Origin of the sequence: Pantoea sp. X85 (assembly GCF_029623675.1) — a bacterium.
Classification (GTDB): domain Bacteria; phylum Pseudomonadota; class Gammaproteobacteria; order Enterobacterales; family Enterobacteriaceae; genus Pantoea; species Pantoea leporis.
Genome location: NZ_CP121108.1, coordinates 2,532,167 through 2,589,837, shown reverse-complemented (window position 1 = coordinate 2,589,837; position 57,671 = coordinate 2,532,167). Strand labels below are relative to the sequence as shown.

Here is a 57,671-nt window from a genome sequence, read left to right as displayed (position 1 = left end):
GTCCGCCACCGCGCTGCCGATTTTTTCATTTTTGTCGTTGAGCAGGTAAACGGTGCTGCCTTTCTGCGCGATGCCGGTCAGCGTCGGGCGTTTATCGTCGGTGGCTTTGCCGGCGTCAAAGCTGCCGGTCACGGCGCCCTGGTCGTCGTAAAGGTTAATCAGGTCGGGCGCGGCCGGCGGGGTAGTGTCGACAATCACGGTGCCGAGGGTCGGCGTGCTGCGGTTGCCGGCGGCGTCAAAGTGGCGGATGGAGAAGCTGTACTCGCCGTCGGCGTAGGGCGTCGCCGCCTCCCAGCGGTAAAAGCCTTTGTCGTCCACCGGGACGCGGAAGGTGTCGGTGCCAATCACCAGCTCGATAAAGCCGCCGGGCTCGAGCGCGGTTTTGTTGCCGAACACCAGTCTGCCGTCGGCGCTTTCGCGATAGAACACCGGGCTGCGGGCTAATAAGTCATTCATAGGTATCGTCCATAATTGTGTTGTCAAAGGAGGTGCGGCGCGGACTGCGCGACATCGCACGGCGGCGGGAATGGTAGAGCAGCGCGTAACGGGCCCGTATCAAGAACCGTCTGCAAAGGAGGAAAATTCCTGGAGCGGCGCAGTGCCGGGCGGGGCACAATGCCAAAACCCCTGAACGTGCTGATAAACAGCAAAAAAAAGCCACCGAATTTCGGTGGCTTTCCAGACAAACCTGCAACGATCTAACCGTTAAATCAGCTCGGTTTTCACCCCCTGCTGCACCAGCAGTTCCGCGTCATCGCCGTGGCTGTACACCTCGTACTCCACGCCCGCGACCGTCACGGTGCCCTGCTGATGCTGCCATTCGCTGATATCGCTGCCTTCCGGCAGAATATCTTTCAGCTGCACCACGTCACCGGCATCGCCGTTCACCATCAGCTGGGTTTTACCGTCTTCGATAAACAGATCTTTTTCGCCGTAATGCAGCAGCGCCTCCAGATCAATTTTCAGCGTATTATCCCCGCTGCCGCGAATATCAAAGATCTCCACCGATTGAATCTCTGCCTGATGCTGAGTTAAATCGAGCAGCTGATCTTTACCGGTTAATTGCAGGGTATCAACCTGGGTTTCACTGCCGGTGATGGCGTGGTCGGTTAATTCGTCAATACCGTCTAAAAAGTGGACGATGTTTTCGGGTTGGTCAGATAAAAATCGTTTGTCATCTGCAGTCACCACGACGGTATATATGTTGTCAATATAAACTCCCGGCACATATTCCTTAAGTTCAATATAATTGATGGGATTTTTTGGATAATTAGGATCTAAATAGTCCAATGAACTAAAGGTGAATTTTTCTCCAGCTCTGACAGTTATTTCAACATAGTTATTACTGGATCCATCATAATGTGAAAAGGTTATATCTTCCTTGCTGCTATTCCAAATGTCAAAGCCTAATTCGGTAATGCCGCCGCTGCCTTCAGGAACACCAGGTTGTTGAGAGGAATAAAAATAAATCTTTCCAGGCTTTGTAAATACAAATGATTTATCCCCCCAACCTTCTGGAGCACCATCAGGTCTAGTAACGATGTTTCCTGAGCTTTCAAATTTATTTTTATGTAAATAATAAAACTCTATAAATGTTTTATTACCTTCCATAAGTTCAACTACCCTAACTGGGGCTGGGCCTAATTGTTTATTTTCAAAATCATAAATTCCGCCCCCCCCCAAATACTCTTTCGTTATATTCAACTCGAATATATCTCCCCAGCGTTCTGAACCAGCATTTTTGACTTGAAAATCCCAGTCCCCTTTCGCCAGACCCTTATCCGGCGTCCAGCTCCACTTCCCATCCGCATCCGCCTTGACGCTGTAAGTTGTCTCACCCGACGCATACTGCGCACGGATCATCACCACGCTGTCGGCCGGCGCGGTACCGCGCAGGGTTGGCGTGTTGTCATCAGTGGTGTCGCCGCTGGCGAGGCTGCCGGTCTCGGCACCAAAATCATCAAACGCATCGGTAATGGTCGGCGCCGGGTTGTTGTACTCCAGCACAAACTTGCCGCTCCAGTCGCTCTCAGCGCCGTCGAGTCTGGCCATCGCCCGGAACTCCCAGGTGTTGCTGTGGCTCAGCGCCGGCGAGGTCCACTCCCAGCTGCCGTCGGCTTTCACCACGGTGCTGCCCGCGTCGTACCACGCGCCGTCCCACGTACCGCTCTGGAAGTAAATCACGCTGCCGGCCACGCCGCGCCCGCGCAGGGTCGGCGTGCTGTCGTCGGTGGTGTCACCGCTCGCCAGGCTGCCGGTCACCGCGCCGAAATCGTCCCAGGCGCCGTCGATGGTTGGCTTCAGGTCCAGCGCCGGATCGACGGTGAGCTGGAAGCTGCTCCAGCCGCTCTGGCCGGCCTTCTGTACCTCAAAGGTCCAGCTGCCTTTCGCCAGTGCGGACGGGGTCCACGTCCACTTGCCTGCACTGTCCACGTTCACCGTGGTGGAGGCGTAGCTGCCGCCGTCCAGCTTATAGCGTAACGTGATGGTGCTGTTGGCCGGGCCGCTGCCGCGCAGGGTCGGCGTGGTGTCGTCGGTGCTGCTGCCGCTGCTCAGGCTGCCGGTGACCGGGCCCGCGTCATCCCAGGCGCTGTCGATGGTCGGGTAGCGGTCGGCGCTGGAGTCAATGTTCAGCTCATAGCTGCTCCACTCGTGCTGCCCCTCTTTTTTCACCTCAAAGGTCCAGTTGCCGTCGGTAAGCTCCGGCGCGGTCCACGTCCAGTTGCCGCTGGCGTCCACTTTGATGGTGCCTTCAACCAGGGTGGCCAGGCGGAAGTAGCGCAGCAGTATGGTGCTGTTCGCCGGGCCGGTGCCGCGCAGGGTTGGCGTACTGTCGTCGGTGGTGCCGCCGTTGCTGATGAGGCCGGTGGTGGGGCCGACGTCATCCCAGGCGCTGTCGATGGTCGGTTTACGGTCCACGGTCGGGTCAACGGTCAGCGTGAAGCTGCTCCAGCCGTTCTGGCCGGGCTTCTGCACCTCAAAGGTCCATTTGCCGCTGGCCAGCGCGGACGGCGTCCAGGTCCAGTTGCCGGCCGCATCCACGTTTACGGTGGTGGAGGCGTAGCCGCCGCTGCCGAGCTTATAGCGCAGCGAAATCACGCTGTTCGCCGGGCCGCTGCCGTTCAGGGTTGGGGTGGCGTCGTCGGTGATGCCGCCGTTAGCGATAATGCCCTTAACGGTTCCAAAATCATCGTAGGCGCCGTTAATGGTCGCGTTGCGGTCCAGCGTGGGATCGACGGTGAGCGTAAAGCTGCTCCAGTCGCTCTGGCCGGCCTTCTGTACCTCGAAGGTCCAGCTGCCCTTCGCCAGCGCGGACGGCGTCCACGTCCAGTGGCCTGAATTGTCCACGTTCACCGTGGTGGAGGCGTACTCGCCCGAACCCAGCTTATAGCGCAGCGTGATGCTGCCGTTCGCCGGGCCGCTGCCGCGCAGGGTCGGCGTGGTGTCGTCGGTGCTGCTGCCGCTGCTCAGGCTGCCGGTGTTGGGACCCGCGTCATCCCAGGCGCTGTCGATGGTGGCGTTGCGGTCGGCGTCCGGGTTGATGGTCAGCGTGAAGCTGTCGTTCCAGCCGGACTGGCCCTGCGACTTCACGTCAAACGTCCACTGACCGGTGGCCAGGTCGTTGCCCGGCGTCCAGCGCCAGTGGCCGGTGCTGTCGGCGTTAACCGTGACGGAAGCGGCCGCGCCGCCCGCCAGCGTGTAGCGAATCAACACCTGGCTGTTGGCCTCCGCGCGGCCCTGGAAGGTCGGCGTGGCGTCATCGGTCATCGCGCCGTTTGCCAGCGGGCCGGTGACGGGGCCGAAGTCGTCCGTCACGGACTCAATGCGGGTGCGCTGGGCGATGCCGGCGGTGCCGGCGATTTCCAGCTCAAACAGCACCGAGGCGACCTCGCCGGTGCTGGCCTGGAACTCATAGCGGCCGTCGGGCAGGTTGCTGCCCGGCGTCCAGCTCCAGGTCTCGCCGCTGACGGTGGCGGTGGCGCTGCCGGCCCAGGTCGGGCTGCCGGCGAGGCGGTAATAGACGATAACGGTGCTGCCGGCGGAGACTTCGCCGCGCAGGGTCGGGGTGGCGTCGTCGGTGAGCGCGCCGTGGCCGAGCGAGCCGGTGAAGCTGCCCGCGTCGTCAAGCGCGTCGGTGATGGTAACCTTGACGTCGTCGCCGGCAATCACGATGTCAAACGCCTGAGAAGGCGTGCCGGCGCGCAGCTTGCCGCCGAAGGTCTCTTCGGCCATCAGGCGCAGGCTGTTAACGCCGTCTTTCAGGTCCTGCGATGGCTCTATCACCCACTTGCCGGTGACCTTGTCCGCCACCGCGCTGCCGATTTTTTCATTTTTGTCGTTGAGCAGGTAAACGGTGCTGCCTTTCTGCGCGATGCCGGTCAGCGTCGGGCGTTTATCGTCGGTGGCTTTGCCGGCGTCAAAGCTGCCGGTCACGGCGCCCTGGTCGTCGTAAAGGTTAATCAGGTCGGGCGCGGCCGGCGGGGTAGTGTCGACAATCACGGTGCCGAGGGTCGGCGTGCTGCGGTTGCCGGCGGCGTCAAAGTGGCGGATGGAGAAGCTGTACTCGCCGTCGGCGTAGGGCGTCGGCGCCTCCCAGCGGTAAAAGCCTTTGTCGTCCACCGGGACGCGGAAGGTGTCGGTGCCAATCACCAGCTCGATAAAGCCGCCGGGCTCCAGCGCGGTTTTGTTACCAAACACCAGTCTGCCGTCGGCGCTTTCGCGATAGAACACCGGGCTGCGGGCTAATAAGTCATTCATAGGTATCGTCCATAATTGTGTTGTCAAAGGTGGTGCGGCGCGGTCAACGCGACATCGCACGGCGGCGGGAATGGTAGAGCAGCGCGTAACGGGCCCGTATCAAGAACCGTCTGCAAAGGAGGAAAATTCCTGGAGCGGCGCAGCGGCGGGCGGGGGCACAATGCCAAAACCCCTGAACGTGCTGACAAACAACAAAAAAAAGCCACCGAATTTCGGTGGCTTTTCAGACAAACCTGCAGCGAACTAACCGTTAAATCAGCTCGGTTTTCACCCCCTGCTGCACCAGCAGTTCCGCGTCATCGCCGTGGCTGTAAACCTCATACTCCACGCCCGCAACCGTGACGGTGCCCTGCTGATGCTGCCATTCGCTGATGTCGCTGCCTTCCGGCAGAATATCTTTCAGCTGCACCACGTCGCCGGCATCACCGTTCACCATCAGCTGGGTTTTACCGTCTTCGATAAACAGATCTTTTTCGCCGTAATGCAGCAGCGCATCAAGATCGATCTTAAGCGTATTATCCCCGCTGCCGCGAATATCAAAGATCTCCACCGACTGAATCTCTGCCTGATGCTGAGATAAATCCAGCAGCTGATCTTTGCCGGTTAATTGCAGGGTATCGACCTGGGTTTCACTGCCGGTGATGGCGTGATCGGTTAATTCGTCGACGCCATCGAGGAAGTGGACGACATTTCCGGAATGGTCATAATCCATTAAAGAGCCATAGTTATTTTCTTCTAGCGCATGTATATTATCAAGATAAATCCCACCATAATAATTATTAGGGATTTGAAAATGTAACCTCACAAAGTGGATATCAGGTCCTACAAAATCTGCGCTATTGAATAAAAAAATCTCTCCAGCCTTGACTGTAAAAAAAGTAGTTATCAAGTGGTTAGGGCGATCTTCATAACCAAACATAATCTTAATATCGCGACCAGTACTATTCAAAATATCACATTCTAACTCGGCAAATTTACTATATTTCCCAGTTGCACTATTATTTTCCATAAGTGACATAACTCCCTCTCGTGAAAAATATAGACACTGCTCACCCCAGTTATCAGGTGCATTTTTAGGTGTTTTGACTACGTGTGCGAATGGATCAGTGACGGAATGACCTGTGAACACTACATCGGAGTTGTCATTGAAAGTTAATTTCGACCCATGTATTAGGTTACGTTCTGACATATTTTCAAAATCCAGCTCCCCCCATTTTCCTGAGTATTCTTTAATAATATTCAGCTCAAACGATTCACCCCAATTCTCCGCTCCGGATTGCTTAACCTGGAAATCCCAGTCCCCTTTCGGCAGGGCTTTGTCCGGTGTCCAGCTCCATTTCCCATCCGCATCCGCCTGCACGCTGTAAGTTGTCTCACCCGATGCATGCTGTGCCCGGATCATCACCACGCTGTCCGCCGGCGCGGTGCCGCGCAGGGTTGGCGTCTGGTCATCGGTGGTATCGCCGCTGGCGAGGCTGCCGGTTTCGGCACCAAAATCATCGAAGGCGTCGGTAATGGTCGGCGCCGGGTTGTTGTACTCCAGCACAAACTTCCCGCTCCATTCGCTCTCAGCGCCGCCCAGTCTGGCCATCGCCCGGAACTCCCAGGTGTTGCTGTGGCTCAGCACCGGCGAGGCCCACTCCCAGCTGCCGTCGGCTTTCACCACGGTGCTGCCCACGTCGTACCACGAGCCGTCCCACGTACCGCTCTGGAAATAAATCACGCTGCCGGCCACGCCGCGCCCGCGCAGGGTCGGCGTGCTGTCGTCGGTGGTGTCACCGCTGTTCAGGCTGCCGGTCACCGCGCCGGCATCGTCCCAGGCGCTGTCGATGCTCGGCTTCAGGTCCAGCGCCGGATCGACGGTCAGCGTAAAGCTGCTCCAGCCGCTCTGGCCGGCCCTCTGCACCTCAAAGGTCCACTTGCCGCTGGCCAGCGCGGACGGCGTCCACGTCCAGTGGCCGCTGCTGTCCACGTTCAACGTGGTGGAGGCGTACTCGCCCGATCCCATTTTATAGCGCAGTGTGATGGTGCTGTTCGCTGGGCCGCTTCCGCGCAGGGTAGGCGTGGTGTCGTCGGTGCTGCTGCCGCTGCTCAGGCTGCCGGTATTGGGACCCGCGTCATCCCAGGCGCCGTCGATGGTGGCGTTGCGGTCCAGGTCCGGGTCGATGGTCAGCGTGAAGCTGCTCCAGCCGCTCTGGCCAGCCTTCTGCACCTCGAAGGTCCAATTGCCTTTGGCGAGCGCGGACGGCGTCCACGTCCAGTGGCCTGAATTGTCCACGTTCATCGTGGTGGAGGCGTAGCTGCCGCCGTCCAGCTTATAGCGCAGCGTAACGGTGCTGTTGGCCGGGCCGCTGCCGCGCAGGGTCGGCGTGGTGTCGTCGGTGCTGCTGCCGCTGCTCAGGCTGCCGGTGTTGGGGCCCGCGTCATCCCAGGCGCTGTCGATGGTGGCGTTACGGTCGGCGTCCGGGTTGATGGTCAGCGTGAAGCTGTCGTTCCAGCCGGACTGGCCCTGCGACTTCACCTCAAACGTCCACTTACCGGTGGCCAGTTCAGTGCCCGGCGTCCAGCGCCAGTGGCCGGTGCTGTCGGCGTTAACCGTGACGGAGGCGGCCGCGCCGCCCGCCAGCGTGTAGCGAATCACCACCTGGCTGTTGGCCTCCGCGCGGCCCTGGAAGGTCGGCGTGGCGTCATCGGTGATGGCGCCGCTGGCCAGCGGGCCGGTAACGGGGCCAAAGTCGTCCGTCACGGACTCAATGCGGGTGCGCTGGGCGATGCCGGCGGTGCCGGCGATTTCCAGTTCGAACAGCACCGAGGCGACCTCGCCGGTGCTGGCCTGGAACTCGTAGCGGCCGTCCGGCAGGTTGCTGCCCGGCGTCCAGCTCCAGCTGTCGCCGCTGACGGTGGCGGTGGCGCTGCCGGCCCAGGTCGGGCTGCCGGCGAGGCGGTAATAGACGATAACGGTGCTGCCGGCGGAGACCTCGCCGCGCAGGGTCGGGGTGGCGTCGTCGGTGAGCGCGCCGTGGCCGAGCGAGCCGGTGAAGCTGCCCGCGTCGTCAAGCGCGTCGGTGATGGTGACCCTGACGTCGTCGCCGGCAATCACAATGTCAAAGGCCGGTGAAGGCGCGCCAGCGCGCAGCTTGCCGCCGAAGGTCTCTTCAGCCATCAGGCGCAGGCTGTTAACGCCGTCGTTCAGGTCCTGCGATGGCTCTATCACCCATTGGCCGGTGACCTTGTCCGCTACCGCGCTGCCGATTTTTTCATTTTTATCGTTGAGCAGGTAAACGGTGCTGCCTTTCTGCGCGATGCCGGTCAGCGTCGGGCGTTTGTCGTCGGTGGCTTTGCCGGCGTCGAAGCTGCCGGTCACTGCGCCCTGGTCGTCGTAGAGGTTAATCAGTTTGGGCGCGGCCGGCGCGGTGGTGTCGACAATCACGGTGCCGAGCGTCGGCGTGCTGCGGTTGCCGGCGGCGTCAAAGTGGCGGATGGAGAAGCTGTACTCGCCGTCGGCGTAGGGCGTCGGCGCCTCCCAGCGGTAAAAGCCCTTGTCGTCGACCGGGACGCGGAAGGTGTCGGTGCCAATCACCAGCTCGATAAAGCCGCCGGGCTCCAGCGCGGTTTTGTTACCGAACACCAGTCTGCCGTCGGCGCTTTCGCGATAGAACACCGGGCTGCGGGCTAGTAAATCATTCATAGGTATCGTCCTTAATGTGTTGTCAAAGGTGGTGCGTTACGGTTTACACGACATCGCACAGCGGCGGGAATGGTAGAGCAGCGCGTAACGGGCCCGTATCAAGAACCGTCTGCAAAGGAGGAAAATTCCTGGAGCGGCGCAATGTTTTGCGCCATGCGGGGCGGGGCGCGGTGCGGCCGTCAGCATGCGCGATGAATCGCGCCGCAACGGAAGGTACGGTGATTTGCTACGGCGCTTAACTGATCGGCATTAAACCCTACTCACGCGCACTTCATTTAACGCCGCCCAAAAACAAAAAAGCCATGCAGCAAAGGCGGCATGGCTTGGTTAATACGGCTCTCACTTAATGCCGATTAAACGGCGTGTTGCACCAGTAATTCTGTCTCATCTGTGTAGTGGTAAACATCATATTGAACACCTGCAACGGTGAGGGTGCCTTGCTGCTGTTGCCAGCCGTCAATATCGTTGCCGGATAAAATATCCTCCAGCTTCACCACGTTACTGGCGTCGTTGTCCAGCATGTACTGCGTTTTACCGTTATCAATCAAAACGTCACTATCAACAACCGACAACAGGTCGCCAAAACTCAGTGACGTTAACCCGTTGCTGAACGCGTCATCACCGCTTGCCGTATCAGTCGAGGTATCAATGGTGATCGCGAAGCTCTGGCTCCAGCTCGGTGCGTCCTCCACCTGCACCTGGAATGTCCAATAGCCGTCTTTCAGATTCTGCCAGGGCGTCCAGCTCCAGTTGCCCTCGTTGTCGGTGAAGGTGCTGTTGGTGCGCACCTTGCCGCCATCGGTATACAGAATATCGATCAGCGTATTCGCCGGACCGGTGCCGTGCAGGGTTGGCAGCGCGTCGTCGGTGATGCTGCCGCTGAAGCGGTCGCCCTGATCGCTGCCGACGTTATCGGTGATATGGGTGATCTCGGCATCGCGCAGCGCGATACGGCCTTCCGGCGTATCAATGGTGATCGCGAAGCTCTGGCTCCAGCTCGGTGCGCCTTCAACCTGCACCTGGAATGTCCAGTAGCCGTCATTCAGATTCTGCCAGGGCGTCCAGCTCCAGTTGCCCTCATCGTCGGTGAAGGTGCTGTTGCTGCGCACTCTGCCGCCATCGGTATACAGGATATCGATCAGCGTATTGGCCGGACCGGTGCCGTGCAGGGTTGGCGTCGAGTCATCGGTGATGCTGCCGCTGAAACGCTCACCTTGCTCGCTGCCCACGTTATCGTGGATGTGGGTAATCAGCGCTTCCGGTGCCGCCGGAGTGTCGATGATCAACGTGAACGCATTGCTCCACGTCTCCTGGCCGTCGGCCTGGACGGTAAACGTCCAGGTGCCGTCGGCCAAATCGGCGCGTGGCGTCCAGCTCCAGTTACCGTCAGCGTCGGTGGTGATGCCGTTGTAGCGGGTTACGCTGCCGTTGGTGAACATAATGTCCATGTAAGTGTTCGCTGGGCCGGTGCCGCGCAGAGTCGGGGCGGCATCGTCGGTGCGGTTGCCGCTGGCGCGCATGCCTTGCTCTTGTCCAACGTCATCCCATGCATAGCGAATAACCGGGGTGATCGCTTTTACGCCGTGAGCGTAGGACGAAGGCGGGTGCGCGTAGCTTACCGGTGTGTCACTGACGAGGCTTTCAGGGAAACTGCTCAGGGTTTTGGTGGCGGTTTGCTCAATCACATAAGTTGAATTATCGAGCGCGATATAGGCGGTTGAACCGTTTTCACGCGACGCGCGGTCGGTGTCGAGGGTGTAATCCGGATAGCGTGGTTTCATCTGTGGTTCCTTAACAGAGTAAAAGAAGGGATCGACGCCTGCTTAGCAGGCGCACAGACGAGAGAGTGGGTTAAACGCGTTAATCAGGGTACGAGAATGGTCCCGATGCGCATGTGGCTTTTCAATGCGTTAGCGAGAAAAGCGCGGCAGTCTGCGGCCGCCGCGCGGCGGCGTTAAGGGCGCGAAGCGGGCGGCAACATGGTTAAAATGTCATCCAGCGGCACCGCGTGGCTAAACAAATAGCCTTGCAGCTGATTGCAGCCAGCGTCGGCCAGCGCGTTTTTCTGGCCTTCGGTTTCCACGCCTTCGGCAGTCACCGTTAAGCCCATCGCGTGACCCAGCCGCACCACTGATTCCACAATCGCGGTAGAGTTCTGCGCCACGCCCAGCGACTGAGTAAACGAACGGTCAATCTTGATTTTGTCCACCGGGAAGCTGCTGAGGTAATTAAGGCTTGAATAGCCAGTACCAAAATCATCCAGCGCAATCCGAAAGCCGGCTTCGCGCAGTGCAATGATGCTGATGCGCGCCTCGTGTTCATCTTCGATCAGCACGCCTTCGGTGATCTCCAGCTCCATGCGCTGCGGATCGGCACCTTCTTCCTGCACGATATGGATGATGCGCTCAACAAAATTCACCGCGCGGAACTGCACCGGCGAGACGTTCACCGCCACCACAATATCCGGCAGCTTGAGCGACGTTTTACAGGCTTCGCGCAGCACCCATTCGCCCAGCGGGATGATCATGCCGGTCTCTTCGGCGATGGCGATGAAATCACCCGGTGCAACGTCGCCGCGCATGGCGTGATGCCAACGCAGCAGCGCCTCCAGGCCCACCACCTGCTGGCCGCTGATATCCATTAACGGCTGATACCACACCGCTAATCCACTAAACTTCACCAGCGCCTGACGCAAATCCGCCGCCATCTGCTGACGGGTGCGCAGCGATTCATCCATCACTTTTTCGAACTGGCGATACTGGCCGCGTCCGTGGTTTTTGGCGTCATAAAGCGCGATATCCGCTTTGCGCATCAGCTCCAGCCGATCAATACCGTCTTTTGGCGCCAGCGCCAGACCGATGCTGACACCCACCCACAGCTCGCTGCCCACCAGCTGATACGACTCGCTCAGGCGGCTGATGATGCGTTGCGCCAGCGATTGCACCTGACCAATATTCTCCACATCCGGCATCACGATGATGAACTCGTCGCCGCCAATGCGGCCCACGGTGTCGCTGGTGCGCACAATCTCATTGAGGCGGCGCGCCACCTCAATAATCAACTCATCGCCGGCGTGATGGCCGTAGGTATCATTGATATTTTTGAAGCGATCAAGATCCAGCAGCAGCAGCGCCACGCGCTGATCGTGGCGTCCGGCCAGCGCCAGCGCCTGAGTTAAGCGATCTTCCACCAGGGAACGATTGGGCAAACCGGTTAACACATCATGAAATGCCAGATGCTGCGCCTGCGCTTCACTGGCACCGAGTTTCAGCAGCGACTGCGACAGCTTGAGTGACGAGGTCCAGATGCGGCGCACCATCACCAAACACAGCACGGTAATCAGGATCACCGACAGCAAGGTAGACGGGCCGAGGGTGCGTAACATCTGCGCGCCGGGCTTATCGGGATTCCAGCTGAGGTAACCGACCGGTTCACCCTGTTGTGAGTTCAGCAGATAGCGCGCTTTGGTTTTTCCCGCTGGCTCGCTGTCGCTGAAATGCAACTGACGTAGCTGGCTGCGATCGGCGAGGTTGCGCAGATAGCCATCGTCGAGAAACTTAATGCTTACCAGACGATAGCGCCCGGCCTGTTTGGTACTGCTGATATCGCCCACCGCCAGCGCGGCGGCGCGTTGACCGATGCGCACGAAATCGGCGTGATCGGTGGGGCCGGCTACCACATCGCTGTTTTGCACCAGCGGACTGTTCAGCATGTCCTGCAGATAAGGGCCGATACGCTTGTCCGGCACCGCCTGGCCATTACGCCACACGTTAATCAGCTGGTTGTCGCGGTCCAGCAGCACCACCAGCTGGTGATCAAACATGTCATACAGCCAGCCGCCGACATTTTGCGTCAGCCAGCGTTGATCGGGATGCGACGACGCCAACTGTTCGGCCAGCGGTGACCAGCGCGTCAGGCTGCGCAGCTGGCGCAGATGTTCCGTCAGGCTCTGGGTAAACGAAGCCTGGATCATGCGCTGTTGCTGATCGCGCGCTTCGTTATTGCTTAACGCTGTGCCCCAGAACAGACCCACGCCCGCGCCGACGAAGGTCAGAAGCAAAATTGCCAGCAGCGGCAAAATAACTTCACGCACAAAGTTGCGGCGAAAACCATCCGATAGTTTTATTGCGTTAATCATTTTAAAAGTTGGCCTAACAAGAAGGGTTCATCCTTTAACCTAGCAGAACATCCGCAGGCTGTATTCTGTAAGGGAGCTGAAAGCGTGATGTAAATTAGCGTTAATTTTTTGAATGCTGTCACAAACGGAACAGTTAAAAATAATTTATTAAAAACGCCGTCCGTTTCGCTGCAATTCTGCTGCCCTAAGACAAATTCATCCGCCCGTCATTGAGCCGTCACGGCGCTGTCATCTGACATGCGCAATGTAATCGCCATCCCGCAGCAAGACCGCTGCGTTCCTCAACCAATGCGAATGAGGTATTGAGCGTGATGGAGATATCCAGACATCCGACCACTGTTTATCAGGCCGTTGCCGCCCAACTTGAGCAGGCGCTGCAGGAGCGCTATCGCTGCGGCGACTATCTGCCTTCTGAACAGCAACTGGCCGATCACTACGCGGTGAATCGTCACACCTTACGGCGCGCGGTGGATGAGTTGGTCAATAAAGGCCTGCTGCAACGGCGTCACGGCGTGGGGATTTTGGTGCTGATGCGGCCGTACGATTATCCGCTGCATGCGCAGGCGCGCTTCAGCCAGAACCTGATGGAGCAGGGCAGCCATCCCACCAGCGAGCGTCTGCTGGCGGTGCTGCGTCCGGCGAGCAGTGATGTGGCGAGCGCGCTGGGCGTCAACGAAGGTGACAACGTTATCCACTTGCGCACGCTGCGCCGCGTCAATGGCGTGGCGGTGTGCGTCATTAACCACTTCCTGGCGCAACTCAGCTGGTGGCCGGCGCTGCAACAGTTCCACAGCGGTTCACTGCACGACTATATGCAGCAACAGCTTGGCCTGAGCCTGACGCGCAGCCAAACCCGCATCAGCACGCGTCGTGCACAAGCCAAAGAGTGCAAGCAGCTGGAGATTGCGCTGCAGTCGCCGCTGCTGTGTGTGCGCACCCTCAATAAACACAGCGACGGTCAGGTAGCGGAATACTCCGTCAGCCTGACGCGTGGTGACATGATTGAACTGACTCTGGAGCACGAATGACACAGCAAACCGCCCGCCAGCATTGGCTCTCGGTGCTGGCGCACAGTGAAGCCCGCCAGCTTGAAGCGCACTGGCAGCCGTTACGTATCAATACTGATTTTGAACGCATCCGTCCGGCAGAAACCGGCTTAACCCGCCTGCAGGCGCGCATGGGCGGCAGCGGTAAGCGCTTTGTGATGGGCGATGCCACGGTGACGCGTGCGGTGGTGAAGCTGCACGACGGCACGCTCGGCTTTAGCTACGTGCTGGGGCGCGACAAAGCGCACGCCGAACGCTGCGCGCTGATTGATGCGCTGCTGCAACAGCCGGAAACCCAGGCGCTGTTGCAGGAAAAATTGATTGCCCCGCTGGCGGCTCTGCGTGAAGAGCAGCGACAGCTGCGCGCGCGTGAAATCGCCAGCTCCAAAGTGGATTTCTTTACGCTGGTTCGCGGAGATAACTGATGACTTTACTGGCAAGTTTTACCCATCCGGTGGCCGATGCCCAACGTGCGTTCCGCCGCATCCTCAAAGCGATGAGCGAGCCGGGCGTGATGGTATCGCTGCCGCTGCAACAGGGCTGGGGCGATCTCTCGCCGGCGGCCACGGCAGTGCTGCTGACGCTGGTCGATCAGGAGAGCGCGCTGTGGCTGGATGGCCGCATCGATAATGACGTGCTGCGCAGCAACCTGCGTTTCCACACCGGCGTGCCGATTGTCGATGAACGCGATGCCCCTTTTGCGCTGACGCACGCGGCGGCCAATCCGGATCCGGCGCTGTTTGCTTCTGGCGACAACATGTCCCCGGAAAAAAGCACCACGCTGATTGTGGAAGTGCCGTCACTGAGCGGCGGTTTAACACTGCGCCTGTCCGGTCCCGGCTTACGTGAACCGCGCGCCGTTGCGCCGCAGCTGCCGGAGGCGATTCTGCACTATCTGCGCGAGCGCCCACATCCGTTCCCACAAGGTGTGGATCTGATTTTCACCTGCGGTGAAGCGATGATGGCGCTGCCACGCACCACCGACGTGGAGGTGTGCTGATGTACGTTGCGGTCAAAGGGGGCGAAAAGGCGATAGCCAGCGCCCATCAGCTACAGGCCGATCTGCGTCGTGGCGATCGCGAGGTCGCCGAATTGGGTTGCGATCAGGTGGCGCAACAGTTGGGTTTAGCGGTCGATCGCGTGATGACCGAAGGCGGCATCTACGATTCGCAGCTGGCGGCTTTAGCAATTAAACAGGCGAGCGGCGATCTGGTGGAAGCGATCTTCCTGCTACGCGCCTATCGCACCACGCTGCCACGTCTCGCCGATAGCCTGGCGCTGGCAACAGATGAGATGCGCCTCGAACGCCGTATCTCAGCAGTTTACAAGGATTTGCCGGGCGGCCAGGTGCTCGGCCCAACCTACGATTACAGCCATCGTCTGCTCGATTTCACCCTGCTGGCGAATGGCGAAACGCCTGCCGCGCCGCGTGACGATCAGGCGCTGCCACAACGCTGTCCGCACGTGTTCAGCATGATGACGGCGGAAGGATTGGCGGCACGCGAAGAGGATGACGGCAGCGAGCCGTGCGACATCACGCGTGAACCGCCCGGCTATCCGGCTACGCGCGCCGCACGGCTGCAACAGCTGGTGCGCGGCGACGAAGGTTTTCTGCTGGCGCTCGGCTACTCGACGCAGCGCGGCTACGGCCGCAACCATCCGTTCGCCGGTGAAATTCGTACCGGTTATCTCAGCGTGTCAATCTGCCCGGAAGAGTTGGGCTTTGAGATTGAGATTGGCGAAATCCTGCTGACCGAATGCGAGATGGTGAACGGCTTCACCACCGAAACTGACAGCGCGCCGCACTTTACGCGCGGTTACGGTTTGGTGTTTGGCCGTTCCGAGCGCAAAGCGATGGCGATGGCGCTGGTGGATCGCGCGCTGCAGGCCCCGGAGTACCACGAACGCATTGCCGGCCCGGCGCAGGACGAAGAGTTTGTGCTGTCGCATGCCGACAACGTCGAAGCGGCGGGCTTTGTCTCGCATCTCAAACTGCCGCACTACGTCGATTTCCAGGCGGAGCTTGAGCTGCTGAAACAACTGCGCCAACCGCATCAGGAGCAGAACCATGAGTGAGCTAACCGGCTACAACAACGGTTATCTGGATGAGCAGACCAAACGCACCATCCGCCGCGCCATTCTGAAGGCGGTGGCGATTCCCGGTTATCAGGTGCCGTTTGCCGGACGCGAAATGCCGATGCCTTACGGTTGGGGCACCGGCGGCATTCAGATCACCGCCAGTATTATTGGCGATGCCGATGTGTTGAAAGTGATCGATCAGGGCGCGGATGACACCACCAACGCGGTATCCATTCGTCGCTTCTTCCAGCGCGTCAGCGGCGCGGCCACCACCGAAGCGACCCGTGATGCCACGCTGATCCAGACGCGTCACCGCATTCCGGAAACGCCGCTGGAAGAAGATCAAATCCTGATTTTCCAGGTGCCGATCCCTGAGCCGCTGCGCTTTATCGAGCCGCGCGAGACCGAAACCCGCACCATGCACGCGCTGGAGGAGTACGGCATCATGCAGGTGAAACTGTATGAAGATATCGCCCGCTACGGCCATATCGCCACCACCTATGCCTATCCGGTGAAGGTCAACGATCGCTACGTGATGGATCCGTCGCCGATCCCCAAATTCGACAACCCCAAAATGCACATGATGCCGGCGCTGCAGCTGTTTGGTGCCGGACGTGAGAAACGCATCTATGCGCTGCCGCCGTATACCAAAGTGCAAAGCCTCGACTTCGACGATCACCCGTTCAGCGTGCAGCAGTGGGAAGGACCCTGCGCGCTGTGCGGTTCGCGCCACAGCTACCTCGACGAGGTGGTGATGGATGACGCCGGTACGCGCATGTTTGTCTGCTCCGATACCGATTTTTGCCACCAGCAGCAGGAACAACAGCATGCACAGTGAACAGCCGCTGCTTGCGGTCAACCATCTCACGCACCTTTACGCGCCCGGCAAAGGGTTTGAAGAGGTGAGTTTTGAACTCTATCCCGGCGAAGTGTTAGGCATTGTTGGGGAATCCGGATCGGGCAAAACCACCTTGCTGCGCAGCCTGTCGGCACGCTTAGCGCCGCAGCAGGGCAACATTCTTTATCGCGCGCAGGATCTCTATCAGCTGAGCGAGAGCGATCGCCGCCGCTTGCTGCGCACCGAATGGGGCGTGGTGCATCAGCATCCGCTGGATGGTTTGCGTCCGCAAGTCACGGCGGGCGGCAACATCGGCGAGCGGCTGATGGCGGTGGGCCAGCGGCATTACGGTGATATCCGTAAAGAGGCGATGCGCTGGCTGCAGGATGTGGAGATCCCCGCTAACCGCATCGACGATCTGCCCACCACCTTTTCCGGCGGCATGCAGCAGCGTTTACAGATTGCGCGCAACCTGGTGACGCAGCCGACGCTGGTGTTTATGGATGAGCCTACCGGCGGGCTGGATGTGTCGGTGCAGGCGCGCCTGCTGGATCTGCTGCGCACGCTGGTACGTGAGCTGAATCTGGCGGTGGTGATTGTGACGCACGATCTCGGCGTGGCGCGTTTGCTGGCGCATCGCCTGCTGGTGATGAAGCAGGGGCGCGTGGTGGAGAGCGGGTTGACTGACCGGGTGCTGGACGATCCGCATCATCCGTATACCCAGCTGCTGGTTTCATCGGTGCTTAACTAATGGCGGACATCACTATGCAACCTTTATTGCGCGTAGAGCATCTGAGCAAAACCTTTGTGCTGCACAACCAAAGCGGCGCCGCGCTGCCGGTATTGCAGGACGCCAATCTTGACGTCAGCGGCGGCGAATGCGTGGTGCTGCATGGCCGCTCCGGCAGCGGAAAATCCACGCTGCTGCGCGCGCTGTACGGCAACTATCAGGCCAACAGCGGCCACATCTGGCTGCAACATCAGGATGAATGGATCGACATGGCCAACGCGCCCGCCCGCCAGATTCTGGCGATTCGCCGCCACACCGTTGGCTGGGTCAGCCAGTTTTTGCGCGTCATTCCGCGCGTGCCGACGCTGGAGATCGTGATGCAGCCGCTGCTGGAGCGCGGCACCGAGCGCGCCTTCTGCGAGAAGCGCGCCAAAGAGCTGCTCACGCGCCTCAACGTGCCGGAGCGTTTATGGTCGCTGGCACCGTCCACCTTCTCCGGCGGCGAGCAGCAGCGCGTCAACATCGCGCGCGGCTTTATCGCCGACTATCCGGTGCTGCTGCTGGATGAGCCTACCGCCTCGCTCGACAGCGCCAACAGCGCCGCGGTGGTGGAACTGATTGAACAGGCGCGCGCCCGCGGTGCCGCCATTGTCGGAATTTTCCATGACGAAGCGGTGCGCGCACGCGTGGCCGATCGCCTGCACGTCATGCAGCCAATGCAAGCAGGAGCAGAAGCATGATCGTCAACAACGTCCAGCTGGTGCTGGAAAACGAAGTGGTAACGGGATCGCTGGAAATCCGTGACGGGCGCATCGCCAGCTTTAGCGACAGCGTCAGCCAACAGCCGGGCGCGCTGGATGGTGAAAACGCCTTTCTGCTGCCGGGTTTGGTGGAGCTGCACACCGATAACCTCGACAAGTTCTTTACGCCACGTCCGAAGGTGGATTGGCCCGCCTACTCGGCGATGAGCAGCCACGATGCGCTGATGGCCGCCAGCGGCATCACCACGGTGCTGGATGCGATTGGCGTCGGCGACGTACGCGATGGCGGCCATCGTCTGGATAATCTCACCAACATGATCGACGCGATTCAGGACAGCAATCGCAAAGGCATTAACCGCGCCGATCACCATTTGCATCTGCGCTGCGAGCTGCCGCACAACACCACGCTGCCGCTGTTTGAAGCGCTGCTCAACACCCCGGAGCTGTCGCTGGTGTCGCTGATGGATCACTCGCCGGGCCAGCGCCAGTACGCCTCGCTGGAGATGTATCGCACCTATTATCAGGGCAAATATCAGCTCAACGACGAGCAGATGGATCAGTTTGAGCGTGAGCAGTTGGCGCTGGCCGCCGAGTTCTCCACGCCTAACCGCAACGCCATCGCCAGCTTGTGCCGCTCGCGCGGCATTCCGCTGGCCAGCCACGATGATGCCACGGCGGCGCACGTTGCCGAATCGCATGCGGTCGGCAGCGCCATCGCCGAATTTCCCACCACGCTGGAGGCGGCACGCGCATCACGCGACTGCGGCATGCAGGTGCTGATGGGCGCGCCCAACATCGTGCGCGGCGGTTCGCACTCCGGCAACGTGGCGGCAGCGGAACTGGCGAGTCACGGCCTGCTGGATATTCTCTCCTCCGACTACTATCCCGCCAGCTTGCTCGATGCGGTGTTCCGGCTGGTGGCCGATGAGCGCAACACGCTGACGCTGCCGCAGGCGGCCGCGCTGGTGACCCGCAATCCGGCGCGGGCGATTGGCCTGCACGATCGCGGGCGCATCGTCGAAGGACTGCGTGCCGATTTAGTGCTGGTGCATACCGATCATGGTCATTCGCACATTCGTCACGTCTGGTCGCAAGGCAAGCGGGTGTTCTGATGGCGCGCCTGATCTGGCTTACCGGGCCTTCGGGCGCGGGCAAAGACAGCCTGCTGAACGCGCTGCGCGAAGCGCCGCCGGAGAATTTGCTGATCGCCCATCGCTACATTACGCGCGCCGCCGATGCGGGCGGCGAGAACCATGTGGCGCTAAGCGAAGCCGAGTTTCGACGGCGCGAGGCGCTGGGTTTGTTCGCCGTCAGCTGGCAGGCGCACGGCATGTATTACGGGCTGGGCGAGGAGATCGATCTGTGGCTGGCGCGCGGAATGAACGTGCTGGTGAACGGTTCGCGCCTGCATCTGCCGATGGTGCAGCAGCATTACGGCACGCAGCTGCTGCCGCTGGTGTTACAGGTTTCGCCAGCGGTGCTGGAGACGCGTTTACGGCAGCGTGGGCGCGAGACAGAAGCGGAGATCGCGCAACGGCTGGCGCGCGCCGCCGAACCGCTGCCCGCGCACTGTTATGCGTTGAATAATGATGGTGCGTTGAGCGAAACACTGCTAACGCTGCGCCAGTTGCTGACCGATCCAGCCGCTGTCACCGTTTAATCATTTTACTGTCATCAAGCTTTCATCCGTTTTGCCCGTAATAGCGTGCAATCAACAGCTCAGAAGAGATGGAGTGCAACATGGCACAGGCATTACTGAAAACCGTTGTCGACAATCCCTTCCCGCACGTTAGCGGGCAGGGCAACAAAGTGCTGTCGGTGCAGGGATTGTGCAAAGCGTACGGTGCCAACCAGGTGCTGGATAATGTCAGCTTCGATCTACATGCGGGCGAGCTGGTGGCGGTGATTGGCCGCTCAGGCGCAGGCAAATCGACACTGTTACACATGCTCAACGGCACCATCAGCGCTTCGCAGGGCGCGATCCTCAGCAATCGCCACGGCGAAGTGGATCGCGATGTGGTGACGCTGAACAGCCGCCAGATGCGCGAGTGGCGCAGCGAATGCGGCATGATCTTCCAGGACTTCTGTCTGGTGCCGCGCCTCGACGTGCTGACCAACGTGCTGCTCGGTCGTTTAAGCCAGACCTCGACGCTGAAATCCTTCTTCAAAGTCTTCTCCGAAACCGACCGCGCCCGCGCTATCGAACTGCTGCAGTGGATGAACATGCTGCCGCAGGCGCTGCAGCGTGCGGAAAATCTCTCTGGCGGCCAGATGCAGCGCGTGGCGATTTGCCGGGCGCTGATGCAGAACCCGCGCATTTTGCTGGCGGACGAACCGGTGGCGTCACTTGATCCGAAAAACACCAAGCGCATCATGGACGTGCTGCGTCAGGTGAGCGAGCAGGGCATCAGCGTGATGGTGAACCTGCACTCGATTGAATTGGTAAAAAGCTACTGCACCCGCGTCATCGGTATTCAGCGCGGCAAAGTGCTGTTTGATGGACATCCTTCCCGGTTGACCGACGGCCTGATGCATGAGCTGTACGGCGACGAAATTAACCAGCTCCACTAACTCCCACAGCAAGAGAAAACCTAAGAATGAAACTGACTTCTTTAGCTTTACTGACTATTGCGATGGCATTTGGCGCAAACGCAGCGGATGCACCAAAAGAGTTGAACCTCGGGATTCTTGGCGGCCAGAACGCCACGCAGCAGATTGGTGATAACCAATGCGTGAAAGATTTCTTCGATAAAGAGCTGCAGGTGGAGACCAAACTACGCAACTCGTCTGACTATTCAGGCGTGATTCAGGGCTTGCTGGGTAACAAAATCGACCTGGTGCTGAGCATGTCGCCCGCCTCGTTTGCCTCGGTTTACCTGCAGAACCCGAAAGCAGTGGATGTGGTGGGCATCGTGGTGGACGACAAAGACGGTTCGCAGGGTTATCACTCGGTGGTGATCGTGAAAGCCGACAGCCCGTACCAAAAGCTGGAAGACCTGAAAGGCAAATCGTTCGGCATGGCCGATCCGGATTCCACTTCCGGCTTCCTGATGCCGAACCAGGCGTTCAAGAAAGAGTTTGGCGGCACGGTGGACGATAAGTACAACAATACCTTCTCCAGCGTCACCTTTTCCGGCGGTCACGAGCAGGACATCCTCGGCGTGCTGAACGGCCAGTTCGACGGCGCGGTGACCTGGACGTCACTGATTGGTGACCGCGAAACCGGTTATACCTCGGGTGCCTTTGGTCGTTTGATTCGTATGGATCATCCGGATCTGATGAAGCAGATCCGCATTATCTGGCAGTCGCCGCTGATCCCGAACGGTCCGATTCTGGTGAGCAACAATCTGCCCGCTGACTTCAAAGCGAAAGTGGTGGCCACCATCAAGAAACTGGATAAAGAAGATCACGGCTGCTTTGTTAAAGCGGTTGGCGGTGCCCAGCACATCGGCCCGGCTACCGTGGCGGATTACCAGAATATCATCGATATGAAGCGTGATTTGATGAAGGGTACGCGCGGTTAATTTAGTTGGGGTGCTGGCTGTCCCCCTCCTCGGTCCTCCCCCACAAGTGGGGGAGGAAGAGGGTGCAAAATGCAGCTCTGAAGTCGCATGTGGCAGCATCTCCTTCCCCCACTTGTGGGGGAAGGCCGGGATGGGGGACAGCGAGCACCATCCAGCACGCACCCTCCAGAACGAACCCTCCCAACCAACAGGAATCCCCCCTTGACCGATTTCGAACACTACTACCAACGCATCCGCCGCCAGCAAAAGCGCGACTCGCTGCTGTGGTCGCTGCTGTTACTGGCGCTCTATCTGGCCGCGGGCAAGATGGCGGAATTTAACCTGCTCACCGTCTGGCAGTCGATGCCACACTTTTTCGATTACATTGGCGAAACGCTGCCGGTGCTGCATCTCCCGCTGCTGTTCGCCGATGGCAAAACCGAGGGTTCGCTGGCCTATTGGGGCTATCGCCTGCACTACCAGCTGCCGCTGATCTGGGAAACGCTCCAGCTGGCGCTGTCGTCCACCATCATAGCGGTGGCGGTGGCTGGCGTGCTGGCGTTCTTCGCCGCCGACAACACCCAAACACCGCGCAGCCTGCGCATGGCGATCCGCGCGTTTGTCGCCTTCCTGCGCACCATGCCCGAACTGGCGTGGGCGGTGATGTTCGTGATGGCGTTTGGCATTGGGGCCATTCCCGGCTTCCTCGCCCTGGCGCTGCACACCGTCGGTAGCCTGACCAAACTGTTCTACGAAGCGATTGAGAGCGCCTCGGATAAACCGGTGCGCGGCCTCGCGGCGTGCGGTGCCAGCAAACTGCAGCGCATGCGCTTTGCCTTCTGGCCGCAGGTCAAACCAACGTTTCTCTCCTACAGCTTTATGCGTCTGGAGATCAACTTCCGTTCCTCCACCATCCTCGGGTTGGTGGGCGCGGGCGGTATCGGGCAAGAGCTGATGACCAATATCAAACTCGATCGTTACGATCAGGTCAGCATCACGCTGTTGCTGATTATTGTGGTGGTGTCGTTGCTGGATACGCTGTCCGGCTGGCTGCGTCGCCGCGTAGTGGAAGGAGACGTATCATGATCGCCCTAGCGCCGGACGTCGCCAAACTCAAGCAGGAGCATGCCGCCCTGTTTGCCGCGCAAAACCGCTATCTGCGCCGCGTCGCGCTGGTGGCGCTGGCCATCGCGCTCTATTACCTGTTCTTTTTCGAGTTTTTTGGCATTGAGTGGAGCCGTTTTCTCATTGGCTGCCAGCAGCTCAGCCGCTATTTCCTGCGTATGTTTGTCTGGCAGGATTTCCTCAACTGGCCGTTTGCTTACTACTTCACGCAGGTCGGGATTACGCTGGCGATTGTGTTTTCCGGCACGTTGACCGCGTCACTGATCGCCTTGCCGGTCTCGTTCCTGGCGGCGCGCAACGTGATGCACGATCCGCTGATGCGTCCGATTGCGCTGGTGGTGCGTCGCGTACTGGATGTGCTGCGCGGCATCGATATGGCGATTTGGGGGCTGATCTTCGTGCGTGCCGTCGGCATGGGACCGCTGGCCGGCGTGCTGGCGATCGTGATGCAGGATGTCGGCCTGCTCGGCAAACTCTACGCCGAAGGGCACGAAGCGGTGGAGCGTTCGCCGAGTCGCGGCCTTAGCGCAGTGGGCGCGAACAGCCTGCAAAAACATCGCTACGGCATTTTCACCCAATCGTTCCCGACCTTCCTCGCGCTCAGCCTGTATCAGATTGAGTCCAACACCCGCTCCGCAGCGGTGCTGGGCTTTGTTGGCGCGGGCGGCGTCGGCCTGGTGTATGCCGAGAACATGCGTTTATGGAACTGGGATGTGGTGATGTTCCTGACCCTGATTCTGGTGGCGGTGGTGATGATCATGGATGTGGTCTCCAGCAAGCTGCGTAAACGTTACATCACGGGGAAAGGGGTGCCGTTGTGGCAGCCTGCCGCGCGCGACTGAGCCGTTCACTGCGCTGCCAGGCGCGTTCCAACGCCTGCACCAGCTGCGCCTGATGCCAGGGTTTCGCCAGCCGCTCACACAGCGGCAGCGTCACCTGCGTCTGGCGCAGATCCTGGCCGCTGATCAACACCGTTGCCAGATGCGGCCACTGCGCCTGCGCCTGGCGAATCACATCCGCGCCGTTAATGCCGCCCGGCAGCATCAAATCACTGATTAACAGATCGATATCCGGCGTCTGTCGCAGCAGCCTCAGCGCGCTTTCGCCGTCGCCACACTCCAGCGTCAGATAACCCAGTTGATGCAGATGTTCGCACAGCGTTTGTCGCACCGTCGGTTCATCATCCAGCACCAACACCAGCCGATCGTTGCTGGCCTGCGGTACCAGCGGCGGCGGCACGCTGAGCGGTTGCGCCGCTTCGGGCGCGCGCGGTAATAACAGCCGCACGGTGGTGCCTTGTCCTGGCGCGGTTTCCAGCTCAATCTGGCCGCCGGATTGCCGCACAAAGCCATACACCATTGATAAGCCCAAACCGCTGCCGCTGCCGATGGCTTTGGTGGTGAAGAACGGCTCAAACACCTGTTCACGCACCTCGGCCGACATGCCGCAGCCGTGATCGATCACTTCAATGGTAACGCGATCGCGCTTGCCGTCGGCTTCCTGTTTACGCTGATTCCAGATACGCAGGCGGATTTCGCCGCTCTGCTGAGCCATGGCATCGCGCGCGTTGACCACCAGATTGATCAGCGCGTTCTCCAGCTGTCCGGCATCGATCCACGCTGGCCAGCCGGGTCGCTGCGCATCGATCACCAGTTGCTGGCCGGGCAGCAGCGCGTGCTGCAGCAGCGAATGCAGATTATCCACCAGCTCCACCACCGACACCGCGCGCGGATAGAGCGCCTGCTTACGTGAGAAGGCCAGCAAGCGCTGCGTCAGCTGCGCCGCACGGTCGGCGGCCTGACGCGCGCGTTCGATGCGGCTGGCGAGCGTGCCGGGCGGCAGCTGATCGACGGTTAACGCCAGGCTGCCGATGATCACCGCCAGCAGATTATTGAAGTCGTGCGCCAGTCCGCCGGTCAGCTGTCCCACCGCTTTCATCTTCTGGCTGTGCAGCAGCGCTTCCTCCAGCGCCTTGCGCGTGGTGCGTTCCAGCACGGTATTCACCATGCCGCGCCGTGGCACCGGGCTGAAGCGCAGCTCCAGCGTGCGACCATCCGCCAGCCGCACTTCCTGCGCATCGGCTATTCCGTTGAGCTCGACATCGACGCGTTTGAGTAGCTGCTGATAGTGCAAACCGCGATGCAGTTCACGCGGTGCGATGCCGAGCAGCTCGGCATATTGCGCATTCCATACCACCAGCTGACCGCTGTTATCGAACAGCGCAAAGCCGTCGCGCATGGCAAGAAAGGTCGATTCCAGCTGGTTGCTTTTCTCTTTTAGCAGGCGCGAAGTGTGCGCCAGCGAGGCGGTATTGCGCGCAAACACGTTAAAGGCGCGCGCCAGATCGCCCAGCTCATCGCGCCGCGCCAGGCCCGGCACGTTGACGCTCTTTTCACCCTGCGCCAGCCGCGTCATGGCGTGGGCGATGGCGGTCAGACTCGAACCGAGATTGCGGTAAATGTAGTAACCGGCGTACCCGGTGATCAGCAGCGCCAGCAGCATAAACAGGCCGATAAAGCCGATGATCGAATCCAACTCTTCATGCGTCACCGCGCTGCGAGCGTCACTCTGTTGCGCCACCAGCTGCACGTAATGGGTGATGTCGTCGTTGAGCATCGCCACCAGCGCTTTGATGCGATAGGTAGCGTAGGCAATAGCGATATCACTCTGCTCCAGCTGCTGCGCCACCGGCTGCAAATCCGTGCTGGTGGCGATCAGCCGCTGCACCTGAGTATTCAGCGCGCCGTTAAGCCTTAACGCTTGCCACTGGCGCAGCACCGAAGGTAATTGCTGCACTGCGGCCTGCGGCGCGCTGTATTGAATCGCCACGCTGAATAAGCTGTGGGTTTGCTGGCGCAGCGCGGCAGAAGGGGAATCGGTGCGCGTTAGCAGGTCAATGCGATTGAGTAACAGCTGCGATTGCCACAAGCCGCTCAGCATCACGTTGCGCTGCAGATGGCGCTGATGCCCGGCGCGCAGCAACTGATTGATGGTTTGTTCCAGCGTCTGGCTGCGCTCACGAATACGCGCTAGCAGCTGCGGCTGCTGCGCCGCCAGCGGCGCACTTGCCAGCAAGCTCAGCGACTGCTGCAGTTCCCGCTGCGTTTGCTGCAGGCGCGCCGATTCGCTCTGATACTCCAGCGCGCCGACCACCTGCGATAACCGCACCGCCGCAATGGCCACATTGGCGGTGTCGCGCGCCAGCGCCAGGCTGCCATTCATATCGGCCAGCGTTTGTGCCTGCGCCTGTTCCTGAATGTGACCTGCGTGGCGAAATCCAAAAATCGCGACCAGGCTCACCGCCAGCGTCACTGACATCACCAGCAGATTAAACAGCAGCAGGCGACTGCGCGCGCCCGCGTGCCAGTGCAGACTGTGACTCATAGCTGCCACTCCTTACCGCTCAACTGCTGGCGAGTATAGAAGCGCGATCGGGGCGAAATATGACAAATATGAATGGCCGCTGACATTTTCCATTTATCTAAGCAGGTTTTACTCGCTGCAACCTTTGCCAGCAGGAGTCTGTAAATGGATGCCACACCGATACTCTCCATGCGGGGAATCACCCGACGCTTCGGCAACTTCTATGCGCTCAAGGGCGTGGATCTCACGGTCTGGCCCGGTGAAGTGCATGCGCTGATGGGCGAAAACGGCGCGGGCAAAAGTACTTTGATGAAAATTCTGGCCGGCGCCTATACCGCCAGCAGCGGGGAAATTCTTATCGACGGCCAGCCGTATGTCATAAAAGGCCCAAAAGAGGCATTGGCGGCGGGCATCACCCTGATTTATCAGGAGATCAATCTGGCACCCAATTTGACGGTGGCGGAGAACATCTTTCTCGGCAGTGAAATCACGCGTGGAGGCCTGGTGAAGCGTCGCCAGATGGCGGAAGAGGCGCAGCGGGTGATTGATCGCCTGGGTGCGCAGTTCAGCGCCACCGATCTGGTGAGCCGCCTGAGTATTGCCGAGCAGCAGCAGGTGGAAATCGCCCGCGCGCTGCACCGCAACAGCCGCATTCTGGTGATGGATGAGCCGACTGCCGCACTCTCCAACCGTGAAACCGAGCAGCTGTTTGCGCTGATTAAACGGCTGCGCAGTGAAGGTATGGCGATCATCTACATCAGCCATCGCATGGCGGAAGTGTATGAGCTATCCGATCGCGTGAGCGTGCTGCGTGACGGGCAGTACGTCGGTAGCCTGACGCGCGAGCAGCTTAACGCCAGCGAGCTGGTGCGCATGATGGTCGGGCGGCCGCTCAGCGATCTGTTCAACAAAGACCGCGATATTCCGCTCGGCGACATCCGTCTCGCCGTCAATCACCTGTGCGACAAACACAAAGTGCGTCCCAGCAGCCTGTCGGTACGTGCCGGCGAGATTGTCGGGCTGGCGGGGCTGGTCGGCGCCGGGCGCAGCGAACTGGCGCAGCTGATTTTTGGCGTGCATCAACCGAGCGGCGGTGAGATCTGGATCGACGGCGTGAAAGTGCAGATTCACTCGCCGCGCGACGCCATCGCACGCGGCATCGGTTTTCTCACCGAGAACCGCAAAGAGCAGGGCTTGTTCCTTGAACTGGCGGCGCAGGACAACATTGTGATGGCGACGCTGGAGCGCGATGCCAGCTACGGCCTGCTCAATCGGCGCAAAGGGCAGAAGATTGCCAGCGAGGCGATTGATGCGCTGAACATCCGCGTGCCGCATGCGCAGGTGCGCGCGGGCGGCTTGTCCGGCGGCAATCAGCAGAAGCTGCTGATATCACGCTGGGTGGCGATTGCGCCGCGCATCCTGATTCTTGATGAGCCGACGCGCGGCGTTGATGTCGGCGCCAAGAGCGAAATCTACCGCATGATGCAGCAGATGGCGCAGCAGGGCGTGGCGATTTTAATGATCTCCAGCGAGTTACCGGAAGTGGTGGGCATGAGCGACCGCGTCTATGTGATGCGTGAAGGCGCCATCGCCGGTGAGTTGAGTGGGGCAGAGATTAGCCAGGAAAACATTATGACACTGGCCACCGGCGCGCAGCCGGTTCAGGCCTGAGGAGAGCGCAATGACCAGTGAATCCGCACGCGTAAAAAGTCCCACCCTCAAGCGCGCGTTAATGAGTGACCTGCTGCAAACCGTCGGCATCCTGCCGATTCTGATCCTGATCGTGGCGGTGTTCGGCTTTGTCACGCCGAACTTCTTCACCGAGGGCAATCTGCTCAACATTACGCGTCAGGCCTCGATCAACATCGTGCTGGCGGCGGGCATGACCTTTGTCATTCTCACTGGCGGCATTGATTTGTCGGTCGGCTCGATGCTCGGCACCACGGCGGTGGTGGCGATGGCGGTGTCGCTCGATCCGGCATTTGCGTCACTGACGATCCCGGCGGCGTTAGGTGCCGGGCTGATTATGGGGTTGTTCAACGGCGTTCTGGTGGCGTGGGCGGGGCTGCCGCCCTTTATTGTCACGCTTGGTACCTACACCGCGATGCGCGGCGCGGCTTATCTGCTGGCCAACGGCACCACGGTGATCAACTCCGACATCAACTTTGAATGGATAGGCAACGGCTATCTCGGGCCGGTGCCGTGGCTGATCATCATCGCTTTTGCGGTGATCGCGCTGTGCTGGTTCATTCTGCGCCGCACTACCTTAGGTGTGCACATTTATGCCGTCGGCGGCAACGTGCAGGCGGCGCGCCTGACCGGCATCAAAGTCAGCGTGGTGCTGCTGTTTGTCTACGCCATGAGCGGCTTGCTATCGGGGCTGGCTGGATTGATGAGCGCCTCGCGGCTCTACAGCGCCAACGGCAACCTTGGCGTCGGTTACGAGCTGGATGCGATAGCGGCGGTGATCCTCGGTGGTACCAGCTTTGTCGGCGGCATCGGCACCATCACCGGCACGCTGATTGGTGCGCTGATTATCGCCACGCTGAATAACGGGATGACGCTGATGGGCGTCTCCTATTTCTGGCAGTTAGTGATTAAGGGCGCGGTGATCATTATCGCGGTGTTGATCGATAAGTACCGGACGCGGCATCACGTGGGTTGAGTTATATCGTGCTTGCTGTCCCCCATCCCGGCCTTCCCCCATAAATGGGGGAAGGAGATGCTGCCACATGCAGCTTCCACACTCACATTTTGCAGCATCTTCCTCCCCCACTTGTGGGGGAGGACCGAGGAGGGGGACAGCGAGCACTAATCATAAAAACCAAAAAGCAGGAGAACATCGACTATGCGTTTTAATCCGATTCTAACCGGACTGCTGGCGGCTACGCTTCTGAGCGCGCCATTGGTGCAGGCCAAAGAGCTGAAATCCATTGGTGTGACCGTCGGCGATCTCGCCAACCCGTTCTTCGTGCAGATCACCAAAGGTGCGGAGCTGAAGGCGCGTGAACTGGCGGGCGACAAGGTCAACGTAACGCTGGTCTCCAGCGGCTACGATCTCGGCCAGCAGGTGGGGCAGATTGACAACTTCATCGCCGCTAAAGTGGACATGATCATCCTTAACGCCGCCGATTCCAAAGGTATCGCGCCCGCGGTAAAACGTGCGCGTGATGCCGGGATTGTGGTGGTGGCGGTCGACGTGGCAGCAGACGGCGCTAACGCCACTATCACCTCCGATAACACCGCCGCCGGCGCGATGGCGTGTAAATACATCTCCGACCGCCTGAAGGCCAAAGGCAACGTGGTGATCATCAATGGACCGCCGGTTTCTGCGGTGCAGAACCGAGTCGAAGGCTGCATGACTGAGCTGAAAACCCATCCGGACATCAAGCTGCTCTCCTACAACCAGAACGCCAAAGGCAGCCGCGAAGGTGGCCTCGAAGTGATGACCGGGCTGCTGTCGGCCAATCCGAAGATTGATGCAGTGTTCGCGATTAACGACCCAACGGCGATTGGTGCCGATCTGGCGGCGAAACAGGCGCAGCGCAATGAGTTCTTTATTGTCGGCGTCGATGGATCGCCTGACGGTGAAGAGGCGCTGAAACGCAAAGGCTCGCTGTTCGTGGCCACGCCAGCGCAGGACCCGCAGGTGATGGCGGCGAAAGCGGTGGAGATCGGCTATGACATCCTGCAGGGCAAGCCCGCGCCAGATAAGCCGGTGCTGATTCCGGTGACGATGATCGATCGTAACAGCGTCAGCAGCTACAAGGGCTGGACGGTGAAGTAAGCAGCCGCTGTCCCTCACCCTAACCCTCTCCCATAAATGGGAGAGGGGACAAATAGCGCCCTCTCCTGCTTGCGGGAGAAGGCTGGGGTGAGGGCCAGCGTGGAAAGGAGGTGAAGATGCAACGCTCAGAAGTGAATGCGATCCTACAACGCACCCGCGAATTCTTTATGCGTCAGGATGTGCATCTGCCGCCGTGGGCCGATTACGGCCTCAGCCAGTGGCGCGCGCTCGATAAACATGACGCCGATGAACTGCTGGCGCTGCATCTTGGCTGGGATGTCACCAGCTTCGGCGCTGACGATTTCAATCAAACCGGTTTAACCCTGTTCACACTGCGCAACGGTTCGCGGGGTGGCCAGCCGTGGGCCAAACCTTATGCCGAAAAAATCATGCATGTGCGCGAAGGGCAGGTCACGCCGCTGCATTATCACCCGCAAAAGATGGAAGACATTATCAATCGCGGCGGCGGCAATCTGATCGTCACGCTGCATAACCGTGCGGGCAATCAGCTGGCTGATACTGCGGTTAACGTCACACTCGATGGCATCCGCCAAACCCACGCCGCCGGTTCGCAGCTGCGTTTATCGCCGGGCGAAAGCGTTACCTTGTTGCCGGGCATCTGGCACAGCTTTTGGGGCGAAGAGGGCTACGGCGATGTGCTGGTGGGTGAAGTCTCGATGCCCAATGACGACGAACATGACAATGTGTTTCTCACGCCGCTGGCGCGCTTCAATCCGCTGGATGAAGATGAAGCACCGCGCTGGCTGCTGTGTAACGAATATCACCGCTGGCTGGCCTAAAGGAGCCTGATATGGCACTGATTTCACTGGCGCAGGGTTTGGCCCATGCGCAACAGAACGGCTACGCGCTTGGCGCGTTTAACGTCCTCGACACCCATTTCCTGCGCGCGCTCTATCAGGCCGCTGAGCGGCAGCGCTCGCCGTTTATTATCAGCATCGCTGAAGTGCATTTTAAGTATGTCAGCCTCGAGCATTTGGTCGCCGCGGTGCGTACCGAAGCGGCGCTGCACGCTATTCCGGTGGTGCTGCATCTCGATCATGGCCTGCATTTTGAGGCGGTGATGCAGGCGATTCGCCTTGGCTTCACCTCGGTCATGTTCGATGGCTCGACGCTCAGCTATGAGGAGAACGTGCGCCAGACGCGCGAGGTGGTGAAGATGTGTCACGCGCTCGGCGTGTCGGTGGAGGCCGAACTCGGTGCGGTGGGCGGCGATGAAGGCGGTGCGTTGTTTGGCGAGGCCGACAGCGATAAATTTACCGATCCGGCGCAGGCCGCTGATTTTGTGCACTCTACCGGCATTGATTGCCTGGCGGTGGCGATTGGCAATGCGCACGGCAAATACAAAGGCGAACCCAAACTCGACTTTGACCGGCTGGCAGCGATTCGCGCGACGGCCGGCATTCCGCTGGTGCTGCATGGCGGTTCCGGCATTAGCGACGCGGATTTCCGCCGCGCCGTCAGCCTTGGCATCAACAAAATCAATTTCTATACCGGCATGTCGCAGGCGGCGCTCGGGGCGATTGAAGCGCAGATCGCCCAACGCGATGCGCGCTACGACGCCTTTGCTGAGTTGTTGATGGCGGTAGAGCGCGACATCGCCAACGTGGTGGCGCAGCAGATGCAGGTATTCGGCAGCGCCGGGAGGGCATAATCGCATGGTGCGTAACGGAATCATCGGTGCCGGCAGCATGCTGGTGGATCACGTGCAGCGCATCAGCCATTGGCCGGAACAAGGCTGGCTAACCGAGATTCAGCACAGCGAGAAGTGCAGCGGCGGCGCGGCGCTCAATGTGCTGTTTACGCTGGCGCGCATGCAGCTGAATCTGCCGCTGGCGGGCGTCGGCATCGTAGGCGAGGACAGCGACGGCGATTACATCCTGCAACTGCTGGACGATCATCACATCGACCGCCAGTTTGTGCAGCGCATCGCAAGCATCAATACGGCAATGACGCAGGTGATGACCACGCCGGATGGCCAGCGCACCTTCTTCCATGCGCGCGGCGCCAATGGCAAGCTCGATCTGGCGCACTTCGCCAACGTCTTCACGTCCCATCGCATCTTCCATCTCGGGTATTTGCTGCTGCTGGATAGCCTTGATGTGCCGGACGATCAATACGGCACGCGCAGCGCACGGCTGCTGGCGCAGATGCAGCAGCGCGGCTATCTCACCTCCCTCGATTTGGTGTCGCGCGTGGGCGAATATCGACCGCTGGTGGTGCCTGCGCTGCGCTGGCTCGATTATCTGGTGATTAACGAACTGGAGGCGCAATCACTCACCGGCATCAGTTTGCGCACGCCGCACGGGCTTGCCGCACCGACTGCGTTTGCCGAAGCGGCGACATGGCTAATGCAGCAAGGCGTACGTCAGCGGGTGGTGATCCACGCACCCGAAGGCGCGTGGGGCCAGCAAGCGGACGGCGAAGGGCGCTGGCAACCGGCGTGGTGCTTAGCGCCAGAAGAGATCGTCGGCAGCGTGGGGGCGGGCGATGCGTTTTGCGCCGGTGTGCTCTATGCCAGCCATGAAGACTGGTCGCTGACGGAAACGCTGAAGCTGGCGCACACCTGCGCCTGCTTTAATCTGCATGCCGCCAACGCGCTGGACGGCACGCGGCCATTACCCGAGATGCAGCGCTGGATGGATCAGGCGATTTGCGTTTCACGTGCCGAAGAGGCCGGACGCATCACGTCGGCGGAGAAAACATAGCCGAGACCGCGAATGGTGCGGATCAGACTCGGTTGATGCGGATTGATTTCTATCTTGCGTCGCAGCCGCATAATCAGCACATCAATGGTGCGATCAAACACTTCAAGGCTTTCGCTGTGCGTCAGTTCGAGCAGCTGATCGCGGGTTAATACTTTGCGCGCATGCGCCACCAGCGCGCGCAGCAGCGTGTATTCACCTTGCGTTAGCGGCACGCTTTCACGCTGCGGATTGAACAGCTGGCAGCGCGCATCGTCGAGGCGCCAGCCGTTAAATTGCCAACCTTCATCCGCTAACGCTTCCGGCTGCGCCAGCCGTCCGCAGCGTCGCAGCGCCGCGCGTGCCCGAGCCACTACCACGCGCGGGTTAAACGGCTTGGCGATGTAATCATCCGCGCCCATCTCCAGCCCCACCACCATATCCGCTTCCGAACCCATGCCGGTCAACATGATCACCAGCAGATCGGGACGCTGTCGCTGCATCTGTTGCAACACCAGCAAGCCGTTGGTGTCTGGCAGCATCATATCCAGCATCACCAGTGAAATTTCCGGGTGTAGCGTGAGCAGGGCTAGCGCATCTTTACCCTGATGGCAGCAATAAACGGTAAATACATGTTCATTCAACACATCGTGCAGCAATTCGCACACTGCACGATCATCATCGACCACCAGAATCGCGGGCTTCATGGATGCGCCTCTTTTGTTACGAAAGGGTTAAAAGCAGTGTAACCCGATGTTTTTTACCTGCTGATTAAGGCAACAGAAACGTGAGCGCCATCGCCTGGCAGAGTGCGGAAGCGTGCAGTGCCGCACTCTTTTTGCCAAACCATCGTCAGGTAGGAAAACGATTGCGCGGCGCTGGTGCAATGCACCATAATCGCGCCTCATTCTGGTTCAGAATAATCTTAGCCGCAGCCGCAAATGAAAACGTAATCGATTGCGTAGGGGAGTGGCATAGCTATTGCTATAAGGACAGGGGAAAGCGCAAGGTTTCACAACCTGTTGTCCAGTTTGCTTCGCTTTCAAAACAACAATAAGCATGTAAACCACATTGGCAAGGAGCGCGCGCATTCGTGCCGACTCCGCTCATGAGAGATGATGATGTTAGAAAAACTCTTCAAACTAAAAGCGCACAACACCACGGTTCGCACCGAAATCATTGCGGGTATCACCACCTTCCTGGCAATGGCTTACATCCTGTTTGTTAACCCGAGCATTCTCGGCGCAACCGGCATGGATAAAGGTGCGGTCTTCGTGGCGACCTGTCTGGCGGCGGCGATTGGCTGTGTGTTAATGGGCCTGATCGCTAACTATCCGATTGCACTCGCACCGGGCATGGGCCTCAACGCCTTCTTCACCTATACCGTGGTGCTGCATATGGGTTACACCTGGCAAGTTGCGCTGGGCGCGGTGTTCTTGTCGGCGGTGATCTTCTTTGCCATGTCGCTTTTCAAAATTCGTGAGTGGATTATTAACAGCATTCCGCTGCCGCTGCGTGCCGGTATTGGTGCCGGTATCGGTCTGTTCCTGGCGATTATCGCGTTGGAAGGCGCGGGTATCGTGGTGGATAACCCAGCAACGCTGGTTGGCCTGGGCGATCTGACCAAACCGGGTCCGCTGCTGGCGCTGCTCGGCTTCTTCATCATTGTGGTGCTGGAAGCGCGTCGCGTTACCGGTGCGGTGCTGATCGGCATTCTGGTGGTGACCTTCATTTCTATGGGCATTGGCCTGACGCCGTTTGGTGGCGTGTTCTCCGCTCCGCCCTCTATCGCGCCAACCTTTATGCAGCTGGATATCGCCGGTGCCTTTAACGTCGGTTTGGTGAGCGTAATCTTCGCCTTCCTGTTCGTGGACGTGTTCGATAACACCGGCACCTTGCTGGGTGTGACCAAGCGCGCCGGTCTGGCAGATGAGCAGGGCAACGTGCCGAAAATGGGCCGTGCGTTGATTGCAGATAGCGCCGCCGCGCTGTTCGGCTCGCTGCTTGGTACTTCGACCACCACCAGCTATGTGGAATCTGCTGCCGGCGTCAGCGCCGGTGGCCGCACCGGCCTGACGGCGATTGTGGTGGCGATTCTGTTCCTGCTGAGCCTGTTCTTCTCGCCGCTCGCGGGCAGCGTACCGATTTATGCCACCGCGCCAGCACTGCTGTTTGTTGCGGTGCTGATGGCATCTGGCCTGGCGGATATTGACTGGAAAGACATCACCACCGCCGCGCCGGTAACCGTGACTGCGCTGACCATGCCGCTGACCTACTCGATCGCTAACGGTATTGCGTTCGGCTTCATCACCTGGACGGTGGTGAAACTGCTGAGCGGCCGCACCAAAGAGGTCAACCCGGCGCTGATCATTCTGTCGATTCTGTTTGTCATCAAACTGGGCTGGCTGAGCGCGTAAATCTCACTTAACGGAAGCCCGCTCGGGCTTCCGTGTCTGCTGTTGCATTCCTTCGCTTATTTTCTGCGAGACACCTCGCAATCCTTTTTGATGCTCACTTTCCTTCCATCTCAAAACGGCCCAGGCTGTGCGTGTTGTTTAAACCTGCCCGCAAAAAATGTGCTGCGAATGGCGGGATCGTGGAATGTTAACGCTGCGCAAATCTGTTTCACTAACGGTGTGGTGGAAAGATTGAGCAGCGCGATGGAAGAGGATTCGGTGATGGATTACCCCATTGGTACGGCAACTCGTGTGTTCCCACCGCGTATTTTTGACGTTGGTAACAAAGGAGATCATCAAATGGAACAACTCACCAAACGGGTTGAACAGCTGGAAAAAACCACGCAGCAGATTCAGACGGATGTTGCTGTGCTAACGGCGCGTTCAGAACATTTTGCTACTAAAGCGGATATCGAAAAGGTCAGGGCTGAGCAGGGTGTCATGCGGGTAGAGATTTTGGGTGAGCTGGGGGCGCTTGAACAACGTATCGATAAAAAGTTAGAGCGGATGGAGGATCAACTCAACCCGAAGTTCGACAAAATTGATCTAATATTTGAAAGAATTGACCAAAGATTTGAAAGAATTGACCAAAGATTTAACCAGCTGGAGGATAAAATATCTGCCTTCAACAACAGCATCACCTGGAAAATCATGATACCGACCGGCCTTCTGGTGCTGGCGTGGTTTGTGCAGAATATCGTTTTGAAAATGTCATGACGCGCTTTACTGCACGGTTCCGGCCCTTCATGGGCCGGAACTCATCATGATTACCTAAACGGCGGCTCGTTAAAGGTTCTCAGCTTCCTCGAATGCAGCTTGTCGCCTTCAGCTCGTAGCAGTTCTACCGCGCAGATGCCAATCTGCAGGTGCTCGGAGATTGCGCCTTCATAGAAGCGGTTTGCCTGGCCCGGTAGCTTGATCTCGCCATGCAGCGGTTTATCGGATACGCACAGCAAGGTGCCGTAAGGCACGCGGAAGCGGTAACCCTGCGCGGCGATGGTGGCGCTCTCCATATCAACCGCAACGGCGCGGCTCAGGTTGAAGCGCAGCGCCGAAGCGGAGTAGCGCAGCTCCCAGTTACGGTCATCGGTGGTGACCACGGTGCCGGTGCGCAGGCGCTGTTTAACTTCTTCGCCGGGCATGCCGCTGACCGCTTTGGTGGCGTCATACAGTGCGCGCTGCACTTCGGCGATGCTCGGGATTGGGATATCTGGCGGCAGTACGCTATCCAGTACGTGGTCGTCGCGCAGGTAGGCATGCGCCAGCACATAGTCGCCGATGGTCTGGCTTTCGCGCAGTCCGCCGCAGTGGCCAATCATCAGCCAGGCGTGCGGACGAATCACCGCCAGGTGGTCACAGATGGTTTTGGCATTGGATGGGCCCACGCCGATGTTCACCAGCGTAATGCCGCGACGATTCGGTGATGTCAGGTGCCATGCCGGCATTTGGTGCTTCTTCCACGCCAGATCGGACATCATCGCCGTCGGGTCTTGCGTATCGGCGGTGATCACCACTTCACCGGCGCAGGCCAGGCTGTCGTAAGGCGTGGTGGGATCCTGCACCTGCTCAATCGCCCAGCGCACGAACTCATCGACGTAGCGCGTGTAGTTGGTGAACAGCACGAACGGCTGAAAGTGTTCTACGCTCGTGCCGGTGTAGTGGCGCAGGCGTGCCAGTGAGAAATCGGTGCGCAGGGCGTCAAAGTGCGACAGCGGGAAAATCGCATTGGCGTGGAACAGGCCGTCGGCGGTTTCATCACCGATTTGCGAGAGTTCGGTGGTGGGGAAATGGCGTGCGATGCTGGCGCTCATTGAGCGGTCCAGTGACAAGCCGTCAATCACATAAGGATAAGGAATTTCCTGCTGCGAAGGCGCGACCTCAATCAGCACGTCGTACTCCTTCTCCAGCATCTGCAGCTGCTCGCTGAGATAGTGGCGCAGCAGCGCCGGGCGCGTAATGGTGGTGCTGTAGCTGCCGGTATGGGTAAAACGTCCCCACGCGCGGGTGCGATTTTGCTGCGGACCTTCACCCAGCCAGGTGATGCGCAGCTGCGGATAAACAAACAGCCCTTGCTGACGCGCGGCCTCATCCGGCAACTGTCCGGTGGCAGTGAAATCGCGAATGGCGTTGCGCAGCGCGTCAACGGCTGCATCGTAAAGGCGTTCTAGTTCGTCCAGCGCTTGCTGGCTGCTCAATCCGTTCCGTTGTGTATTCATGGGTTCTCCTTCAGAAACATGGACCGTTTTCACCAGAGCATAGCGGATAAACCCTTCGCTACGATGAAGAATCTGTGATCAACCGCATTCTGCACCATCACGGTGCTGGTGCGTGGCGTAACCGCGGCTATGTTTATGATCAGCAGGGATGTTACATCGCGTGTCTCCTGTTCTGGAGCGATGCCCGAGTAATAAATCGTCCACCTTCGCGGTATTGGCGAGCTTATTGCTTAGTTTTCAACCGTGGCCTTAATGAATCCATCCGGTTCTCAAAGCAGGTTGCCATAAATGGCGACTCTTCGGGTGTTGGAGGCCGCACTCTGTTCTGCCGAAGTTTCAGAAATTGATTTCTCCCAGGCCGTGGTATGGCTCCGTTCCTGACCCGTTGAGGATTGAAAGCATGTCTTTGAAATTCATAAAACACCCAATGAAGGTGGCGATTGCAGGTTGTTTAAGCGTGGCCTTTTACGCTCAGGCAGATATTAAAATTGGTGTGGCGGGTCCGTTCTCTGGGCCTAATGCGACGTACGGCGCGCAATACTGGAAAGGCGCAAGCCAGGCCGCGGAGGATATCAATGCGGCAGGCGGCATCAACGGCGAGAAAATCGTGCTGGTGCAGGGCGACGACGCGTGTGAACCGAAGCAGGCGGTATCCGTCGCTAACCGATTGGTCGATCAGGATAAAGTGATGGCGGTGGTTGGCCACTTCTGCTCCTCATCCACCATGCCCGCTTCGGAAGTCTATGATGAGGCCGGCGTTTTAGCGATCACGCCCGGATCCACCAACCCAAAAATTACCGAACGCGGCATGAAAACCCTATTTCGCATGTGTGGGCGTGATGACCAGCAAGGTGCCATCGCCGCGGATTACATCATCGACAAGCTGAGAGCGAAGAAAGTGGTCATCATTCATGACAAAGACACTTACGGCCAGGGTTTGGCGGATGCCACCAAAGCCTCACTTGAGAAGCGCGGCGTAAAAGAAGTGCTATATGAAGGGTTGTCGCGCGGTGAGAAAGATTTCAATGCGCTGGTAACCAAGATCGGCGCGCTGAAACCGGACGTGGTCTATTTCGGCGGCTGTCATCCCGAAGCCGGTCCGCTGGTGCGTCAGATGCGTGAGCAGGGCGTTAATGCGGCTTTCTTCTCCGGTGACTGCATTGTGACGGAAGAGATGGTGACGGCAGCAGGCGGCCCGCAATACACCAAAGGCGTCTACATGACCTTCGGCAACGATCCGCGCACCATCGCCGATGGCAAAGCGGTTATCGACAAATTCCGCGCCGGCGGATTTGAGCCAGAAGGTTACACCCTGTATGCCTACGCCTCCGTGCAGACGCTGGCCGCCGCTTACAAAGCAGCCGGTAAAGACAACGCCAAGGCCAGCGACTGGCTGAAAGCCAACAGCGTCGATACCGTCATGGGCAAAAAAGGCTGGGACAGTAAAGGCGATCTCAAGGTGTCGGATTACGTCGTGTATCAATGGGACGACAAAGGCAAGTATCACCAGCTGTAATGTGCCACGCGGCCCCGTACAGTGCGGGGCCATTTGCGATTGCGCGCGAGGTGTGCGCTCCCATTGAGTACGAGACGACATTATGGACGCCTTTTTCTTACAGCAGCTGATCAACGGTTTAACGCTCGGTGCCGTATATGGCCTGATCGCCATCGGTTACACCATGGTTTACGGCATTATCGGCATGATCAACTTCGCCCACGGCGAGGTGTATATGATCTCCGCCTATCTGTGTGCTATTGGCTTATCGCTACTCAGCTTTTTTGGCATTCACTCCTTCCCGCTACTGATATTCGGCACCTTAATCTTCACCATTATCGTCACCTCGGCTTACGGCTGGGCGATTGAGCGCATCGCCTATCGACCGCTGCGCAATTCGACGCGCCTCGCGCCGCTGATTTCAGCAATTGGCATGTCAATGATTTTGCAGAACTATGTGCAGCTCAGTCAGGGGCCAAATCAGCAGGGCATTCCGACGTTGCTGACCGGCGTGTTGCGCATGGAATTTGATGGTGGCGTGGTGCAAATCACCTGGACCAAAATCTTCATCCTGATCGCGGCGTTTTGCGGCATGGCGCTGCTGACCTGGATTATCCAGTACACCAAACTCGGGCGTATTTGCCGTGCAGTGCAGCAGGATCGGCGCATGGCTTCCATTCTCGGCATCAATACCGATCGCGTTATCTCGCTGGTGTTTGTGATTGGTGCGGCGATGGCGGGATTAGCTGGCGTGCTGGTGACCATGAATTACGGCACCTTTGATTTTTACGCCGGATTTATCATTGGCATCAAAGCGTTCACCGCCGCAGTGCTCGGCGGCATCGGTTCACTGCCGGGCGCGATGCTTGGCGGATTATTGCTGGGCGTCGCGGAAGCGCAGTTCGCCGGGATGGTGAATTCTGACTACAAAGATGTGTTCTCGTTTTCGCTGCTGGTGGTGATTTTGATCTTCCGCCCGCAAGGACTGCTGGGACGTCCGCTGGTCGCTAAAGTGTGAGGAAGCCCCGATGAATGCAATGACGCAAAATCCTGTGCGCCAGGCGCTGCTCGATACGCTGCTGGCGGGGTTAGTGGCGCTGGTGGTATTTGGTCCGATTGTTGGCGTGGTGCTCGACGGTTACAGCTTCAAACTGTCGCCACAGCGCGTGGCGCTGCTGGTGGCGGTGGTGATGGCGGGGCGTTTGCTGTTCAGTTTGTTTCTGCACGCGCCTGTTGGTCAGCGCATCATGCGCAAGTTTGCCAGCAGCGATGACGGGGTTTACGTGCGCGAGCCCGGCTATCGTTCGCGTTTGCGCTGGATATTGCCGCTGCTGCTGATCGTGGCGCTGGCCTTTCCGTTTCTCTCCAGTAAATATCTGCTGACGGTGGCGATTCTCGGCCTGATTTATGTGCTGCTCGGGTTGGGCTTGAATATTGTGGTTGGGCTCGCCGGATTACTCGATCTCGGCTACGTGGCTTTTTATGCCATCGGAGCGTACGGCCTGGCGCTTGGCTATCAATATCTCGGATTGGGTTTCTGGAGCATGCTGCCGCTGGCGGCGCTGCTGGCCGCTTTTGCTGGCGCGCTGCTCGGGTTCCCGGTGCTGCGCATGCACGGCGATTATCTGGCGATCGTTACGCTCGGCTTTGGTGAAATCATTCGTCTGGTGCTGACCAATTGGGTCGCCTTTACCGGCGGCCCGAACGGGGTTTCCGTGCCGTCGCCTACCTTCTTTGGCCTCGAGTTTGCCCGCCGCGCGCGCGATGGCGGCGTGCCGTATCACGAGTTTCTGCACGTCACTTACAACCCGAATATGAAATTTATCTTTATCTATGTTGTGCTGGTTCTGGTGGTGTTGCTGGTGCTGTGGATCAAGCATCGCCTGACGCGTATGCCGATTGGCCGCGCCTGGGAAGCGCTGCGTGAAGATGAGATTGCCTGCCGCGCGATGGGCCTTAATCATGTGTTGGTGAAGCTTTCAGCCTTTATGTTGGGCGCGTCAACCGCGGGCATCGCCGGGGTGTTTTTTGCCAGCTATCAGGGCTTCGTTAATCCCACCTCGTTTACCTTTTTTGAGTCGGCGCTGATTCTCGCCATTGTGGTGCTCGGTGGGATGGGATCGACGCTCGGCGTGGTGCTGGCGGCGTTTGTGCTGACGGTGGCACCGGAACTGCTGCGCAGCTTTGCCGAATACCGCGTGCTGCTGTTCGGCATGCTAATGGTGCTGATGATGATCTGGCGGCCACGTGGGCTGGTGCGCACCGCACGCGTTGGCGTGCCGCTGCGAAAAGGAGTGCGCCATGAGTGATGCCATCCTGCAAGTGGACAACCTGATGATGCGCTTTGGCGGCATCAAGGCGCTGAATGACGTCAGCCTGGCGGTGGAACGCGGTTCGGTGACCTCATTAATTGGTCCTAACGGTGCCGGTAAAACCACGGTGTTCAACTGCCTGACCGGTTTTTATCGCGCCAGCGGCGGACGCATTGTGCTTAACGCCAATCAGCGCAGCACCGATGTGATTCAGGTGTTGGGGCAAAAAATTCACGCAGGTGACTGGATCAATCCTACACGGCTCGGCTCGCGGCTCTGGTACAAGATGTTTGGCGGCGCGCATCTGGTGAACCGCGCCGGGCTGGCGCGTACCTTTCAAAATATCCGGCTGTTCCGCGAAATGTCGGTGATTGAGAATCTGCTGGTGGCACAGCATATGCAGGTCAATCGTCAGCTGCTGGCGGGCGTGCTGAACACGCGCGGCTACCGCGAAGCAGAAAATCGCGCGCTGGATCGCGCTTTTTACTGGCTGGAAAACGTCGATTTGGTCGCCAGCGCTAACCGCCTGGCGGGCACGCTCTCTTACGGTCAGCAACGGCGGCTGGAGATCGCGCGCGCCATGTGTACGCGACCGGAACTGATTTGTCTGGATGAACCGGCGGCTGGGTTGAATCCGGTGGAAACCGAGGCGTTGAGCGCGATTTTGCATCGTCTGCGCGCCGACCATCGCATCAGCGTGTTGCTGATTGAACACGACATGCCAATGGTGATGCGCATTTCCGATCACATCGTGGTGCTCGATCATGGCGATGTGATTGCCCAGGGCACGCCACAGCAAATTCGTCACGATCCCAAAGTAATTGCCGCCTATCTCGGCGCAGAAGAGGAGAGCGATCATGGCTGAACCGATGCTGGCTTTTGAGCAGGTCGATGTGTTTTACGGTCCTTTGCAGGCGTTGAAACAGGTGTCGTTGACGGTGAATCAGGGCGAAACCGTGGCGCTGATTGGCGCTAACGGCGCGGGAAAATCCACGCTGCTGATGTCGATCTTTGGTCAGCCGCGCATTGCCAGCGGCGAGATTCGCTTGCGCGGCGAAGCGATCAGCCAGCGTTCGACGCACTTCATCGCCGCCAGCGGCATTGCGCAGGCCCCGGAAGGACGACGCATCTTTCCTGATATGACGGTGGAAGAGAACCTGCTGATGGGCACCATCGCTATCGGCGAACGTTTTGTTAAAGAGGACAAAGAGCGCATGTATCAGCTGTTTCCGCGCCTGCTGGAGCGGCGTAAGCAGCGCGCCATGACGCTCTCCGGCGGCGAGCAGCAGATGTTGGCGATTGCGCGTGCGCTGATGAGTCGACCTAAGCTGTTGCTGCTCGACGAACCCAGTCTTGGCCTCGCGCCGATTGTGGTGAAGCAGATCTTTGGCATTCTGCGCGAATTGACCCAGCAAGGCATGACGCTGTTTCTGGTGGAGCAGAATGCCCGCCATGCATTGCAGCTAGCCGATCGCGGCTATGTGATGGTGAACGGTGAGATTCGCCTGAGCGGCAGCGGCGCAGAGCTGCTCAATAATGACGACGTGCGCAGCGCCTATTTGGGCGGCGCAGCCGATCCTGCGGTGGTGGCGACAAAAAGTTTGTAATAATGATTAAATGGTGAGGGGAAACACTTTGCATAATTCTCAGTGGCCTATCATCATTATTACTCTTCTTCCTCTCCAAAGTGATTTGGTAATCCCTTGCAAAATCCTGGCGTAGCAGTGATGCGGGCGGTCAGAAACACGGCGTGGTATCCCAAGCGCCGCGCTTACCGTACGTTGTTCTGGCGAGAAATCACCCCATTAGCCGTGCCCATCTTTATCGAAAACCTCTGCGTGATGCTGATGGGCGTCCTCAGTACCTTTTTGGTGAGCTGGCTGGGTAAAGAAGCGATGGCGGGCGTCGGTTTGGCCGACAGCTTCAACATGGTGATCATCTCCTTCTTTGCCGCCATCGATCTCGGCACCACGGTGGTGGTGGCGTTCAGCCTGGCGAAACGCAACGGCAAACGTGCGCGAGCCGCCACCAGACAGTCGCTGGGATTGATGACCGCGCTGGCGTTTGTGCTGGTGATCGCCATCGAGTTTTGGGGGCATCTGATCATTGATGTGATTGCCGGCAGCGCCGATCCCAAAGTGAAAGAGCTGGCGCTGAGCTATCTGCAAACCTCGGCGTGGAGCTATCCTGCAGCGGCAATTGCGCTGATTGGCAGCGGCGCGCTGCGTGGCGCGGGCAATACTAAAATCCCGATGCTGATCAACGGCGGCATGAACATTCTCAACATCGTGATCAGTAGCGTGCTGATTTACGGCTGCCTCGGTTGGGAAGGTATGGGTTTTGTTGGTGCCGGATTGGGCTTAACCATTTCGCGCTATATTGGTGCGGCGGCGGCGATTTACGTGCTGTATCGCGGCATTACGCCAGCCCTGAAAATCTCCATCGCCAGCTATTTCCGGCGCTGGGATCGCAATATTCTGATGGAAGTGTTGGGCATTGGCGTGCCCGCCAGTATTGAATCGGTACTGTTTAACGGCGGTAAGCTGCTCACGCAGATTTTTGTCGCTGGCATGGGTACCAATGAGATCGCCGGTAACTTTATCGCCTTCTCGATTGCTTCGCTGATTAACCTGCCAGGTAACGCGCTGGGATCGGCGTCGACCATTATTACCGGCCGCAGGTTGGGACTGAATCAGGTGATGCAGGCTGAACGCCAAATCAAACACGTGTTCTGGCTGGCGATGATTGGATTGTGTTCGCTGGCGTTGATCACCGTGCCGCTTGCCGGAACACTCGCGCAGTTTTACAGCCGCGATCCGGAAGTCATTTCAGTTACCAAGCATTTGATTTGGCTGAATGCCGCCTTTATGCCGATCTGGACCGCTTCATGGGTGCTGCCCGCCAGCCTGAAAGGCGCGCGCGATGCGCGTTACACCATGTATGTGTCAATGTTTAGCATGTGGGGCGCCCGCGTCGTAGCAGGTTATTTCCTTGGGATTGTATTGGGAATGGGCGTGATAGGCGTGTGGCTCGGCATGTTCCTCGACTGGACGGTGCGCGGCGTATTTTTCTGGTGGCGACTCAACAGCGGCAAATGGCTGAACAATTACCGCAAGATGATGGCGAAGAGCAGGGGATAGGGCATTGGCTGGTGCCCATTGTGGGCTCTACGTATATGCATTAATTGGCAATGAAGCGCACAACTAATCGGTTTGGTTATAGGAGAGAATACGGTTTACTGTCAGCGTCAAACATTTGTGGAGAAGCTGACAATGAAACACCTCTTGCAGCAGTGGTTTAACCAACTGATCAATGGCGAGACTGGACCCGCAGAAGAGCGCGAATTCGATCTCAGTAATCATATCGACCTGCTGATTCCCATCAGCCAGCTGTACGGTGTTGAGTTCCATCCTTCGGTGTATCGTTACTATGAGAGATGAGCGCCTGCACCATGTCATCCGCTACAGCTACTGGAATGAGCTGTGCGCTGTTGAATAAAGAACCCGCTCTAGCCAGCGGGTTTTTTTATGCCTGAAATTTGACCCTTCGTTCAAAAAAATTCATCAGATTTTTACACTCTCTATCAATTGTCTTGATTCCGTAATTTTTTCGTAAAGAAATGTATTCCTAACTCGCGGCTTGCGTGTAAGATAGAAAAGTAAATGATAACCATTGGCGTTATCATTTAGGTGTCACGCCAGCTCAACGCCTTGCCGCCGGAATGCTTCTGCGCCAGGCCCTCCGCTGATGTGATGTGCGCGTCAATCATTACAAGAAACTCACTCCCTTAAAAATGGATAAAAATCGCAACCTGCCGTTTGGCAGCTTCAATTCCCTGACCTTGTTCACCGGGCTTTGCATTGGTATTTCTCCTGCTGCCGCATTAGCGGCAGAAAATGCCAACAAAAAATCTGACGATACCTTAGTGGTTGAAGCGCATACGCCATCGCTGTATGCCCCCAACGCATCTGCCGATCCGAAATTCAATCGTCCGCTGGTGGATACCACCCGCACCATGACGGTGATTCCGGATCAGGTGATTAAAGATCAGGGCGTAACCAATCTTACCGACGCGCTGAAAAACGTGCCGGGCGTGGGCGCGTTCTATGCGGGGGAAAACGGCAGTTCTACTACCGGTGATGCGGTGTATATGCGCGGCATTGATACCTCCAACAGCATTTACGTTGATGGTATTCGCGATATTGGTAGCGTGACGCGCGATACCTTCAACACTCAGCAGGTTGAAGTGATTAAAGGGCCATCGGGCACCGATTACGGACGCAGCGCGCCGTCAGGTTCGATTAATATGATCAGCAAACAGCCGCGCCTCGATACCGGGCTCGACGCCTCAGTCAGCGTTGGCAGCGCGTGGATGCGTCGCGGCACGCTGGATTACAACCAGGCGATCAATGACAACGCCGCGTTCCGCCTCAATCTGATGGGTGAGAAAACGCACGATGCGGCGCGTGATAACGTGCAGAACGAGCGTTATGGCGTTGCGCCATCGCTGGCGTTGGGTCTGGATACTGCAACGCGCTTGTACCTCAACTATCTGCATGTGCATCAAAACAATACGCCCGATGGCGGCATTCCAACCATTGGCCTGCCGGGCTATTCGGCGCCGAATGCGGCGACATCGGCACTGAACAATTCAGGCAAAGTCGCGACCAGTAACTATTACGGCACCGATTCTGACTTTGATAAATCGACCACCGACAGCGCCACCATACGCTTTGAGCACGATATCAACGACAGCACCACCATCCGCAATACCACACGTTGGTCGCGCGTAAAGCAGGAATATCTGCTGACGGCGGTGATGGGCGGCGCCACCAATATCACTGCCCCGAACCGGAACGATGTGAATAGTTGGAGCTGGTCGCGCCTGGCGAACACCAAAGACATCAGCAACCGCATTCTCTCCAACCAAACCAACATCACCTCGAAGTTTTATACCGGTTCGGTTGGGCACGATGTCAGCGCGGGCGTGGAGTTTACGCGTGAAAATCAAACCAACTACGGCGTCAATGCGATCACCCCGCCATCGGTTAATATTTACCATCCTATCAGCAGCATTTCGGTGGGGGGATTGGACAGGAATGGTGCCAATGCTAACGGGCAAACCGATACCGCAGGCATTTACGCCTTTGATACGCTCGCGATTACCAACAGTTTTGAGCTGAACGGCGGCATTCGTCTCGATAACTATCACACCGAGTATGACAGCGCGACCGCCTGTGGCGGCACCGGACGCGGTGCGTTGACGTGCCCAGCTGGCGTGCCGCGCAATACGCCGGTTACCACCGTGGATACCGCAAAATCGGGCAATCTGGTGAACTGGAAAGCCGGTGCGCTTTATCGTCTGACCGAGCAGGGCAACGTCTATGTTAACTATGCCATTTCTCAGCAACCGCCAGGTGGCAGCAGCTTTGCACTGGCCGCAGGCGGCACCGGTAATAGCGCCAACCGCACCGACTTCAAACCGCAGAAAGCCAAGTCCAGCGAAGTGGGCACCAAATGGCAGGTGCTGGATAAACGTCTGTTGCTGAATGCGGCGCTGTTCCGTACCGATATTGAAAATGAGGTCACCGCTAACGACGACGGCACCTATTCGCAAGCCGGTAAAAAACGTGTGGAAGGCTATGAGCTCTCAGCTACTGGCAACATCACGCCAGATTGGGAAGTGATCGCCGGCTATACCCTGCAGCATGCGTCAGTGACCGAAGGGGATAGCGTATCGCAGGACGGATCTTCTGCGCTGGCTTACACGCCGAAGCACGCCTTTACGCTGTGGACCAACTATCAGGCAACCGATGCGATTTCAGTCGGTGCCGGTGCGCGTTATGTGGGCAGCCTGCGTCGCGGCAGCGATGGTGCGGTCGGTACGCCGGATCACACCGAAGGTTATTGGGTCGCCGATGCCAAATTGGGCTACAAGGTGAACAACAACCTCGATCTGCAGCTCAACGTGTACAACCTGTTTGATACCAACTATGTTGCGTCAATCAATAAGAGCGGTTATCGCTACCATCCAGGCGAGCCACGGACTTTCCTGCTGACGGCAAACGTGCATTTCTAAGTTAACGTCGTGGGGCGTGCGCGCCCCACAATTTTTGAGAGAACAACGCGATGATGTATCACATTCCTGCTGTACTGACGCCGGAAGAGGTAGCGAGTTTTAGCACGCTGCTGCAACAGGCCGAATGGATCGACGGAAGGGCGACGGTCGGCAGCCAGGGCGCGACGGTGAAAAACAATCAGCAGATCGATACCCGCACGCCACTGTACGATCAGCTGCAAACCGCGGTGATGCAGGCGCTGAACAACAACCCGCTGTTCTTTTCCGCTGCATTACCACGATCGATTTCCACGCCGCTGTTTAACCGTTATGAGCTGGGCGAAACCTACGGTTTTCATGTCGATGGCGCGGTACGCCATAACGGCGCGGCGGGCTGGATGCGAACCGATCTCTCCGCCACGCTGTTCCTCAGCGAACCTGAAAGCTACCAAGGTGGCGAGTTGGTGATTGAAGACACGTATGGTCAGCACAAGGTGAAACTGCCAGCGGGCCATCTGGTGCTGTATCCGTCGAGCAGCCTGCATTGCGTCACGCCGGTTACCCAGGGTGCGCGCGTCGCTTCATTCCTGTGGATTCAGTCGATGGTGCGCGACGATAAACAGCGCGCCATGCTGTTCGAGCTGGATCGCAATATTCAAAGCCTCAAAGCGCGTCACGGTGATAGCCCAGAGCTGTTGTCGCTGCTGAACATGTATCACAACCTGCTGCGCGGCTGGACGGAAGTGTAAAAGCAAAAAGCCCGCTTAGTTTCCTAAGCGGGCTTCTCTAAATATGGCTCCTCTGACTGGACTCGAACCAGTGACATACGGATTAACAGTCCGCCGTTCTACCGACTGAACTACAGAGGAATCGTGTGAACGAGGCGAATATTAATGGCGCCCCTTGCAGGTGTCAACAGCTTAAAACACATTTGTATTCAACTGGCTAGCATTAGTACAAAGCGATCGCGATTTAAGCAGGTTCTGCTGTTAGCATCGCCAGTCGCGCCAGGGGATCCTGACGATAGAACTGCTGCAGATGGCGATACATCGCCGGGAAACGGTTAGCCAGTAAATCCGGTGCGCTGAAAAAATACTCCGATAGCACCGCAAAACATTCAGCCGCATCGCTGGCGGCGTAAGGATCGATGGTCGCCGCCTGTTCACCGACTAACTCAACTTCCGCTTCAATCTCCGCCATTGCCTGCAGCAGATCTTTCTCCCAACTGGCGACATCGCGCAGCGCCATCACCGGAATGCCGCTGGTATAGCCGCTGCCGCGCGCATCGAGTTTATGCGCCACTTCGTGGATCACCAGGTTAAAACCGGAGAGATCGAGCGAATCCTGAATATCCAGCGCATTCAGCACCACCGGACCTTGCGTCCAGCTTTGTCCAGCGTGCACCGCCGGCGCGTGATGCACCAGGCCGTTATCATCTTCCCAGCGATCGTCGACATTGAAAGGTTCAGGATAGATCAGCACTTCATGAAAGCCATCAAGCCATTCGAGACCGAGCTTCAACACTGGCAAACAGAACAGCAGCGCCAGACGCGTCAGTAACAGTTCATCGAGTTGCAGGCCTTGCAGCGGCGAGATTTTTTTCTGCTGCAGGAAGCGTTGCGCCAGCGTAACCAACGCGGTTTTTTCATCAGGATCGAGCAGTGAAAAGATCGGCTGCGCCAGCGCCTGTTGCCAGGGTAGCGCCAGTACTGAAGTCTCTATTTGCGCATGCCACGGCCATTTGAACATTGCGTCACTCACTCTTCAGACGAAAACAGTATCCTGGCGCGGCAAAGGGGAAATTACCAGCGCGTAATCAAAGCCGAAGATTCAACCAGTTAATGGGGGATTTGTCTGTGATTGGCGTGGCAAAGCGGGAAAGTAAGTTTGCCCTCACCCCAACCCTCACCCGCAGGCGTGAGAGGGAGCTTACTGTGCAAATCTTCACGTGCTCCCCAAACTTCTACATCGCTAAAAACGGTTCCCTCGCCCGCTTGCGGGAGAGGGTTAAGGGGAGGAGACGTTTTATCGTTCAACCCGCTGGAACGCGATTACCCAAACCCACGGGTTCACTTCCCAGCTGGTGGCGCCGTACTGTTTCTGCCACGCTTTGCGGTACGCTTCTTTTGGCGATTCGGAATTCATATTCATGGTGAAGAAGTTATTCAGGAAGTGCGAATCGGTCTGCACGCCTTCCGCCATGATGTCATCTTCACTAATGTCCTGAATCTTCTCGGCTCGCACCGAGGTGATTTGCAGGTCGATGCGGCTGGCCCAGCGCGGCATATGAATCGCGGTTTGCCAGCCAAACTGCTCGGCATTCTGCATATTCTCATCCAGCTGTCCTAATTCATTACTGTCAGCGCGATATTGGCAGTAAGCCGCATTGCGGAACGGCAGAGGATCGCGTTCGTAATCCGCCAGCATCGCCTCCGGCACGATCGGGCCGCGCCAGGTTTCACGTACCCACAAACCATCGCCCGCCTGACCAAATGGGCAGTGCGAACTGACATCGGTCATCGACATCAATTTATAGCCGTGCAGATGATTGGCACTGACATCAAATGCGTGTACGCCTTCATGATGATCCTGACCCGGACCAAAGGCTTGAGTTTTCATAATGCGCCGGGTCTGCGTTTGCTGGCCAACCAGCAGGGCGCGTACCCGCTGTTCGGAAAAAAGAATCGGCCGTTCTTTCATTGCATACCTCTTAATGTGTCACAAACCCGGAAACTGCGAAGAATCCCCTAACATCCGTAGATGTGAGAGCTAGCATAATGGGTTTGAATCAGTTTGCTTAATAATTTGTCGACTTAGTATCAGGCTATTCTGGCAATTTTAGATGTAAAAAATGGTTCATAAGCAAAATGTGTGCTGAAAAGGACTTTGCAAGGGATCAGAAGCCATAAATTTTCCAGATACAGTACGTTATAAAGGCCATTATGGGAACCTTTTCAGATTATGCCGTGTTGATCTGCCTCTAAGAAGCCCCATTTATCAGCACAGATAACTGGAATTTATCCCTAAAGCGAAATTTGTTGATGACGCGAATATATTAAACCTATTGAACAGAGTTATTTAACTAAAACGCACTAAGGAAATACCGAAATCGCAATGGCTGCTGTGCAAGCGGCGTTAACAGCGTTATAACAAGATCGGGATCTCATTTTTTATGCCTGGCACCGCCTGGACGGATGTAAAAAAAGTGTCATGACCAGGCCGCTATGATGTCCGCAGGAACGTAGATAACAGCAATAACAGGAGAAGCACGATGTCACTTACTCACTGGCAACAACGCTACGAGAATTGGCTGCAGCTCAACTGGCTGCATGACGACAAAGCCCACGATATCGCGCACCTGCGCCGCGTCTGGATGAGTGCTAAGCGCATCATGCAGCACAGCGACGCCGATCCTATGGTCGTGATGACCGCCTGCTATTTTCACGATGTGGTCAACCTGCCGAAAAACCATCCCGAACGTCATTTAGCGTCAACTTATGCCGCGCAAGAGACGCGCCGCATACTGCAACAAGATTTCCCCGACTTCCCGTTCGAACGGCTGGATGCCGTTGCGCACGCGGTGCAGGCTCACAGCTTTAGTGCGCGTATCGCGCCGCAAACGCTGGAAGCGAAAATCGTGCAGGATGCCGATCGTCTCGAATCATTAGGTGCTATCGGCCTGGCGCGCGTTTTCTATACGGCGGGCGCGTTAGGTCGTCCGCTGTTTGATAGCGAAGATCCGTTAGGAAAGGATCGCGAACTAGATGATGTGAAGTGGACCTTGGATCACTTCCAGAAAAAGCTATTGGGTTTACCGCAAACCATGCAAACCGAAGCTGGACGCCTGTTGGCGGAACATAACGCCGATTTTCTGGTCCACTACATGGGCAAACTTTGCGCCGAGCTGCAGGGCAATTTGACCTCCATCGATGAATCAGTGTTAAGAGATTTCAGCCCTATACACTCGTAATATTAAATTTTTATGACAGTCTGTTAACTTTCATCTGCTTCCGCTACGTTGTTGTAAATCAAAAGGGAGTATGAAAATGACCGAGACCGTTAACTTAACCATCAAAATTGACCCGGCACTGAAAGAGCACATCAAACAGTTAGCCGCCGATAACCAAATCTCCATGAGTCAGGAGATCGTTAATCGCCTGCAGGCCAGTTTAGATGCGGGTGCGCAACCGGCCATTGATAGTCTGGATACTCAGGAAGCGGTGGAAGATCAGCTCTCCGCTGCAGAACTGAAGCAGATACGTGCGCTGCTGAAGAAAAGTAAGAAGAAGAAATAAGCAGAAAACCCGTCACTGACGGGTTTTTTTATGCCTGCAGATTAAATACGGAACTGCTGCGCGCGCTGCGCCAGGCGGTCCGATAAGGCGCGCAATTGCACTGCCGATTGCACCTGATGGGCGTTAAGCGCTTCGTTCTGCTGCAGCTGTCCGCTCATCTCCACCACTTCCAGCGCAATCTTTTTTACCCGATGACTCTGCGCGGCACTGTTTTGCTGCAGCTCGTTCAGCTGCGTCACCACGCCAGACACCGCGCTGCTGATCTGCGCGAACAGCACCTCCAGCGCTTTCACCTTATCGAAGCCAGCATGCACATGTTGCTGCGTATGCTGAATCAATCCGTCAATCTGGCGCGTCGAGGCACCGCTTTGCTGCGAGAGCAAACCCATCTCTTTGGCGACCACCGAGAAGCTGCGGCCGTAAGCGCCGGCATGTGCCGACTCAATTGCGGCATTCAGCGATAACAAACGCGTCTGCATCGACAAGTCATCCAGCATGCCAACAATCCCGGCGATGTCATCCGACGCGGTGACAATCTGCTGCATCTGGGTTTCCATCTTATCGACTTCCAGTGCGCAGTTACGCATCAACGCATCGGCAGATTGCGCTTCCTGCGTCGCCTGCTGCGAGAACTGGGCACCAATCTCCACCTCTTCAGAAACGCGATCTAAGCGCTGCGACAGATGATGGAAGCTGGCATTTTGCTGCTGGTGTTGCTGCATCACTTTCTCATTATGCTGTTGCATATCTTCTGCGCCGGCGGCCACGCTGACCGCCACCGTGTTGATGTCGCGCACAATCTGCTGCAAGCCGCGTCGCATGGTCTCAATTGACTGGAACAGCTGGCGCGTTTCCAGCGACTGACGACGCGGAAGGTTTTGCGCATCGACCAGATCACCGGTGGCGATCTGTTCCAGCTGCGCATTCGCGCGACGCAGCGGCAACAATACGCCGCGCATCAGCAGGCTGGACGCCAGCACTAACAGCGTCATCAGTACCGCGCTGACCATCAGCGACAGATTGCGGCTCTGCTTCAAGGTGCTGAGGGTGTTTTGATTCACGCTGCTGAGCTGCTGATTGGCCTGCTCGATTTCACTGAACCAGGCATCATTAAACTGCTGCTGAAATGCCTGCATCGGCACCATAAAAAAGGCGTTGATGTCGTTGGCAGCTAATCCTTTCAGCTGCTCCTGCAATCCTGCCGCTAGCATGGTAAAACCTTGCGCCAGCGGGCTATCCGCATGGGCGTGGTAGGCGGCGAACTGTTGTTGCGCCTGTTTCAACGAGTCATCGGCTGCCGCCGCCAGACTTTTCCAGCTATCCACCGAGCCACTTTGTTGATCCTGCATCAGATAAATACCGGCGCGATGGCTGTTATCACTGGCGGTGAGCAGTTCGATGCGCGCTTTATCCAGCAGGGCCAGACGTTCGCGCAGTTGATTCGCCTGCTGCAACGAGGTTTGCGTCTGGTTAACGTGGGTATTCAGTAGCAGCACGCCGGCAAACTGCAGCAAGCAGAACAGCGCAATGAACAGCAAAAACTGGCTACGTAAACTGGTGAGCCACAGCGGAATACGCGGGGAGAACCGCGCGCGTAACCGCAACGGCAGAGTGATAACAGACAGAAGTGACATCACACGCCTCCAAAAAATAAAACAGGAGTATTGGCAGCACGCGTGACAGTTTGGTGACAGCGGGCGCGATTAGGCGGAAAACAGCATAAAGCGCGGCCCTAAATAAAATTGTGGTCCTGAATCGCTACGTCTTTTGCGCGGCGTACTGTTCAATCAGCGGCAATAACAGTTGTGCCACCGCAGCAAATACCGGCACCACTACCGAGTTGCCGAACTGCTTGTAGGCCTGCGTATCGGAAACCGGAATGCGCAGTTTGGCCTCGTCCGGCGCTTCAAAACCCATCAGGCGGGCACATTCTCGCGGGGTTAAACGACGCGGACGGCGCGCCATATTCTCCGCCTGCTGGAAATCTGCTTCGCCTTGCGCGTGATCCCAGCCGCGATCGATGAGGATTTCCGAACCATCTTTGTAGTAGCGCGCCGATAAAGTACGCACGCAAATGTTCAGATTACGCGGATCGTTAAGGCCAAAGCCGAAGCCGTTACCTTTGGCTTTATGCTTTTTCGCGTATTGATACAGATAGTTCCACAGCGTGGGCGATAGCGTGTATTTTGCTTCCGGCTCGGATTCCAGCAGGCTGTGTAACGACGGCACCTTTTGCGGATAGAGCGCGGGCAGGGCGCGCAACGAAAAGCCGTTGCTGAGCCCGCTATCACGGCGAATGCCCACCAGCACGATGCGCTCACGATGCTGCGGCAGGAAATGGCGCGCATCGATAATTTTCGCATCCGGCAAACCGTCGTCATTGGCATCGGCCACGTCATAACCGAGTTCATCCAGCGTGGCCATGATGATGGCGAAGGTGCGGCCTTTATCGTGGCTCTTGAGGTTTTTCACGTTCTCCAGCACGAAGAACGGCGGTTTCTTGGCGGCGAGAATGCGCGCCACATCGAAGAACAGCGTGCCTTGCGCTTCGCACTCAAAACCGTGCGCGCGACCCAACGCATTCTTCTTGCTCACGCCCGCCAGCGAGAAGGGCTGACAAGGAAAACCGGCCAGCAGCACCTGATGATCGGGAATGGTGCGATCGATATGCTGATAAATTGCCTGCTCATCGCTGATGCCCGCGGGCTGCGTTACCAGACGAATATCACTGTTGAAGTGATGCAACTGTGGATCGCTATACAGATTGGCTTTATAGGTGCGCACCGCTTCTTTATTCCATTCGCTGGTGAACACGCATTGACCGCCAATCTGCTCGAAGCCACGACGAATGCCGCCGATACCGGCAAACAGATCGACAAACTGGAATTTGGCGTCGTCATAGTGCGCCGGACGCTGCGGCAGCAAGGCCTGCAGGCTGGCCACTTCGCGGCTGGAGAGCGCCGGCGCGGCACTTTTACCGGCGCGGATGCGATTCAAACGCGGCACGCTCCAGTCGCGGCCACCGGCTTCAGTTAAGGTGATAACCACATCGCGTGCGGCATAGATATCGAGCACCTGCAGTAACAGCGACGTCGCGTCATCCTGATCGGCGGTTAACGGGGAGGGCGAGACGGGGTCGATAGCGAGCATGCGTTTTTCCTTAACAGTGAAGCGGCTATGCTAACACTCATCACGCAACGAGGAAATTGGCGTGCGGTGTGCTTTCGCTTTTGGCTTAAACCGCTAAAGTTGTAGAAGCGCTAATACAAGGAGACGCCATGGCAGACGTTCACTCGCAAGCCATTCGCAGCAAAAACATGCGCGCGATTCGCAATCAGGATACCGCGATTGAACAGCGTATTGCGTTGATTCTCAAAGATCGCGGCTTCACCTATCGCGTACAGGATAAAGCGCTACCGGGCCGCCCGGATTTTGTCCTGCCCGCTGAGAAAGCGATTATCTTTGTTCATGGCTGCTTCTGGCATCGACATCACTGCTACTTATTCAAAATGCCGGCCACGCGCACCGAATTTTGGAGTGGCAAAATTAACAGTAACGTTGAGCGCGACCGGCGTTACGTCGAACAACTGCGCGAAGGAGGTTGGAAAGTACTGATTGTTTGGGAGTGCGCGCTGCGCGGCAAACTGCAGCTGCAGGACAGCGCGCTGATTGAACGTTTAGAAGAGTGGCTGCTGGCCGCAACCGACAGCAGCGAAATCGACCATCAGGGCTTGCATCACTATCGCGTTGAATAGTGCGAGATTGTTGCTTTTAGCCGCTATAACAGTTTAGATCTCCCTTTTCTCTGGGACGCGGAATTGAGCCATGAGCAGCATCAAACTTACCGTTAAGCGCCTGTATCAACTCCGCGATGAGCGGATGGTGACAACCCAAGCCACGGCGCGCATTTATCTTGGCGACCGGCTGGTAGCCACCGAAGAGATCAGCGGCATGACGGAAAGTCCAGTGAGCAAGTATTTGCACGCCGGGGATCTGACGGGGCCGTTACGCGTCGAATGGGACTGTGCGGGCATCGCCGATATGTCAGTAACGGCGATTGAGCGTTGCCCCTGTTGTCAGGATCACGAACCGGAATAATAAGGAATACCACTTTGGCAGGAACCAGTTTACTCACCCTTCTGGATGATATTGCAACACTGCTCGACGATATCTCGGTCATGGGCAAAGTTGCGGCAAAGAAGACCGCAGGCGTATTGGGTGACGATCTGTCGCTGAATGCGCAGCAGGTTAGCGGTGTCAAAGCCAACCGTGAATTGCCCGTTGTATGGAGCGTTGCAAAAGGCTCCTTTCTTAATAAATTCATTCTGGTGCCGCTGGCGTTATTGATCTCGGCGTTTGCGCCCTGGCTGATTACGCCGCTGCTAATGATTGGCGGTGCCTATCTTTGCTACGAAGGCGTGGAGAAAGTGCTGCATAGCCTCAATCACGATAAGGCTGAGCAGAGTCCGGAGGCGCGTCAGCAGCGTCTCGACAAACTGGCGCAGCAGGATCCGCGGGCGTTTGAAAAGGACAAAGTAAAAGGCGCAGTGCGCACTGACTTTATCCTCTCGGCGGAGATTGTCGCCATCACGCTGGGCATCGTCTCAGAGGCGCCGCTGCTGAATCAGGTGCTGATTCTCGCCGGTGTCGCCATTCTGGTGACCATTGGCGTGTACGGCATCGTGGCGATGATTGTTAAAATTGACGATTTGGGCTTTTGGTTAAAAGAGAAATCTTCCACGGTCGCGCAGGCCATTGGCGGCGTATTGCTGGCCTTTGCACCCTGGTTAATGAAAGCCTTAACGTTAGTCGGCACGCTGGCGATGTTTTTGGTTGGTGGCGGCATTGTGGTGCACGGCATCACGCCGCTACATCACGCTATTACAGAATACAGCGCCGGATTCAACGGTTTGGTCTCGGCACTGCTGAGCAACGGCGCCAATTTGGTGATCGGCTTTATCATTGGGTCGATTGTGCTGTTGGGCGTAAATCTGATTGCTAAGCTGCGCGGCTAGCAGTTATAAAGCGCTGTAAATTTTTAATCACGGTCAGGAGAACGATGATGAACGACGATATGTTTGAATTTGATATCGATGCACAGCTGGAACAGGCTGAAGCCAAAGCGGCAGAAAAAGCCAACGAAGTGCCTGCGGATATCAGCGACGAAGCGGATTGCGAAGGCTGCAAAATCTAATTTTCCTGTCCAGGACGTGCTATCAAAGCCGACAATAAATCTTGTCGGCTTTTTTTATTTACAGAGTTTTTAACTGCTTATTCTGATTTAGTAGCAGTAATAGATTAATCGTATAGGAAAAAATCGGTCACAGCTGCTATACCTAAATTCGGTCATTTAACGATGAAAGAGGGAGGTGCGGTATGATCTTTGCAATCAGTGACGAAGTTCAGCACAAACAGGGCGGACCCACCATGGTGGTCACCGGCTATGCCAGCGGAATGGTAGAGTGTCGTTGGTATGATGGTTACAGCGTGCGACGTGAGGCGTTTCGCAGTGATGAACTTAGTCACGTATCGAGCGCGCAACAGCTGGCCAGTTAAACACATTCGGGACGATGCCCGTCGTCCCGAATGTGGTTCAACCCTGCATTACACCTTGCCGTCGTTATCCTCTTCCACCGCCTGATAAATCCGCTGCAAAATATCCGGAAAAGCCGATTGCACGCGGCTCCAGCTGGGAATAAAGGGTTTCTCATTCGGACGCTCAATAAAGGCTTGTCCGGCATCGAGAATCGCCTGAGTGAACATTTCTACCGCCGCTTCCTCAATGTGCTGATCAAATTTGAGGCCGTTCATGGTGGCTTCGTGGTTGTAGATCTCCATCATGTCCAGCGCATTACGGTAGTAAGTGGCTTTCAACACCCGGAACGAATCGCTGGTGAGCGGCACGCCCATGGTGGCCAGCTTACGCAGCAGCGACTGCACGATGTCATTGCTCATGCGTTTCAATCCGCCGGTACCATCATCTTCGGCCAGCGGCTGATGCTTGTGGTCGTAGTTATCGGCGATCTCAACCTGGCAGGTCTGACGCGTGGTGTAGTTACGATAAATCTCCGACAGCACGCCAATCTCTAATCCCCAATCGCCAGGAATCTTGATGCCGTTGAGCACATGCGTGCGCATGGCAAACTCGCCAGAGAGCGGATAGCGGAAGCTGGTGAGGTAATCGAGATATTCCGAGTGACCGTAGACCTTCTGCAAGGAGCGCAGCAGCGGACCGACCAGCAAACGCCCGACGCGGCCATTCAGCTTGCCGTCGGCGACGCGCGCGTAGAAACCTTTGCAGAACTCATACTGAAACGACGG

50 protein-coding genes and 1 tRNA gene (2 of these 51 running past the window's edge) are annotated in these 57,671 nt (G+C 57.7%); 37 read left to right on the top strand and 14 right to left on the bottom strand.

Going from position 1 to position 57,671, the window contains the following annotated elements:
• The 5 genes from P6287_RS12065 to P6287_RS12045 all read right to left on the bottom strand — a co-directional run.
• Positions 1-456, bottom strand: partial view of an Ig-like domain-containing protein gene (locus tag P6287_RS12065; protein WP_277973768.1) — the 5' portion only. 4,515 nt of this gene lie to the left of the window's left edge; the window shows 456 of its 4,971 coding nt (coding positions 1-456); its start codon is at positions 454-456; its stop codon lies beyond the left edge, outside the window.
• A gap of 249 nt (positions 457-705) precedes the next feature.
• The gene (locus P6287_RS12060) at positions 706-4,758 is read right to left on the bottom strand and encodes an Ig-like domain-containing protein (RefSeq protein ID WP_277973767.1); all 4,053 of its coding nucleotides are present in this window, start codon (positions 4,756-4,758) and stop codon (positions 706-708) included.
• Between the two features lie 250 nt (positions 4,759-5,008).
• Positions 5,009-8,446, bottom strand: coding sequence for an Ig-like domain-containing protein (locus tag P6287_RS12055; protein ID WP_277973766.1), 3,438 nt, complete (start codon positions 8,444-8,446; stop codon positions 5,009-5,011).
• A 353-nt stretch (positions 8,447-8,799) separates the two neighbouring features.
• Positions 8,800-10,227 carry an Ig-like domain-containing protein gene (locus P6287_RS12050; protein WP_192411570.1) on the bottom strand — a complete coding sequence of 476 codons (1,428 nt, stop codon included), beginning with the start codon at positions 10,225-10,227 and terminating at the stop codon, positions 8,800-8,802.
• Positions 10,228-10,400: 173 nt separating this feature from the next.
• Positions 10,401-12,584: an EAL domain-containing protein gene (locus tag P6287_RS12045; protein WP_192411571.1), complete on the bottom strand. Its 2,184-nt coding sequence runs from the start codon at positions 12,582-12,584 to the stop codon at positions 10,401-10,403.
• 311 nt (positions 12,585-12,895) lie between these two features.
• Between P6287_RS12045 and phnF the strand changes: the two genes are divergently transcribed.
• The 13 genes from phnF (at position 12,896) to phnE (P6287_RS11980) (ending at position 23,508) form a co-directional block, all read left to right on the top strand.
• The gene (phnF, locus tag P6287_RS12040; RefSeq protein ID WP_192411572.1) at positions 12,896-13,612 is read left to right on the top strand and encodes a phosphonate metabolism transcriptional regulator PhnF; all 717 of its coding nucleotides are present in this window, start codon (positions 12,896-12,898) and stop codon (positions 13,610-13,612) included.
• Positions 13,609-14,055 (top strand): phosphonate C-P lyase system protein PhnG, encoded by a 447-nt coding sequence (phnG, locus tag P6287_RS12035; protein ID WP_101762822.1) that lies wholly within the window; start codon positions 13,609-13,611, stop codon positions 14,053-14,055. The genes phnF and phnG overlap by 4 nt, the downstream gene beginning before the upstream one ends.
• Positions 14,055-14,630, top strand: a complete 576-nt coding sequence (gene phnH / locus P6287_RS12030) for a phosphonate C-P lyase system protein PhnH (protein WP_192411573.1) — start codon at positions 14,055-14,057, stop codon at positions 14,628-14,630. Before phnG ends, phnH begins: the two co-directional genes overlap by 1 nt.
• Complete coding sequence (locus P6287_RS12025) at positions 14,630-15,706, top strand: carbon-phosphorus lyase complex subunit PhnI (protein ID WP_192411574.1); 1,077 nt, start codon at positions 14,630-14,632, stop codon at positions 15,704-15,706. The genes phnH and P6287_RS12025 overlap by 1 nt, the downstream gene beginning before the upstream one ends.
• A complete protein-coding gene (locus tag P6287_RS12020) occupies positions 15,699-16,547 on the top strand; it encodes an alpha-D-ribose 1-methylphosphonate 5-phosphate C-P-lyase PhnJ (RefSeq protein WP_192411575.1) in 849 nt (282 codons plus the stop codon). The genes P6287_RS12025 and P6287_RS12020 overlap by 8 nt, the downstream gene beginning before the upstream one ends.
• The gene (phnK, locus tag P6287_RS12015) at positions 16,537-17,298 is read left to right on the top strand and encodes a phosphonate C-P lyase system protein PhnK (RefSeq protein ID WP_110868346.1); all 762 of its coding nucleotides are present in this window, start codon (positions 16,537-16,539) and stop codon (positions 17,296-17,298) included. The genes P6287_RS12020 and phnK overlap by 11 nt, the downstream gene beginning before the upstream one ends.
• A gap of 14 nt (positions 17,299-17,312) precedes the next feature.
• Positions 17,313-18,017 carry a phosphonate C-P lyase system protein PhnL gene (phnL, locus tag P6287_RS12010; RefSeq protein ID WP_225614346.1) on the top strand — a complete coding sequence of 235 codons (705 nt, stop codon included), beginning with the start codon at positions 17,313-17,315 and terminating at the stop codon, positions 18,015-18,017.
• Positions 18,014-19,150 (top strand): alpha-D-ribose 1-methylphosphonate 5-triphosphate diphosphatase, encoded by a 1,137-nt coding sequence (gene phnM, locus P6287_RS12005; RefSeq protein WP_277973765.1) that lies wholly within the window; start codon positions 18,014-18,016, stop codon positions 19,148-19,150. Before phnL ends, phnM begins: the two co-directional genes overlap by 4 nt.
• Positions 19,150-19,698 carry a ribose 1,5-bisphosphokinase gene (phnN, locus tag P6287_RS12000; RefSeq protein WP_277973764.1) on the top strand — a complete coding sequence of 183 codons (549 nt, stop codon included), beginning with the start codon at positions 19,150-19,152 and terminating at the stop codon, positions 19,696-19,698. Before phnM ends, phnN begins: the two co-directional genes overlap by 1 nt.
• An 80-nt stretch (positions 19,699-19,778) precedes the next feature.
• A complete protein-coding gene (phnC, locus tag P6287_RS11995; RefSeq protein ID WP_277973763.1) occupies positions 19,779-20,609 on the top strand; it encodes a phosphonate ABC transporter ATP-binding protein in 831 nt (276 codons plus the stop codon).
• Positions 20,610-20,635: 26 nt separating this feature from the next.
• Entirely contained in the window at positions 20,636-21,562 is a 927-nt protein-coding gene (gene phnD / locus P6287_RS11990) for a phosphonate ABC transporter substrate-binding protein (protein ID WP_277973762.1), read from the top strand.
• A gap of 201 nt (positions 21,563-21,763) precedes the next feature.
• Positions 21,764-22,627 (top strand): phosphonate ABC transporter, permease protein PhnE, encoded by an 864-nt coding sequence (gene phnE / locus P6287_RS11985; RefSeq protein WP_277973761.1) that lies wholly within the window; start codon positions 21,764-21,766, stop codon positions 22,625-22,627.
• Complete coding sequence (phnE, locus tag P6287_RS11980; RefSeq protein ID WP_210082086.1) at positions 22,624-23,508, top strand: phosphonate ABC transporter, permease protein PhnE; 885 nt, start codon at positions 22,624-22,626, stop codon at positions 23,506-23,508. The genes phnE (P6287_RS11985) and phnE (P6287_RS11980) overlap by 4 nt, the downstream gene beginning before the upstream one ends.
• On the opposite strand, the gene P6287_RS11975 is transcribed toward phnE (P6287_RS11980), so the two are convergent.
• A complete protein-coding gene (locus P6287_RS11975; protein ID WP_277973760.1) occupies positions 23,462-26,050 on the bottom strand; it encodes an ATP-binding protein in 2,589 nt (862 codons plus the stop codon). The genes phnE (P6287_RS11980) and P6287_RS11975 overlap by 47 nt on opposite strands.
• A gap of 144 nt (positions 26,051-26,194) precedes the next feature.
• Here P6287_RS11975 and P6287_RS11970 point away from each other — a divergent pair, with 144 nt between their 5' ends.
• The 6 genes from P6287_RS11970 (at position 26,195) to P6287_RS11945 (ending at position 32,542) form a co-directional block, all read left to right on the top strand.
• Positions 26,195-27,700 (top strand): sugar ABC transporter ATP-binding protein, encoded by a 1,506-nt coding sequence (locus P6287_RS11970; RefSeq protein WP_101762810.1) that lies wholly within the window; start codon positions 26,195-26,197, stop codon positions 27,698-27,700.
• A 10-nt stretch (positions 27,701-27,710) separates the two neighbouring features.
• A complete protein-coding gene (locus tag P6287_RS11965) occupies positions 27,711-28,694 on the top strand; it encodes a ribose ABC transporter permease (protein WP_192411581.1) in 984 nt (327 codons plus the stop codon).
• A gap of 183 nt (positions 28,695-28,877) precedes the next feature.
• Positions 28,878-29,816 carry an ABC transporter substrate-binding protein gene (locus P6287_RS11960; protein ID WP_101762808.1) on the top strand — a complete coding sequence of 313 codons (939 nt, stop codon included), beginning with the start codon at positions 28,878-28,880 and terminating at the stop codon, positions 29,814-29,816.
• A 116-nt stretch (positions 29,817-29,932) separates the two neighbouring features.
• Complete coding sequence (locus P6287_RS11955; RefSeq protein ID WP_110868355.1) at positions 29,933-30,616, top strand: D-lyxose/D-mannose family sugar isomerase; 684 nt, start codon at positions 29,933-29,935, stop codon at positions 30,614-30,616.
• A gap of 11 nt (positions 30,617-30,627) precedes the next feature.
• Complete coding sequence (locus P6287_RS11950) at positions 30,628-31,488, top strand: ketose 1,6-bisphosphate aldolase (RefSeq protein ID WP_101762806.1); 861 nt, start codon at positions 30,628-30,630, stop codon at positions 31,486-31,488.
• 4 nt (positions 31,489-31,492) lie between these two features.
• Complete coding sequence (locus P6287_RS11945; RefSeq protein ID WP_277973759.1) at positions 31,493-32,542, top strand: carbohydrate kinase family protein; 1,050 nt, start codon at positions 31,493-31,495, stop codon at positions 32,540-32,542.
• On the opposite strand, the gene P6287_RS11940 is transcribed toward P6287_RS11945, so the two are convergent.
• Positions 32,479-33,225, bottom strand: a complete 747-nt coding sequence (locus tag P6287_RS11940; RefSeq protein WP_101762804.1) for a response regulator transcription factor — start codon at positions 33,223-33,225, stop codon at positions 32,479-32,481. The genes P6287_RS11945 and P6287_RS11940 overlap by 64 nt on opposite strands.
• Before the next feature lie 411 nt (positions 33,226-33,636).
• Here P6287_RS11940 and P6287_RS11935 point away from each other — a divergent pair, with 411 nt between their 5' ends.
• The gene (locus tag P6287_RS11935) at positions 33,637-34,935 is read left to right on the top strand and encodes an NCS2 family permease (protein ID WP_218168305.1); all 1,299 of its coding nucleotides are present in this window, start codon (positions 33,637-33,639) and stop codon (positions 34,933-34,935) included.
• Between the two features lie 168 nt (positions 34,936-35,103).
• A complete protein-coding gene (locus P6287_RS11930) occupies positions 35,104-35,691 on the top strand; it encodes a hypothetical protein (protein WP_277973758.1) in 588 nt (195 codons plus the stop codon).
• Between the two features lie 50 nt (positions 35,692-35,741).
• Here the strand turns inward: P6287_RS11930 and P6287_RS11925 are convergent, their stop codons facing one another.
• Positions 35,742-37,190: an AMP nucleosidase gene (locus P6287_RS11925; protein WP_110868358.1), complete on the bottom strand. Its 1,449-nt coding sequence runs from the start codon at positions 37,188-37,190 to the stop codon at positions 35,742-35,744.
• A 400-nt stretch (positions 37,191-37,590) separates the two neighbouring features.
• Here P6287_RS11925 and P6287_RS11920 point away from each other — a divergent pair, with 400 nt between their 5' ends.
• The 9 genes from P6287_RS11920 (at position 37,591) to ybiX (ending at position 47,804) form a co-directional block, all read left to right on the top strand.
• Positions 37,591-38,706, top strand: coding sequence for a branched-chain amino acid ABC transporter substrate-binding protein (locus P6287_RS11920; RefSeq protein WP_277973757.1), 1,116 nt, complete (start codon positions 37,591-37,593; stop codon positions 38,704-38,706).
• A gap of 82 nt (positions 38,707-38,788) precedes the next feature.
• Positions 38,789-39,703, top strand: a complete 915-nt coding sequence (locus P6287_RS11915; RefSeq protein WP_101762801.1) for a branched-chain amino acid ABC transporter permease LivH — start codon at positions 38,789-38,791, stop codon at positions 39,701-39,703.
• A 10-nt stretch (positions 39,704-39,713) separates the two neighbouring features.
• Positions 39,714-40,994, top strand: a complete 1,281-nt coding sequence (livM, locus tag P6287_RS11910; protein ID WP_101762800.1) for a high-affinity branched-chain amino acid ABC transporter permease LivM — start codon at positions 39,714-39,716, stop codon at positions 40,992-40,994.
• Complete coding sequence (locus P6287_RS11905; protein ID WP_137386054.1) at positions 40,987-41,862, top strand: ATP-binding cassette domain-containing protein; 876 nt, start codon at positions 40,987-40,989, stop codon at positions 41,860-41,862. Before livM ends, P6287_RS11905 begins: the two co-directional genes overlap by 8 nt.
• On the top strand, positions 41,855-42,604 hold the full coding sequence (locus tag P6287_RS11900) for an ABC transporter ATP-binding protein (protein ID WP_277973756.1): 750 nt from the start codon (positions 41,855-41,857) through the stop codon (positions 42,602-42,604). Before P6287_RS11905 ends, P6287_RS11900 begins: the two co-directional genes overlap by 8 nt.
• Before the next feature lie 120 nt (positions 42,605-42,724).
• The gene (locus tag P6287_RS11895) at positions 42,725-44,137 is read left to right on the top strand and encodes an EmmdR/YeeO family multidrug/toxin efflux MATE transporter (protein ID WP_110868362.1); all 1,413 of its coding nucleotides are present in this window, start codon (positions 42,725-42,727) and stop codon (positions 44,135-44,137) included.
• A gap of 132 nt (positions 44,138-44,269) precedes the next feature.
• On the top strand, positions 44,270-44,437 hold the full coding sequence (locus P6287_RS11890) for a hypothetical protein (RefSeq protein ID WP_167391193.1): 168 nt from the start codon (positions 44,270-44,272) through the stop codon (positions 44,435-44,437).
• Positions 44,438-44,790: 353 nt separating this feature from the next.
• On the top strand, positions 44,791-47,076 hold the full coding sequence (locus P6287_RS11885) for a catecholate siderophore receptor Fiu (RefSeq protein ID WP_277973755.1): 2,286 nt from the start codon (positions 44,791-44,793) through the stop codon (positions 47,074-47,076).
• 50 nt (positions 47,077-47,126) lie between these two features.
• Positions 47,127-47,804 carry a PKHD-type hydroxylase YbiX gene (gene ybiX, locus P6287_RS11880; RefSeq protein WP_277973754.1) on the top strand — a complete coding sequence of 226 codons (678 nt, stop codon included), beginning with the start codon at positions 47,127-47,129 and terminating at the stop codon, positions 47,802-47,804.
• A 44-nt stretch (positions 47,805-47,848) separates the two neighbouring features.
• Here the strand turns inward: ybiX and P6287_RS11875 are convergent.
• The 3 genes from P6287_RS11875 to P6287_RS11865 all read right to left on the bottom strand — a co-directional run bounded on the left by P6287_RS11875 (position 47,849) and on the right by P6287_RS11865 (position 49,755).
• Positions 47,849-47,924: transfer RNA gene (locus P6287_RS11875), tRNA-Asn, on the bottom strand.
• Between the two features lie 103 nt (positions 47,925-48,027).
• Complete coding sequence (gene mtfA / locus P6287_RS11870) at positions 48,028-48,804, bottom strand: DgsA anti-repressor MtfA (protein ID WP_101762794.1); 777 nt, start codon at positions 48,802-48,804, stop codon at positions 48,028-48,030.
• A gap of 276 nt (positions 48,805-49,080) precedes the next feature.
• The gene (locus tag P6287_RS11865; RefSeq protein WP_101763938.1) at positions 49,081-49,755 is read right to left on the bottom strand and encodes a hypothetical protein; all 675 of its coding nucleotides are present in this window, start codon (positions 49,753-49,755) and stop codon (positions 49,081-49,083) included.
• Between the two features lie 571 nt (positions 49,756-50,326).
• Between P6287_RS11865 and P6287_RS11860 the strand changes: the two genes are divergently transcribed.
• Positions 50,327-51,025 (top strand): phosphohydrolase, encoded by a 699-nt coding sequence (locus P6287_RS11860; RefSeq protein ID WP_192411587.1) that lies wholly within the window; start codon positions 50,327-50,329, stop codon positions 51,023-51,025.
• Positions 51,026-51,101: 76 nt separating this feature from the next.
• Positions 51,102-51,350, top strand: a complete 249-nt coding sequence (locus P6287_RS11855; protein ID WP_008105442.1) for a hypothetical protein — start codon at positions 51,102-51,104, stop codon at positions 51,348-51,350.
• A gap of 41 nt (positions 51,351-51,391) precedes the next feature.
• Here the strand turns inward: P6287_RS11855 and P6287_RS11850 are convergent, their stop codons facing one another.
• Positions 51,392-52,984 (bottom strand): methyl-accepting chemotaxis protein, encoded by a 1,593-nt coding sequence (locus P6287_RS11850; RefSeq protein WP_192411588.1) that lies wholly within the window; start codon positions 52,982-52,984, stop codon positions 51,392-51,394.
• Positions 52,985-53,108: 124 nt separating this feature from the next.
• A complete protein-coding gene (gene dcm, locus P6287_RS11845) occupies positions 53,109-54,500 on the bottom strand; it encodes a DNA (cytosine-5-)-methyltransferase (protein WP_277973753.1) in 1,392 nt (463 codons plus the stop codon).
• A gap of 128 nt (positions 54,501-54,628) precedes the next feature.
• On the opposite strand from dcm, the gene vsr reads away from it, so the two are divergent.
• From vsr to P6287_RS11820, 5 genes are all read left to right on the top strand, one after another.
• Positions 54,629-55,105 (top strand): DNA mismatch endonuclease Vsr, encoded by a 477-nt coding sequence (gene vsr / locus P6287_RS11840; RefSeq protein WP_101763942.1) that lies wholly within the window; start codon positions 54,629-54,631, stop codon positions 55,103-55,105.
• Positions 55,106-55,175: 70 nt separating this feature from the next.
• Entirely contained in the window at positions 55,176-55,448 is a 273-nt protein-coding gene (locus tag P6287_RS11835; RefSeq protein ID WP_008105433.1) for a hypothetical protein, read from the top strand.
• A 14-nt stretch (positions 55,449-55,462) separates the two neighbouring features.
• On the top strand, positions 55,463-56,365 hold the full coding sequence (locus P6287_RS11830; RefSeq protein ID WP_101763943.1) for a DUF808 domain-containing protein: 903 nt from the start codon (positions 55,463-55,465) through the stop codon (positions 56,363-56,365).
• A gap of 44 nt (positions 56,366-56,409) precedes the next feature.
• On the top strand, positions 56,410-56,544 hold the full coding sequence (locus P6287_RS11825; protein ID WP_255253243.1) for a hypothetical protein: 135 nt from the start codon (positions 56,410-56,412) through the stop codon (positions 56,542-56,544).
• A 182-nt stretch (positions 56,545-56,726) separates the two neighbouring features.
• A complete protein-coding gene (locus P6287_RS11820; RefSeq protein WP_101763944.1) occupies positions 56,727-56,906 on the top strand; it encodes a DUF2158 domain-containing protein in 180 nt (59 codons plus the stop codon).
• 48 nt (positions 56,907-56,954) lie between these two features.
• Here the strand turns inward: P6287_RS11820 and P6287_RS11815 are convergent, their stop codons facing one another.
• Positions 56,955-57,671, bottom strand: the 3' portion of a protein-coding gene (locus P6287_RS11815) for a glycosyl transferase (protein WP_101763945.1). 504 nt of this gene lie beyond the right edge of the window; 717 of the gene's 1,221 nt are visible here — the last part of the coding sequence; its start codon lies off the right edge, out of view — the gene reads right to left on this strand; its stop codon occupies positions 56,955-56,957.

Excerpts from the sequence above, each read along its gene's own strand:
- P6287_RS12060 (WP_277973767.1), bottom strand. The coding sequence starts at position 4,758 with ATGAATGACTTATTAGCCCGCAGCCCGGTGTTCTATCGCGAAAGCGCC.
- P6287_RS12055 (WP_277973766.1), bottom strand. The coding sequence starts at position 8,446 with ATGAATGATTTACTAGCCCGCAGCCCGGTGTTCTATCGCGAAAGCGCC.
- P6287_RS12050 (WP_192411570.1), bottom strand. The coding sequence starts at position 10,227 with ATGAAACCACGCTATCCGGATTACACCCTCGACACCGACCGCGCGTCG.
- P6287_RS12045 (WP_192411571.1), bottom strand. The coding sequence starts at position 12,584 with ATGATTAACGCAATAAAACTATCGGATGGTTTTCGCCGCAACTTTGTG.
- phnF (WP_192411572.1), top strand. The coding sequence starts at position 12,896 with ATGGAGATATCCAGACATCCGACCACTGTTTATCAGGCCGTTGCCGCC.
- phnG (WP_101762822.1), top strand. The coding sequence starts at position 13,609 with ATGACACAGCAAACCGCCCGCCAGCATTGGCTCTCGGTGCTGGCGCAC.
- phnH (WP_192411573.1), top strand. The coding sequence starts at position 14,055 with ATGACTTTACTGGCAAGTTTTACCCATCCGGTGGCCGATGCCCAACGT.
- P6287_RS12025 (WP_192411574.1), top strand. The coding sequence starts at position 14,630 with ATGTACGTTGCGGTCAAAGGGGGCGAAAAGGCGATAGCCAGCGCCCAT.
- P6287_RS12020 (WP_192411575.1), top strand. The coding sequence starts at position 15,699 with ATGAGTGAGCTAACCGGCTACAACAACGGTTATCTGGATGAGCAGACC.
- phnK (WP_110868346.1), top strand. The coding sequence starts at position 16,537 with ATGCACAGTGAACAGCCGCTGCTTGCGGTCAACCATCTCACGCACCTT.
- phnL (WP_225614346.1), top strand. The coding sequence starts at position 17,313 with ATGCAACCTTTATTGCGCGTAGAGCATCTGAGCAAAACCTTTGTGCTG.
- phnM (WP_277973765.1), top strand. The coding sequence starts at position 18,014 with ATGATCGTCAACAACGTCCAGCTGGTGCTGGAAAACGAAGTGGTAACG.
- phnN (WP_277973764.1), top strand. The coding sequence starts at position 19,150 with ATGGCGCGCCTGATCTGGCTTACCGGGCCTTCGGGCGCGGGCAAAGAC.
- phnC (WP_277973763.1), top strand. The coding sequence starts at position 19,779 with ATGGCACAGGCATTACTGAAAACCGTTGTCGACAATCCCTTCCCGCAC.
- phnD (WP_277973762.1), top strand. The coding sequence starts at position 20,636 with ATGAAACTGACTTCTTTAGCTTTACTGACTATTGCGATGGCATTTGGC.
- phnE (WP_210082086.1), top strand. The coding sequence starts at position 22,624 with ATGATCGCCCTAGCGCCGGACGTCGCCAAACTCAAGCAGGAGCATGCC.
- P6287_RS11975 (WP_277973760.1), bottom strand. The coding sequence starts at position 26,050 with ATGAGTCACAGTCTGCACTGGCACGCGGGCGCGCGCAGTCGCCTGCTG.
- P6287_RS11970 (WP_101762810.1), top strand. The coding sequence starts at position 26,195 with ATGGATGCCACACCGATACTCTCCATGCGGGGAATCACCCGACGCTTC.
- P6287_RS11965 (WP_192411581.1), top strand. The coding sequence starts at position 27,711 with ATGACCAGTGAATCCGCACGCGTAAAAAGTCCCACCCTCAAGCGCGCG.
- P6287_RS11960 (WP_101762808.1), top strand. The coding sequence starts at position 28,878 with ATGCGTTTTAATCCGATTCTAACCGGACTGCTGGCGGCTACGCTTCTG.
- P6287_RS11955 (WP_110868355.1), top strand. The coding sequence starts at position 29,933 with ATGCAACGCTCAGAAGTGAATGCGATCCTACAACGCACCCGCGAATTC.
- P6287_RS11950 (WP_101762806.1), top strand. The coding sequence starts at position 30,628 with ATGGCACTGATTTCACTGGCGCAGGGTTTGGCCCATGCGCAACAGAAC.
- P6287_RS11945 (WP_277973759.1), top strand. The coding sequence starts at position 31,493 with ATGGTGCGTAACGGAATCATCGGTGCCGGCAGCATGCTGGTGGATCAC.
- P6287_RS11940 (WP_101762804.1), bottom strand. The coding sequence starts at position 33,225 with ATGAAGCCCGCGATTCTGGTGGTCGATGATGATCGTGCAGTGTGCGAA.
- P6287_RS11935 (WP_218168305.1), top strand. The coding sequence starts at position 33,637 with ATGATGTTAGAAAAACTCTTCAAACTAAAAGCGCACAACACCACGGTT.
- P6287_RS11930 (WP_277973758.1), top strand. The coding sequence starts at position 35,104 with ATGGCGGGATCGTGGAATGTTAACGCTGCGCAAATCTGTTTCACTAAC.
- P6287_RS11925 (WP_110868358.1), bottom strand. The coding sequence starts at position 37,190 with ATGAATACACAACGGAACGGATTGAGCAGCCAGCAAGCGCTGGACGAA.
- P6287_RS11920 (WP_277973757.1), top strand. The coding sequence starts at position 37,591 with ATGTCTTTGAAATTCATAAAACACCCAATGAAGGTGGCGATTGCAGGT.
- P6287_RS11915 (WP_101762801.1), top strand. The coding sequence starts at position 38,789 with ATGGACGCCTTTTTCTTACAGCAGCTGATCAACGGTTTAACGCTCGGT.
- livM (WP_101762800.1), top strand. The coding sequence starts at position 39,714 with ATGAATGCAATGACGCAAAATCCTGTGCGCCAGGCGCTGCTCGATACG.
- P6287_RS11905 (WP_137386054.1), top strand. The coding sequence starts at position 40,987 with ATGAGTGATGCCATCCTGCAAGTGGACAACCTGATGATGCGCTTTGGC.
- P6287_RS11900 (WP_277973756.1), top strand. The coding sequence starts at position 41,855 with ATGGCTGAACCGATGCTGGCTTTTGAGCAGGTCGATGTGTTTTACGGT.
- P6287_RS11895 (WP_110868362.1), top strand. The coding sequence starts at position 42,725 with ATGCGGGCGGTCAGAAACACGGCGTGGTATCCCAAGCGCCGCGCTTAC.
- P6287_RS11890 (WP_167391193.1), top strand. The coding sequence starts at position 44,270 with ATGAAACACCTCTTGCAGCAGTGGTTTAACCAACTGATCAATGGCGAG.
- P6287_RS11885 (WP_277973755.1), top strand. The coding sequence starts at position 44,791 with ATGGATAAAAATCGCAACCTGCCGTTTGGCAGCTTCAATTCCCTGACC.
- ybiX (WP_277973754.1), top strand. The coding sequence starts at position 47,127 with ATGATGTATCACATTCCTGCTGTACTGACGCCGGAAGAGGTAGCGAGT.
- mtfA (WP_101762794.1), bottom strand. The coding sequence starts at position 48,804 with ATGTTCAAATGGCCGTGGCATGCGCAAATAGAGACTTCAGTACTGGCG.
- P6287_RS11865 (WP_101763938.1), bottom strand. The coding sequence starts at position 49,755 with ATGAAAGAACGGCCGATTCTTTTTTCCGAACAGCGGGTACGCGCCCTG.
- P6287_RS11860 (WP_192411587.1), top strand. The coding sequence starts at position 50,327 with ATGTCACTTACTCACTGGCAACAACGCTACGAGAATTGGCTGCAGCTC.
- P6287_RS11855 (WP_008105442.1), top strand. The coding sequence starts at position 51,102 with ATGACCGAGACCGTTAACTTAACCATCAAAATTGACCCGGCACTGAAA.
- P6287_RS11850 (WP_192411588.1), bottom strand. The coding sequence starts at position 52,984 with ATGTCACTTCTGTCTGTTATCACTCTGCCGTTGCGGTTACGCGCGCGG.
- dcm (WP_277973753.1), bottom strand. The coding sequence starts at position 54,500 with ATGCTCGCTATCGACCCCGTCTCGCCCTCCCCGTTAACCGCCGATCAG.
- vsr (WP_101763942.1), top strand. The coding sequence starts at position 54,629 with ATGGCAGACGTTCACTCGCAAGCCATTCGCAGCAAAAACATGCGCGCG.
- P6287_RS11835 (WP_008105433.1), top strand. The coding sequence starts at position 55,176 with ATGAGCAGCATCAAACTTACCGTTAAGCGCCTGTATCAACTCCGCGAT.
- P6287_RS11825 (WP_255253243.1), top strand. The coding sequence starts at position 56,410 with ATGATGAACGACGATATGTTTGAATTTGATATCGATGCACAGCTGGAA.
- P6287_RS11820 (WP_101763944.1), top strand. The coding sequence starts at position 56,727 with ATGATCTTTGCAATCAGTGACGAAGTTCAGCACAAACAGGGCGGACCC.